The 57671-nt window shown below is 45.5% G+C and carries 60 protein-coding genes and 1 pseudogene (1 of these 61 running past the window's edge); 18 read left to right on the top strand and 43 right to left on the bottom strand.

The genetic code is table 11. The features are described from left to right. From AC50YG_RS00305 to AC50YG_RS00280, 6 genes are all read right to left on the bottom strand, one after another. Positions 1 to 718 carry the 5' portion of an aspartate kinase gene (locus AC50YG_RS00305; RefSeq protein ID WP_473757636.1) on the bottom strand. It extends 536 nt beyond the left edge of the window, so 718 of the gene's 1254 nt are visible here — the first part of the coding sequence; the start codon lies at positions 716 to 718; its stop codon lies beyond the left edge, outside the window. 116 nt (positions 719 to 834) lie between these two features. Next, positions 835 to 1668, bottom strand: a complete 834-nt coding sequence (locus tag AC50YG_RS00300) for an amino acid ABC transporter substrate-binding protein (protein ID WP_494823955.1) — start codon at positions 1666 to 1668, stop codon at positions 835 to 837. A 187-nt stretch (positions 1669 to 1855) separates the two neighbouring features. Continuing rightward, positions 1856 to 2413 carry an elongation factor P gene (gene efp / locus AC50YG_RS00295; protein ID WP_473757638.1) on the bottom strand — a complete coding sequence of 186 codons (558 nt, stop codon included), beginning with the start codon at positions 2411 to 2413 and terminating at the stop codon, positions 1856 to 1858. 69 nt (positions 2414 to 2482) lie between these two features. Continuing rightward, positions 2483 to 3556: a M24 family metallopeptidase gene (locus AC50YG_RS00290; protein ID WP_494823953.1), complete on the bottom strand. Its 1074-nt coding sequence runs from the start codon at positions 3554 to 3556 to the stop codon at positions 2483 to 2485. 25 nt (positions 3557 to 3581) lie between these two features. Beyond that, positions 3582 to 4022: a type II 3-dehydroquinate dehydratase gene (gene aroQ, locus AC50YG_RS00285; protein ID WP_494823951.1), complete on the bottom strand. Its 441-nt coding sequence runs from the start codon at positions 4020 to 4022 to the stop codon at positions 3582 to 3584. Between the two features lie 93 nt (positions 4023 to 4115). Then, positions 4116 to 4673: a YqhR family membrane protein gene (locus tag AC50YG_RS00280; RefSeq protein ID WP_494823949.1), complete on the bottom strand. Its 558-nt coding sequence runs from the start codon at positions 4671 to 4673 to the stop codon at positions 4116 to 4118. Positions 4674 to 4944: 271 nt separating this feature from the next. On the opposite strand from AC50YG_RS00280, the gene AC50YG_RS00275 reads away from it, so the two are divergent. Together AC50YG_RS00275 and AC50YG_RS00270 are read left to right on the top strand one after the other, a co-directional pair. Beyond that, complete coding sequence (locus AC50YG_RS00275; protein ID WP_473758002.1) at positions 4945 to 5862, top strand: DUF1385 domain-containing protein; 918 nt, start codon at positions 4945 to 4947, stop codon at positions 5860 to 5862. A 13-nt stretch (positions 5863 to 5875) separates the two neighbouring features. Continuing rightward, complete coding sequence (locus AC50YG_RS00270) at positions 5876 to 6181, top strand: hypothetical protein (protein ID WP_473757642.1); 306 nt, start codon at positions 5876 to 5878, stop codon at positions 6179 to 6181. Positions 6182 to 6304: 123 nt separating this feature from the next. On the opposite strand, the gene mntR is transcribed toward AC50YG_RS00270, so the two are convergent. Then, entirely contained in the window at positions 6305 to 6727 is a 423-nt protein-coding gene (gene mntR / locus AC50YG_RS00265; RefSeq protein WP_341278281.1) for a transcriptional regulator MntR, read from the bottom strand. A gap of 336 nt (positions 6728 to 7063) precedes the next feature. On the opposite strand from mntR, the gene splB reads away from it, so the two are divergent. Continuing rightward, positions 7064 to 8134: a spore photoproduct lyase gene (gene splB / locus AC50YG_RS00260; RefSeq protein ID WP_494823947.1), complete on the top strand. Its 1071-nt coding sequence runs from the start codon at positions 7064 to 7066 to the stop codon at positions 8132 to 8134. A 17-nt stretch (positions 8135 to 8151) separates the two neighbouring features. On the opposite strand, the gene AC50YG_RS00255 is transcribed toward splB, so the two are convergent. The 10 genes from AC50YG_RS00255 to AC50YG_RS00210 all read right to left on the bottom strand — a co-directional run bounded on the left by AC50YG_RS00255 (position 8152) and on the right by AC50YG_RS00210 (position 15736). Continuing rightward, complete coding sequence (locus tag AC50YG_RS00255) at positions 8152 to 8871, bottom strand: cytochrome c biogenesis CcdA family protein (protein WP_338551858.1); 720 nt, start codon at positions 8869 to 8871, stop codon at positions 8152 to 8154. Positions 8872 to 8892: 21 nt separating this feature from the next. After that, the gene (locus AC50YG_RS00250; protein WP_473757644.1) at positions 8893 to 9702 is read right to left on the bottom strand and encodes a metal ABC transporter permease; all 810 of its coding nucleotides are present in this window, start codon (positions 9700 to 9702) and stop codon (positions 8893 to 8895) included. Continuing rightward, entirely contained in the window at positions 9686 to 10531 is an 846-nt protein-coding gene (locus tag AC50YG_RS00245; RefSeq protein ID WP_494823945.1) for a metal ABC transporter ATP-binding protein, read from the bottom strand. Before AC50YG_RS00245 ends, AC50YG_RS00250 begins: the two co-directional genes overlap by 17 nt. 120 nt (positions 10532 to 10651) lie before the next feature. Continuing rightward, entirely contained in the window at positions 10652 to 11701 is a 1050-nt protein-coding gene (locus AC50YG_RS00240; protein WP_494823943.1) for a metal ABC transporter solute-binding protein, Zn/Mn family, read from the bottom strand. Between the two features lie 344 nt (positions 11702 to 12045). Next, positions 12046 to 14061: a methionine--tRNA ligase gene (gene metG / locus AC50YG_RS00235; RefSeq protein WP_494823942.1), complete on the bottom strand. Its 2016-nt coding sequence runs from the start codon at positions 14059 to 14061 to the stop codon at positions 12046 to 12048. A gap of 120 nt (positions 14062 to 14181) precedes the next feature. Next, a complete protein-coding gene (locus AC50YG_RS00230; RefSeq protein ID WP_473757648.1) occupies positions 14182 to 14406 on the bottom strand; it encodes a hypothetical protein in 225 nt (74 codons plus the stop codon). 48 nt (positions 14407 to 14454) lie between these two features. Then, on the bottom strand, positions 14455 to 14724 hold the full coding sequence (gene yidD, locus AC50YG_RS00225) for a membrane protein insertion efficiency factor YidD (RefSeq protein ID WP_494823939.1): 270 nt from the start codon (positions 14722 to 14724) through the stop codon (positions 14455 to 14457). Then, positions 14724 to 15185, bottom strand: a complete 462-nt coding sequence (locus tag AC50YG_RS00220) for a Fur family transcriptional regulator (RefSeq protein ID WP_338551865.1) — start codon at positions 15183 to 15185, stop codon at positions 14724 to 14726. Before AC50YG_RS00220 ends, yidD begins: the two co-directional genes overlap by 1 nt. A gap of 92 nt (positions 15186 to 15277) precedes the next feature. Continuing rightward, the gene (locus tag AC50YG_RS00215) at positions 15278 to 15502 is read right to left on the bottom strand and encodes a hypothetical protein (protein WP_494823937.1); all 225 of its coding nucleotides are present in this window, start codon (positions 15500 to 15502) and stop codon (positions 15278 to 15280) included. 33 nt (positions 15503 to 15535) lie between these two features. Beyond that, a complete protein-coding gene (locus AC50YG_RS00210) occupies positions 15536 to 15736 on the bottom strand; it encodes a hypothetical protein (RefSeq protein ID WP_338551867.1) in 201 nt (66 codons plus the stop codon). Between the two features lie 415 nt (positions 15737 to 16151). Between AC50YG_RS00210 and AC50YG_RS00205 the strand changes: the two genes are divergently transcribed. Both AC50YG_RS00205 and AC50YG_RS00200 read left to right on the top strand, forming a co-directional pair. Further along, on the top strand, positions 16152 to 16847 hold the full coding sequence (locus tag AC50YG_RS00205) for a response regulator transcription factor (RefSeq protein ID WP_494823934.1): 696 nt from the start codon (positions 16152 to 16154) through the stop codon (positions 16845 to 16847). Beyond that, a complete protein-coding gene (locus AC50YG_RS00200; RefSeq protein WP_494823932.1) occupies positions 16837 to 17901 on the top strand; it encodes a sensor histidine kinase in 1065 nt (354 codons plus the stop codon). Before AC50YG_RS00205 ends, AC50YG_RS00200 begins: the two co-directional genes overlap by 11 nt. A 42-nt stretch (positions 17902 to 17943) precedes the next feature. Here AC50YG_RS00200 and AC50YG_RS00195 read toward each other — a convergent pair whose 3' ends face one another. The 4 genes from AC50YG_RS00195 to AC50YG_RS00180 form a co-directional block, all read right to left on the bottom strand. Beyond that, positions 17944 to 18525 carry a class I SAM-dependent methyltransferase gene (locus AC50YG_RS00195; protein ID WP_494825240.1) on the bottom strand — a complete coding sequence of 194 codons (582 nt, stop codon included), beginning with the start codon at positions 18523 to 18525 and terminating at the stop codon, positions 17944 to 17946. A gap of 1014 nt (positions 18526 to 19539) precedes the next feature. Further along, the gene (locus tag AC50YG_RS00190; protein WP_494823930.1) at positions 19540 to 19896 is read right to left on the bottom strand and encodes a DUF3221 domain-containing protein; all 357 of its coding nucleotides are present in this window, start codon (positions 19894 to 19896) and stop codon (positions 19540 to 19542) included. A gap of 106 nt (positions 19897 to 20002) precedes the next feature. Then, positions 20003 to 20797, bottom strand: coding sequence for a chymotrypsin family serine protease (locus AC50YG_RS00185; protein ID WP_494823927.1), 795 nt, complete (start codon positions 20795 to 20797; stop codon positions 20003 to 20005). A 45-nt stretch (positions 20798 to 20842) separates the two neighbouring features. After that, positions 20843 to 21259: a hypothetical protein gene (locus AC50YG_RS00180; protein ID WP_494823923.1), complete on the bottom strand. Its 417-nt coding sequence runs from the start codon at positions 21257 to 21259 to the stop codon at positions 20843 to 20845. Positions 21260 to 22308: 1049 nt separating this feature from the next. On the opposite strand from AC50YG_RS00180, the gene AC50YG_RS00175 reads away from it, so the two are divergent. The 3 genes from AC50YG_RS00175 (at position 22309) to AC50YG_RS00165 (ending at position 25407) form a co-directional block, all read left to right on the top strand. Beyond that, a complete protein-coding gene (locus tag AC50YG_RS00175; protein ID WP_494823921.1) occupies positions 22309 to 23049 on the top strand; it encodes an aminoglycoside adenylyltransferase domain-containing protein in 741 nt (246 codons plus the stop codon). A gap of 284 nt (positions 23050 to 23333) precedes the next feature. Then, on the top strand, positions 23334 to 24020 hold the full coding sequence (locus AC50YG_RS00170; protein WP_473757652.1) for a response regulator transcription factor: 687 nt from the start codon (positions 23334 to 23336) through the stop codon (positions 24018 to 24020). Then, positions 24004 to 25407 (top strand): HAMP domain-containing sensor histidine kinase, encoded by a 1404-nt coding sequence (locus AC50YG_RS00165; protein WP_494823919.1) that lies wholly within the window; start codon positions 24004 to 24006, stop codon positions 25405 to 25407. The genes AC50YG_RS00170 and AC50YG_RS00165 overlap by 17 nt, the downstream gene beginning before the upstream one ends. A 446-nt stretch (positions 25408 to 25853) precedes the next feature. Here AC50YG_RS00165 and AC50YG_RS00160 read toward each other — a convergent pair whose 3' ends face one another. After that, the gene (locus AC50YG_RS00160; RefSeq protein ID WP_494823917.1) at positions 25854 to 26195 is read right to left on the bottom strand and encodes a winged helix-turn-helix transcriptional regulator; all 342 of its coding nucleotides are present in this window, start codon (positions 26193 to 26195) and stop codon (positions 25854 to 25856) included. A gap of 105 nt (positions 26196 to 26300) precedes the next feature. Between AC50YG_RS00160 and AC50YG_RS00155 the strand changes: the two genes are divergently transcribed. Both AC50YG_RS00155 and AC50YG_RS00150 read left to right on the top strand, forming a co-directional pair. After that, positions 26301 to 27215, top strand: a complete 915-nt coding sequence (locus AC50YG_RS00155) for an arginase family protein (protein ID WP_494823915.1) — start codon at positions 26301 to 26303, stop codon at positions 27213 to 27215. A 287-nt stretch (positions 27216 to 27502) separates the two neighbouring features. After that, positions 27503 to 28210, top strand: a complete 708-nt coding sequence (locus tag AC50YG_RS00150; protein WP_494823913.1) for a hypothetical protein — start codon at positions 27503 to 27505, stop codon at positions 28208 to 28210. Between the two features lie 165 nt (positions 28211 to 28375). On the opposite strand, the gene AC50YG_RS00145 is transcribed toward AC50YG_RS00150, so the two are convergent. Both AC50YG_RS00145 and AC50YG_RS00140 read right to left on the bottom strand, forming a co-directional pair. Then, complete coding sequence (locus AC50YG_RS00145; protein WP_494823911.1) at positions 28376 to 29167, bottom strand: IucA/IucC family C-terminal-domain containing protein; 792 nt, start codon at positions 29165 to 29167, stop codon at positions 28376 to 28378. Then, a complete protein-coding gene (locus AC50YG_RS00140) occupies positions 29154 to 31109 on the bottom strand; it encodes an ABC transporter substrate-binding protein (RefSeq protein ID WP_494823909.1) in 1956 nt (651 codons plus the stop codon). The genes AC50YG_RS00145 and AC50YG_RS00140 overlap by 14 nt, the downstream gene beginning before the upstream one ends. Before the next feature lie 287 nt (positions 31110 to 31396). Here AC50YG_RS00140 and AC50YG_RS00135 point away from each other — a divergent pair. Together AC50YG_RS00135 and AC50YG_RS00130 are read left to right on the top strand one after the other, a co-directional pair. Next, positions 31397 to 32344: pseudogene (locus AC50YG_RS00135) on the top strand (endo-1,4-beta-xylanase); the annotation flags it as partial. Beyond that, positions 32342 to 32824, top strand: a complete 483-nt coding sequence (locus tag AC50YG_RS00130; protein WP_494825239.1) for a hypothetical protein — start codon at positions 32342 to 32344, stop codon at positions 32822 to 32824. The pseudogene AC50YG_RS00135 and the gene AC50YG_RS00130, both read left to right, overlap by 3 nt. Positions 32825 to 32958: 134 nt before the next feature. Here the strand turns inward: AC50YG_RS00130 and AC50YG_RS00125 are convergent, their stop codons facing one another. The 4 genes from AC50YG_RS00125 to AC50YG_RS00110 all read right to left on the bottom strand — a co-directional run bounded on the left by AC50YG_RS00125 (position 32959) and on the right by AC50YG_RS00110 (position 35816). Then, positions 32959 to 33408, bottom strand: coding sequence for a DoxX family protein (locus tag AC50YG_RS00125; protein WP_494823908.1), 450 nt, complete (start codon positions 33406 to 33408; stop codon positions 32959 to 32961). An 86-nt stretch (positions 33409 to 33494) separates the two neighbouring features. Beyond that, the gene (locus AC50YG_RS00120; protein ID WP_494823906.1) at positions 33495 to 34091 is read right to left on the bottom strand and encodes a TetR/AcrR family transcriptional regulator; all 597 of its coding nucleotides are present in this window, start codon (positions 34089 to 34091) and stop codon (positions 33495 to 33497) included. 188 nt (positions 34092 to 34279) lie between these two features. Further along, positions 34280 to 34843: an NAD(P)H-dependent oxidoreductase gene (locus AC50YG_RS00115; RefSeq protein ID WP_494823904.1), complete on the bottom strand. Its 564-nt coding sequence runs from the start codon at positions 34841 to 34843 to the stop codon at positions 34280 to 34282. A 136-nt stretch (positions 34844 to 34979) separates the two neighbouring features. Continuing rightward, positions 34980 to 35816 (bottom strand): AraC family transcriptional regulator, encoded by an 837-nt coding sequence (locus tag AC50YG_RS00110; protein ID WP_494823902.1) that lies wholly within the window; start codon positions 35814 to 35816, stop codon positions 34980 to 34982. A gap of 151 nt (positions 35817 to 35967) precedes the next feature. On the opposite strand from AC50YG_RS00110, the gene AC50YG_RS00105 reads away from it, so the two are divergent. Beyond that, positions 35968 to 37104, top strand: coding sequence for a glycoside hydrolase family 88/105 protein (locus AC50YG_RS00105; protein ID WP_494823900.1), 1137 nt, complete (start codon positions 35968 to 35970; stop codon positions 37102 to 37104). A gap of 254 nt (positions 37105 to 37358) precedes the next feature. On the opposite strand, the gene AC50YG_RS00100 is transcribed toward AC50YG_RS00105, so the two are convergent. After that, a complete protein-coding gene (locus AC50YG_RS00100) occupies positions 37359 to 37919 on the bottom strand; it encodes a methylated-DNA--[protein]-cysteine S-methyltransferase (protein WP_494823898.1) in 561 nt (186 codons plus the stop codon). 3 nt (positions 37920 to 37922) lie between these two features. Then, positions 37923 to 38978 carry an LLM class oxidoreductase gene (locus tag AC50YG_RS00095; RefSeq protein ID WP_494823896.1) on the bottom strand — a complete coding sequence of 352 codons (1056 nt, stop codon included), beginning with the start codon at positions 38976 to 38978 and terminating at the stop codon, positions 37923 to 37925. Between the two features lie 158 nt (positions 38979 to 39136). Here AC50YG_RS00095 and pdxR point away from each other — a divergent pair, with 158 nt between their 5' ends. Both pdxR and corA read left to right on the top strand, forming a co-directional pair. Then, positions 39137 to 40567: a MocR-like pyridoxine biosynthesis transcription factor PdxR gene (pdxR, locus tag AC50YG_RS00090; protein WP_494823895.1), complete on the top strand. Its 1431-nt coding sequence runs from the start codon at positions 39137 to 39139 to the stop codon at positions 40565 to 40567. A gap of 153 nt (positions 40568 to 40720) precedes the next feature. Continuing rightward, entirely contained in the window at positions 40721 to 41671 is a 951-nt protein-coding gene (gene corA / locus AC50YG_RS00085; protein ID WP_494823893.1) for a magnesium/cobalt transporter CorA, read from the top strand. A 139-nt stretch (positions 41672 to 41810) separates the two neighbouring features. Here corA and AC50YG_RS00080 read toward each other — a convergent pair whose 3' ends face one another. From AC50YG_RS00080 to AC50YG_RS00060, 5 genes are read right to left on the bottom strand one after another with little or no spacing between them, the layout of a single operon-like run. After that, entirely contained in the window at positions 41811 to 42632 is an 822-nt protein-coding gene (locus AC50YG_RS00080; RefSeq protein ID WP_494823891.1) for a glycosyltransferase family 2 protein, read from the bottom strand. Beyond that, positions 42629 to 43267: a polysaccharide deacetylase family protein gene (locus tag AC50YG_RS00075; RefSeq protein WP_494823889.1), complete on the bottom strand. Its 639-nt coding sequence runs from the start codon at positions 43265 to 43267 to the stop codon at positions 42629 to 42631. Before AC50YG_RS00075 ends, AC50YG_RS00080 begins: the two co-directional genes overlap by 4 nt. A 36-nt stretch (positions 43268 to 43303) precedes the next feature. Continuing rightward, positions 43304 to 44281, bottom strand: a complete 978-nt coding sequence (locus AC50YG_RS00070; protein ID WP_494823887.1) for a CgeB family protein — start codon at positions 44279 to 44281, stop codon at positions 43304 to 43306. Further along, positions 44281 to 44946: a polysaccharide deacetylase family protein gene (locus AC50YG_RS00065; protein ID WP_494823885.1), complete on the bottom strand. Its 666-nt coding sequence runs from the start codon at positions 44944 to 44946 to the stop codon at positions 44281 to 44283. Before AC50YG_RS00065 ends, AC50YG_RS00070 begins: the two co-directional genes overlap by 1 nt. Then, the gene (locus AC50YG_RS00060) at positions 44943 to 45923 is read right to left on the bottom strand and encodes a CgeB family protein (protein WP_494823883.1); all 981 of its coding nucleotides are present in this window, start codon (positions 45921 to 45923) and stop codon (positions 44943 to 44945) included. The genes AC50YG_RS00065 and AC50YG_RS00060 overlap by 4 nt, the downstream gene beginning before the upstream one ends. Positions 45924 to 46009: 86 nt before the next feature. On the opposite strand from AC50YG_RS00060, the gene AC50YG_RS00055 reads away from it, so the two are divergent. After that, a complete protein-coding gene (locus AC50YG_RS00055; protein ID WP_494823882.1) occupies positions 46010 to 46633 on the top strand; it encodes a polysaccharide deacetylase family protein in 624 nt (207 codons plus the stop codon). Here AC50YG_RS00055 and AC50YG_RS00050 read toward each other — a convergent pair. The 3 genes from AC50YG_RS00050 to AC50YG_RS00040 all read right to left on the bottom strand — a co-directional run bounded on the left by AC50YG_RS00050 (position 46626) and on the right by AC50YG_RS00040 (position 49468). Then, on the bottom strand, positions 46626 to 47609 hold the full coding sequence (locus AC50YG_RS00050) for a CgeB family protein (RefSeq protein WP_494823880.1): 984 nt from the start codon (positions 47607 to 47609) through the stop codon (positions 46626 to 46628). The genes AC50YG_RS00055 and AC50YG_RS00050 overlap by 8 nt on opposite strands. Positions 47610 to 47904: 295 nt before the next feature. Then, positions 47905 to 48828 carry an IS3 family transposase gene (locus tag AC50YG_RS00045; protein ID WP_494823879.1) on the bottom strand — a complete coding sequence of 308 codons (924 nt, stop codon included), beginning with the start codon at positions 48826 to 48828 and terminating at the stop codon, positions 47905 to 47907. Beyond that, positions 48779 to 49468: a helix-turn-helix domain-containing protein gene (locus AC50YG_RS00040; RefSeq protein WP_494823876.1), complete on the bottom strand. Its 690-nt coding sequence runs from the start codon at positions 49466 to 49468 to the stop codon at positions 48779 to 48781. The genes AC50YG_RS00045 and AC50YG_RS00040 overlap by 50 nt, the downstream gene beginning before the upstream one ends. Before the next feature lie 553 nt (positions 49469 to 50021). On the opposite strand from AC50YG_RS00040, the gene AC50YG_RS00035 reads away from it, so the two are divergent. Further along, positions 50022 to 51962: a S8 family serine peptidase gene (locus AC50YG_RS00035; RefSeq protein WP_494823875.1), complete on the top strand. Its 1941-nt coding sequence runs from the start codon at positions 50022 to 50024 to the stop codon at positions 51960 to 51962. Positions 51963 to 52386: 424 nt separating this feature from the next. Here the strand turns inward: AC50YG_RS00035 and AC50YG_RS00030 are convergent, their stop codons facing one another. Both AC50YG_RS00030 and AC50YG_RS00025 read right to left on the bottom strand, forming a co-directional pair. Continuing rightward, positions 52387 to 53079, bottom strand: coding sequence for a DUF4367 domain-containing protein (locus AC50YG_RS00030; RefSeq protein WP_494823873.1), 693 nt, complete (start codon positions 53077 to 53079; stop codon positions 52387 to 52389). Further along, complete coding sequence (locus tag AC50YG_RS00025; protein ID WP_494823872.1) at positions 53060 to 53623, bottom strand: RNA polymerase sigma factor; 564 nt, start codon at positions 53621 to 53623, stop codon at positions 53060 to 53062. Before AC50YG_RS00025 ends, AC50YG_RS00030 begins: the two co-directional genes overlap by 20 nt. 650 nt (positions 53624 to 54273) lie before the next feature. On the opposite strand from AC50YG_RS00025, the gene AC50YG_RS00020 reads away from it, so the two are divergent. Next, positions 54274 to 54474: a hypothetical protein gene (locus tag AC50YG_RS00020; RefSeq protein ID WP_494823870.1), complete on the top strand. Its 201-nt coding sequence runs from the start codon at positions 54274 to 54276 to the stop codon at positions 54472 to 54474. 351 nt (positions 54475 to 54825) lie between these two features. On the opposite strand, the gene AC50YG_RS00015 is transcribed toward AC50YG_RS00020, so the two are convergent. The 3 genes from AC50YG_RS00015 to AC50YG_RS00005 all read right to left on the bottom strand — a co-directional run. Then, positions 54826 to 56334 carry a hypothetical protein gene (locus AC50YG_RS00015; RefSeq protein ID WP_494823868.1) on the bottom strand — a complete coding sequence of 503 codons (1509 nt, stop codon included), beginning with the start codon at positions 56332 to 56334 and terminating at the stop codon, positions 54826 to 54828. Between the two features lie 3 nt (positions 56335 to 56337). Continuing rightward, a complete protein-coding gene (locus tag AC50YG_RS00010) occupies positions 56338 to 57183 on the bottom strand; it encodes a hypothetical protein (RefSeq protein WP_494823867.1) in 846 nt (281 codons plus the stop codon). A 271-nt stretch (positions 57184 to 57454) separates the two neighbouring features. Beyond that, a partial coding sequence (locus AC50YG_RS00005) for a transposase (RefSeq protein ID WP_494823865.1) occupies positions 57455 to 57671 on the bottom strand: 217 nt, incomplete at its 5' end.

Genomic DNA, 57671 nt, shown 5'->3' with positions numbered 1-57671 from the left:
CACTTGTACCTTCGTTGTAGGTAAAGCTTGAACGAACGACCAGCTTTACATTGTTATGCTTTGCGTATTCAACCGCGCGCGGATGAAGCACAGCAGCTCCCAGATGGGCAAGCTCCAGCATTTCATCATACGAAATTTCATCCAGCTTGCGAGCGCATTTCACAACGCGCGGATCGGTCGAATAAATGCCGTCCACATCGGTGTAAATCTCGCACACATCCGCTTTAACCGCAGCTGCCAGTGCAACCGCCGTCGTATCGGAGCCGCCGCGTCCCAGCGTCGTAATGTCGCCATCCTCTGACATGCCTTGAAAACCGGCTACGATGACAATATGACCAGCATCCAATTCCTTGAACATGCGATCCGTACGAATATCTGTAATTTTCGCCTTGCTGTGAACAGCATCTGTACGAATTCCCGCCTGCCAGCCTGTCAACGAAACGGCGTGGTGTCCCAGCTGGTGAATCGTCATCGACAAAAGCGCTACCGATATTTGCTCGCCAGTCGTAAGCAGCATATCCATCTCGCGCGCTGGCGGATTAGGATTAAGCAGCTTCGATTGGTCGATCAAATCATCCGTTGTATCCCCCATTGCTGATACGACAACAACAACACGGTTTCCCGCCTGCCTATTTTCAATAATTCGTTTTGCTACCCGTTGCATCCGCTCCGGCGTTCCCACCGAGCTTCCGCCAAACTTCATCACTATCAACGACAAAGCGGACTCACTCCCAACCTTGACATATACATACAAGTCAATATTATAGCACAACCACAACACATCTGGGTATATCCCATCACAAAAATACAAGCAACCTTCACAGCTTAAGCATGCTATTTGGAAACGTCGGTGTCGAAATATTTCGTTGAAATTTCCGAATGAGTACCGTCCTTTTTCATATCTGCAAGCGCCCCGTTGACGGCTAGAACAAGCTCATCATGCCCTTTCGTAAACAGAGCGCCGCTTGCCGTTGCCTCCGACATTTCATCCACAATTTTGAGCGGCATCTCTGGCTGGCGATGCAATAAATCCAAATACGTTAAACCATCATTTACCGTTGCATCTACTTCTCCTGTCAGCAGCAAAGATATCGCCTCATCAAAGCCTGTGGTAGGCACAATTTCCGCGCCGTACCGCTGTGCGATATCAAGCAAATTGCTTCGCAGCGCTTGCGCCGCCTTTTTCCCGTTTAAGTCCGAAAGCTTCTTAATGTCCGTATTATCCCGCTTCACAATTAGCACAATATGGGAGTAAATATAAGGATCGGAAAACTGATATTGCTCCAGTCGATCCTCCCGAATGCTGACTTGATTAAAAACAACATCAAATTTGTTCGCATCCAGTCCCGTAAATATTTCATCCCATGGCGTTTCGATAAATTCAGGCTCCACGCCAATACGTTTGCTGATTTCCTCAGCTATCTCTACATCGAATCCGACAAGCTTGCCGTTTTCGTCATGATAAGTAAATGGGGCATACTTTCCTTCCGTTCCAATACGCAGCTTGCCCTTTGCTTGAACAGCCTCCAAGGCGTTTTGTCCACTAGGCGCGGCCGCCTCCGCACTTGCAACCGGCCTAATCATTTCTTGCCGCTCCGGCCCCGTGCCGCATGCCACCAGCACAAACCAACAGGCCAGCAGCAGAAAAACAAAGCTTTTTCTTGCCATTCACTCTACTCCTCTACGTCGTCGCTAGATGCATGAGCTTAACTATTATATTGAATGTTACAATAGCAAGCCTTTATCCATCAATGCTTTTTACGAGAAAAATGAGAAGTTCGTGTGAAGTTATGCCCAATTTTGAAAAAAGCTGCTCCAAGGGGTGTTGCCCCTTGAAGCAGCTGCTTGCCATCTCCTATGCGCGGGAAATGTATTTTCCTTCGCGTGTATCGATCAACAGCACATCATCCTCATTGATGAACAATGGAACTTGTACGTTGTGTCCCGTTTGAAGCTTAGCATTTTTAGTTGCGCCGGTAGCCGTGTTGCCTTTAATGCCTGGCTCCGTCTCAATAACTTTCAGCTCAACGCTGTTCGGCATTTGAATACCGATGATTTCGCCTTGGTAGCTCGAGATGTTTACCGTCATATTCTCGATCAGGAAGTTGATTTCCCATTCCAGCTGCGATTCATTCAGTTCGAACTGATCATAAGTTTCGTTGTCCATGAACGTGTACTCGGAACCGGAGTTGTACAAGTATTGTACAGCACGGTTTTCGATGATCGCACGAGCAAGCGACTCGCCAGCACGAAATGTTTTTTCAACAACGTTGCCGTTGCGGAGGTTTTTCAGCTTGGAGCGTACGAATGCCGCGCCTTTGCCTGGCTTAACGTGCTGGAAATCGGTTACGGAGAAAATATCTCCATCTACTACAATTGTCAATCCTGTTTTAAAATCATTCACTGAAATCACTGCTGATTACCTCCTGGGATTAGAAAAATAGCATGCTTGATCGTGCCCTTTTACCACTGTTACCACAAATCAGCCTAAAGTGAGAAACTCCTTAGTCGATGCGGTTAATATTTTAATACCGGTGTCCGTAATTACGATGTCATCCTCAATCCTTACTCCGCCGAAACCGGGGAGATAGATGCCAGGCTCAACCGTTACCGTCATACCGGGGGTTAAAATCGTTTCGCTAAGCTTGGACAAACGCGGAGCTTCATGAACTTCCATGCCGAGTCCGTGTCCGGTGCCGTGACCGAACTTGTCGCCATAGCCGTATTTTGTGATGACATCGCGCGTCAACGCATCCGCAGCACGTCCTGTCATACCCGGACGGATATGAGCAAGGGCATTCAACTGCGCTTCCAGCACAATGTCATAAATTTCGCGATGCTTGTCCGTTGGCGTGCCAACGACAACCGTACGCGTAATATCAGAGCAATATCCTTTTAGATAGGCGCCGAAATCCAGCTTCACGAATTCATTGTTGCCAATGATTCGCTCGCTTGCCTTGCCATGCGGCAATGCCGAGCGCTCTCCGGACGCTACGATCGTCTCAAACGAGGATGAATGAGCACCGTGGCTGCGCATGAAAATTTCCATCTCCAGCGCAATATCGCTTTCCTTCACGCCAGGCTGAAGCAGCTTCTGAATATGCGTAAACGTCGCGTCCGCCAGATCAGCAGCCTCTTGCATCACTTGCAGCTCCGCTTCATCCTTAATCATGCGCAAGCCTTCAACTAGACCCGATACCGGATGAAGGGCGATATCGCCAAGCACAGCCGTCCAATCGGCGAATTCGCCATAAACGACATGCTCCTGCTCAAAGCCCAGCTTGCTGATTTTTCTCGCTTTCAACAGCTCTTTCACCGTTTCCATCGCTTTAGGCGCATGTTCAACAATTTCATAGCCGATCGCCTGCTCGGGAGCCTGCGTCATATAGCGGAAATCGGTCAGCAAAATGCTGTCGCTTAACGTAATGAGGACCATACCAGAGGAGCCTGTAAATCCACTTATATAACGGCGATTATATTCGCTGTTAATAAGAATAGCATCCAGACCCAGCTCCGCAAGGGCGCTGCGCAAGCGATTCACTCTTTCCTTTGACATTTATGTTCATCCCCTTTCCGTTTATTTAAGAAATTTTCAGTTTGCGGACAAGCGCCGCAAGGCCAAGCTCGTAGCTCTGTGGACCGAAGCCGGCAATTTGCCCGACCGCTACAGGTGCAATAACCGAAACGTGACGGAATGCCTCGCGCGTATGTATGTTGGACAAATGCACCTCAACTACAGGAAGAGCTACCGTACTGAGCGCATCGCGCAGCGCATAGCTGTAATGCGTAAGCGCACCGGGATTAATAAGTATGCCATCCTCTGCGCCATAAGCGCTATGTATCCGATCAATAAGGGCACCCTCATGGTTGGATTGGAAAAAATCCAGCTGTACATTCAGACCCTTAGCCTGCTCCAGCAAATTAGCCTCAATATCAGCAAGCGTAGCCGATCCATAAATTCCTGGCTCCCGAACGCCAAGCATATTCAGATTCGGGCCATTAAGCACCAGAATTTTGAGCATTTGCACACCTCCCTAACGGACAAATTCATGCTAAAGACAAAGATCAATTGCCATTTTACCACATATGCCCGCCCCTTGAGAAGGGACAACTATTCAGCTTGCTTGCAAAGGCTCTCGGGACGCCTCGTCCGTAAATTCAAAAGCAATGGTGTAGCCGATAAAAACACCCCATAACAAAAAGACACAAAGCTCGGCACTGAGCGTATTCCAGCCTGATTTCCACACCGATCGGGTCACATGGAGAAGCGGCCCTAAAGCAAGAAAAATGATTGCCCACCAGACAAGCCCGTAGAGCAGGCCAGGCCACGGGCCTTTTAGCTTGCGGAATAACAGTCCGTATAGCAGAGCAGCAATCATTGAAAAAATAATGTAACTGCCAATACCCACCACAAGGCCCCAGCCCGACTTCAAAAAGGAGGAGCGGAAAAACGGGTCCGCCAAAATGCCTGGCAGCTCCAGCGTAAATTTCATTTCATAAAAAAACCAGCGTAAAACGCCCCAAATCAGTCCGGCAAAAAAGCCCGTCGATAAGCAATACGTCCAAATATTCGTATGATGCTTGCCTTCATATGGATTACCTTCATCTCCGGCGGTACGTCTATTTTGTTTATTTTCTGCCATCGTTTCCTTCGCCTCCAAACTTGAGATCATCCTTCGCTTCCTAACTAAAAGAAGCCATGATTTAGTATGTGAAAAAAAGCATAGAAGTAACCGCCTCGCTTGGCAGCTGTTTATGGATGCCCCGTGCAGCTCAAACGTTGGCAATTGCCGCACTGATCAAGTACAATAGAACTATTCGCAAGAAAATGAAACAAATTGATTCGTCACCTGATCGGGACGATACACTTTTAAGGAAGGTGACCAACACTTGTCGCAAAAATCCAAAAGCATTTATGGAGGACAAGCTGTCATTGAAGGCGTCATGTTCGCAGGAAGCCATGTCAATGTTACAGCTGTTCGCCGCAAAAATGACGAAATTATCTTTTATGAGGTTCCGCGGACGACGAAGCGCTGGATACAGCAGCTGAAAAAAATTCCGATTGTGCGCGGGGTTGTCGGCATAATAGATTCCAGCGCCAAAGGCTCGCAGCATTTGAATTTTTCCATGGAAAATTACGCGGAGGATGAGGCGCAGGAAGAAGCCGCTAAAAATCCCGAAGCACAGCCGAAGCCTGAAAAGGAGCAAAAGTCTGGTTTCAGCCTTAGCATGATAGTCGGCGTTGCCGTGGCTGGCGTCCTGTCGTTTATTTTCGGCAAGCTGATTTTCACCGCAGCTCCCGCTGCGCTGGAAGAACTATTGTTCAGCAACGTATTTGAGAGCAAAATTGGTCATAACCTATTAGAAGGACTTATCAAAATCATTTTATTGCTTGCTTATCTGTACCTGATGTCGCTGACGCCGATTATCAAAAGACTGTTTCAATATCATGGCGCCGAGCATAAAGTAATTAGCGCCTATGAAGCTGGCGAGAAGCTGACGATCAGCAATGTGCAAAAATACAGCCGCCTGCACTATCGCTGCGGCAGCAGCTTTATTATTTTCACCGTCATTGTCGGCGTTATTATTTATTCACTGCCTTTCTTCACTTGGGATTCCATATGGGAACGAATTTATATTCGTATTTTGCTGCTTCCTCTTGTTCTTGGTATTTCTTATGAGGTGCTGCGCATTACAAATGCGCTGCGCAACATACCCGTGCTGCGCTACCTCGGTTACCCGGGCCTATGGCTGCAATTGCTGACAACGAAAGAGCCAAAGGACGATCAGGTTGCCGTATCGATCGCTTCCTTCAACCGGATGCGCGAGCTCGATCAACAAATGTCCAATATTAAAGCGTAAGGGCGGAATGATTATGGCAAACAGGCCTAAAAAATGGAGCGTGCCGGCTATTATTATTATGTCTTTGCTTGGCATCGGAGTTATTTATGGCGTTTTGACAGATATGCGTTCATTCCTTATCCCCATTATCGTATTCGGCCTCATTTATGTGCTCTACAAGTTTCCGCCTGACCGCTGGAGAGGCCGTTCCGGCTCTGCTTCGCCTCAGGCGCGCCCAGGCAACCGCTCACAGCCTGCCAAACGCCCGAAATCGCAGCGTACGCCGTTCCGCGTTATCGAAGGCGGCAAGGAAGATGATGATCTGCCGAAGTATCATTAGGCCGTTCTAGCGGGCACTAGCAACTAGCAGACAATTAAAAAGAGCGTGACTCCCTTTTTACGGGGGTCACGCTCTTTTTGCAGGTACCTGCATCAGCTTGCGTTTCACAACATATTTGCATAATCACTCATTATCGAGCTCAGCGCGAACCGCTTTAAGAGCGTCTAATCGGGAGGGATCGCGTTCAAAGAAAGCGACGAGCGTCTCAATGCAGGTAATCGAATCCCAGCTTAAATGATGCTCAATGCCTTCGACATCTTGATAAATATTCTCATCTTGGACGCCGATAATGGCCAAAAATGATTCCAGCAGATGGTGGCGCTCCACAAGCCGCTTGCCCATCTTCTTGCCTTTTGTCGTTAATACAAGACCACGATATTTCTCATAAATTAAATAGTTATCTTTATCGAGCTTTTGAATCATCTTCGTCACTGACGAAGGGTGAACCTCCAGCCCTTCCGCAATATCCGACACTCTCGCGTAACCTTTTTCGTCTATGAGCTTATAAATTCGTTCCAAGTAGTCTTCCATGCTCGGTGTCGGCATTGAAGAACCCCCTAACCCAACTTCTTTCACCTTGTTTCCTCGGCGTTACTTTAGTATCATACACTGTTTTGAAACCTGTCTGCAACCTTAAGGACAATCCGGGGTACACAATAATTAATGACATTAGCGATTGCGGCATTTCTTGAAATATAAGAATTTATAAGTTTCACATTTATCATTAGGCTTATATTTCTCGGACTGAAACGTGCTGCACCGCCAGAGGACGGCTTTCGGCCGTTTCACCTTGCAACTCCCAGTTTGAAGCCCTTTCCTTTGTCGCATATTATAGCGTAAGCTTCTTATTTTGAAGCATCAAAGCAAAGGAGGGTGCGGCCCATGGCTTCCACCGTAGAGGAGCGTCCGAAAGCAGTGCTGAAAAGCTTATCCTTCGTTCCCGAGCTCGTCTATTTTGAGCCGGATGCGCTCAATTATCCGAAAGGCAAGCGCATTTATGACTGGGTTCAAAAGGAAGGCATTCCTTTCCGCATGACCAGCTCGCATAACCGGATTACCAATTTGCCCGGTGAAACCGAGCTGGAAAAATACCGGATTGCCAAACGAACACTTGTCGTCGGCATTCGCAAAACGTTAACCTTCGACACGTCCAAGCCTTCAGCGGAATATGCTATTCCCATTGCCACCGGCTGCATGGCGCATTGCCATTATTGCTATTTGCAGACGACGCTTGGCGCCAAGCCCTATATTCGCGTTTACGTCAACATCGATGATATTATGGACGCGGCCAAGCAATACATCGACGAGCGAGCACCGGAAATCACTCGCTTCGAGGCAGCCTGTACGTCCGATCCCGTCGGGCTGGAGCCGATTACAGGCAGTCTGCACGAGCTCATTGAATTTATGGCGGAGCAGCCTCTTGGCAGACTGCGCTTCGTCACCAAATTTCATCATGTGGATTCCCTGTTGGATGTTAAGCATAATGGCCATACTCGCATTCGCTTCAGCGTCAACAGCAAATACGTGATTAAAAATTTCGAGCCGGCCACCTCGCGCTTCGAGCAGCGGATTGAAGCCGCAGCCAAGGTAGCTAAAGCCGGTTATCCGCTCGGCTTTATCATTGCGCCGATTATCTGGTATGACGGCTGGGAGGAAGGCTACGCCGAGCTGCTCGCATCGCTAGCAGAGGCTCTGCCTGAGGAGGCAAAGCAAGCCGATCTGACCTTTGAGCTCATCCAGCACCGCTTTACGAAAACAGCAAAAAATGTAATAGAGCGCCGTTATCCGCGCACGAAGCTGGAAATGGATATTGAGAAGCGCAAATACAAATGGGGTCGCTGGGGACAAGGAAAATACGTCTATCCTACAGAACAAGCAGATGCGCTCCGATTGTTTATATCAGAGCGCATCTTTGAGCATTTTCCACAAGCGAAAATTGAATATTTCACTTAAGAATTAAAGCTTTAGACTTAAAACTTCAGCCAATCCGGCGTTATGAGGTTAAGCCACGACGTAATTTGCGTCATTTGATCCGTGAAGAGCATAATGCCGAGCACAATCATAATCGCTCCGCCCACCTTCATCACCGTATTCGTATATTTCAGCAGCCATCTCGCTGAGCCAAGGAAAAAGGCTAATACGAAAAAAGGAATGGCGAAACCTAGAGCATATGCCGTTGTCAGCTTAAACCAGGTATTCGGCTCGGATGCCGCCAATGCCAGAATGGCCGTTAAGGCAGGACCTGTGCATGGCGACCACCCGGCCGAAAATCCGATACCAAAAATAAACGAGCCCAAATAGCCCGTTTTTTTCGAAGGATCGAAAGGCAGCTTGCGCGTCTTCATTAGCAATTGCGGCTGAAAAACACCGAGCAGGAACAGCCCCATCAGCACAATCAAAATCGCCGATAATTTGCGAATGAGCGGCTCATACTCACTGAAGGTTTCCGCGAACACATTCGTGCCGTAGCCAAGCGTGTAATACACCGTACAAAAACCGATAATGAAAAACAGCGTATGCAGCATCGTGCGGGAGCGCATATGCTTGCTCGTATGCTCATTATTTTTGAGATCGCTGACAGAAATACCGGTTATGTAAGACAAATAAGATGGATACAAGGGCAAGCAGCATGGAGAGATAAAGGAGGCAAAGCCAGCCCCGAGTGCGAGCCAAATATTAATATCGTTCACCGTACAGCACCTCGATTTTGATTAACTCCCTGTTCTAATTCCCCGCTTGAACAGCAAGAGGCCCAGCAAAATAACAATCAACAGAAGCACGATCGTGCCGCCAGGAGCCAAGTTCCAAATCCCTGCAATCATCAAGCCGCAAATAACGGCAATTTCACCAATAATGACGACGGTAATAATGCTCTGCCGAAAGCTGCGCGCAATAATAAGACTGCAAGCCGCTGGAATCGTCAGCAGCGCAGACACAAGCAGCGCTCCAACAATTTTGATGGAAGCACTAATGACAAGCGCGGTTAGCACGCTAATCATAACATTATAAAAACGGACCGGCAACCCGCTCACCGCTGCTGCATCCTCGTCAAATGTGAGCAAAAACAGCTCCTTCACCTGCAGCCTGATGGCTACAAGAACGACAACCGTTACAACGGCAATCGTAATTAAATCGATATTGCTCAGCGTATAAATGCTGCCAAATAAATAGCCGGTGACATTGACATTAAAGCCCTTGCCCATTGTAAACAATATTGAAGCCAGCGCAACGCCTCCCGACATAATAATCGCAATTGACAGCTCGGCATAGGATTTATAAGCTTTCCTCAGCTTTTCGATTGCGAATGAAGCCGCAACAGCGAACAGCAAGCCTACTGCAACTGGATATACCCCAATTAAGAAACCAAGCGCAACACCTGCAATGGATACATGCGACAGCGTATCGCCAATCATGGACAAACGGCGCAGCACGAGAAAAATGCCCATCAGCGGTGCTGTCACTCCGATAAGCAAGCCGCCAATCAGCGCCCTTTGAAAAAATTCGCTAGTAACGATCTCCAACCTGAACAACCTCTTCTCTGCTATCCATTTCCTGACGAAGCCCGCGCAGGCTGTGAGTCAGATCATCTTGCGCACAATTTTGCAAATCATGCGAATGCTTTTTATAAAATTTCAGCTTGCCGCTTTGCGCCGCCTGATGCAGCCCCAAATAAGTGCGGATCATCTCCATATCATGGGACACCATGAGAAAGGTGATGTTGTGATGCTGATGCATATGCTTGATCATATGGAAGAAGCTTTCCTGCGTCTCGGCGTCGATCCCCACTGTAGGCTCATCCAAAATGAGCAGCGACGGATTGTTAATGAGCGCCCGCGCCAAAAAAGCACGCTGCTGCTGGCCGCCGGATAGCTGGCCGATTCGCTTGTCCGCCAAATCCTCAATTTTCATCGCATGCAGCGCATCATCTGCCTTTAAGTGATCGCTCTTCGTTATGCGGCGAAACAGCTTATTGCGGCCGTATAGACCGGATATCACCACTTCACGAACCGTAGCTGGAAAAAGCGGATTAAATGCATTTTTTTGCGGCACATAACCGATTTTTTCCCATGCCTTAAACTGGCCTACAGGCTCGCCGAATAAACGAATGACGCCGCTCTCAGGCCTCAGCAAGCCGACAATCATTTTGAGAAGTGTCGTTTTTCCCGCACCGTTCGAGCCAATCAGCCCGATAAAATCACGCTCGCGAACGCTCAGATTAAGCCCCGTAATGACGCGCTGCTGCTGGTACGAGAAGGTAACGCCCTCCAGCGAAATAATATCCTGATGGCAGTCTCCTGCTGGGCCAGGCAGCAAGTCCGTTTCCGGTCGCATCTCTGTCATTTGTTGCATCCTGTCAACCTCCCTTGCCTTTTACTATATTGCTATACTTCCCTGATTATATCATTTATACAGCACCGTATACCTAGAGACTGCGACGAAATAAAGTACCGTTAATTTCCTCGCAGCTCCTTATTGCAGTGCTTTCAGAAGATTTTGCAAATTCGCTTCCATGAGCGTAATGTAGGTATCGCCGTTTTTCTCCTGCTCTGGCGTCAGCCCTTCTACCGGATTCAGCATCAAGGTGTCTACCTTCGCTTCACTCGCGAGCGTATCAGCAAGCGCTGGAGATACAAGCTCCTCGAAGAAAATATAGCGAATGCCATTTTCCTTCACAAATTTGGCGATGTTAAGCAAATCCTGCGCTCTAGGCTCTGCATCAGCCGATAATCCCATTATAGCCGTTTGCGTCAAGCCGTAGTCGCGGGCCAAATAACCAAATGCCTGATGGGATACCACAATGTCCTTCATCGATGTCTTGGACAGCTCCTGCTCGAACTTCGCATCGAGTGCTGCAAGCTTGCTATGCAGCGCTTCATAGTTCGCCTCATATTCGGTTTTGTGGGCACTGTCCACTTGAATGAGGCTGTTTTTCACATTTTCAGCCATAATGATTGCCGATTTTGGGCTGACCCAAGTATGAGGATCGACATCCAAGGCGTGCTCATGATCATGCTCATCCGCAGCCGCTCCTTCTGCCTCATCGCTGTGCTCGTCATGCTCCGCATGTTCTTCATGCTCGGCATGCTCCTCTGCCGTTTCTCCGCTGTGGTCATGCTCTTCTTTTGGATTTCCTTGAATCAGCTCTACGCCCTTGCTCATTTCGGCGGTAATGATCGTTTGATCGTTAGGCAATCCCTTCAGAAAGCTGTCCGTCCAGCCTTCCAGCCCTGCGCCATTGTACAGAAACAGCTGCGCTTTGGAGGCGGTGCTCAGATCCTGGCTTTTCGGCGTCCAGTCATGCGGCTCCACACCTGCCGGAATTAGATTGACGACATTGACATATTCTCCGCCAATTTCTGAGGCAAAATAATAGAGGGGATAAAAACTAGTCACGACATTCGTCTTGCCTTCTACGATAGAAGACTTCGAATTGCTGCCGCAGGCGGACAGCACAAGTACAACAGACATGAATAAAGCGGCCATAGCCGTTATTTTCTTGCTTGAAAATAAATTTTTCATTTCGCAAATGCTCCATTTCTGTAAAAACCGTTTTCTTTTAAAATATAAGAATTTATAAGTTTTACACTTATCATTAGGCTTATATTTCTCGTAGTGAAACGCGCTGCGCCGCCAAAGGACGGCGACAGCCGTTTCACCTTGCTAATCGTTATGATTACGTTCAGATTATACGAGTGCTTGGCATCACTGTCAACTGCTATTCGTAGGTTCCCTGTCTCTTCTAAGCAGATCACCAAGCGAGTATGGCCGTTATGTGTCTATTCCGCCCCCACTTCCCTCATAGGATAAAAAGAGAACCGCAGCGGATTAGCTCCGTACGGTTCCCTCCTATACTGCATTCCCTTTTATTTCACAACGGCGCCGTTCGGCATATCGTCCGGCACTGTCGCCAGCGTTAGCTGGTCGCCGTGCGACGCAGCAAGAATCATCCCCTGCGACAGCTCTCCACGCAGCTTCACCGGCTTCAAGTTCGTAACGCAAATCACTTTGCGGCCGACAATCGACTCCGGCGTATAAAATTTCGCAATGCCCGATACGACTTGGCGCTGCTCATAACCGAGATCGAGCTGCAGCTTCAGCAGCTTGTCGGCTTTCTTCACGGGCTCGGCAGCGATGACCTGTGCCACTCGCAGCTCTACCTTGGCGAAATCGTCGATGCCGATTTCTTCCTTGCTCTCCACCGGAGCCGCGTCTGCTGCGGCTCCTTCCGCTCCAGCGCCAGCCGCTTGCTGCGCAGCTTCTGGCTGCGCTTCCGCCTTGGCTGCGCCGCCGCCCATCTCGGCTGCGATAAAAGCAACCTCATCCGCCGTCTCCAGGCGCGGGAACAGCGGGCTGTCCTTCTGCACCCGCGTACCTGCCGGCAGCTGTCCAAACGTACGCATGCTCTCCCATGACGTCAGCTCGCCCGGCTGAATGCCGAGCTGCTTCCATAGCTCGCGCGGCGCATGCGTCAGGAACGGCTGGAGCATGATCGACGTGATGCGCAGCGCCTCTGCCAAATGCTGCATAACCGCAGCCAGCTCTGCGCGCTTTCCTTCATCCTTCGCCAGCGTCCACGGCTGCGTCTCATCAATATATTTGTTCGTCCGGCTGACGAACTGCCAGATCGCTGCGAGCGCAACGGAAAACTCCATGTTTTCCATCGCAGCTTCCACAGAAGCAATCGTATCCTGCGCCAGCGCTTCAAGCGAAGCGTCGAATGGCGTGATTTGTCCAGCGTAAACTGGAATCTCGCCGTCGAAATATTTATCAATCATCGCAACGGTACGATTAAGCAAATTGCCAAGGTCATTCGCGAGATCAAAGTTAATGCGCTCGACGAAGTTTTCCGGCGTAAAGGTGCCATCCGCGCCGAAAGGCACCTCGCGCAGCAAATAATAACGGACTGCATCGAGGCCATAACGGTCGATTAGCATGACAGGGTCTACGACATTGCCTTTGGATTTCGACATTTTGCCGTCCTTCATGAGCAGCCAGCCATGGGCAAATACCTTTTTCGGAATCGGCAGGTTGAGCGCCATGAGCATAATCGGCCAATAAATCGTATGGAAGCGAACGATTTCCTTGCCCACAAGATGGACATCCCCCGGCCAGAAGCGCTCATATTTAGCGACAGCCTCGGGATCATCGCTGCCATAGCCAAGCGCCGTAATATAGTTGGACAAAGCATCGATCCACACATAAATGACATGCTTCGGATCTCCAGGCACTTTAATTCCCCAATCGAAGGTCGTACGCGATACGGCAAGATCCTCCAAGCCCGGCTTGATGAAATTGTTGATCATTTCATTTTTACGCGATTCCGGCTGAATAAAGTGAGGATTGTCCTCATAAAGCTTAAGCAGACGATCCGCATATTTGCTCATCCGGAAAAAATAGCTTTCTTCCTTAACCAGCTCTACCGGACGACCGCAATCCGGACAATTGCCATTTTCAAGCTGGCGCTCTAGGAAAAAGGATTCGCACGGTGTACAGTACCAGCCTTCATACGTGCCCTTATAAATATCATCCTGCTTCAGCAGCTGATCGAAAATTTTCTCAACGACCTTCTTATGGCGCTCCTCCGTCGTGCGAATAAAATCATCATTGGAGATTTCCAGCTTTGACCACAAGCTTTTAATGCCGACAACGATATCATCGACGAATTGCTGAGGCGTCTTGCCTTGCTCCTGTGCCTTGCGCTCGATTTTCTGTCCATGCTCATCGGTTCCAGTCAAAAACCAGACGTCGTAGCCGCGCAGCCGCTTGTATCTTGCCATCGCGTCGCCCGCCACCGTCGTATACGCATGCCCTATGTGCAGCTTGTCGCTCGGATAATAAATCGGCGTTGTCAAATAAAACGTTTTGTTGTCATTCGCCATTTCAGCAGCCTCCAAATTTTCGATTCAAAAACACATAAAAACGCAAAAAACTCCCGTCCAACATGGGACGAGAGTATAAAACTCACGTGGTACCACCCAAATTCCCCTTGCATCTTCTCCTCATTTGCAGAAAAATGCAATGGCTTCGTGTGCCGCCGATTGAAGGCGGACAATACCGTTAACGCCGGTCAAACGCTGCCCTCTTACCCGCTGCCGACTGGTCAAGCCCAGCCACCCGCGCTGCTCAAAGACAGATCCTCCAGGACCATATTCCAACTTTGCCCGTACCGGCTCGCACCTTATTGCCCGGCTCTCTGCGACGCAGCTTCCATTGTACTTATCCATTCATCAGACTCATATATGACAAAATATACCGAACCGCCAGCCCTTCTGTCAAGTAGGCCGATCCCCGTTGCTCTGCTTTCCGCCTTTTACAGGGGGAACCGGATCATAGCCACCGGCGTGAAACGGGTGACAGCGGCTAATTCGCCGAGCTGCAAGCCATGAGCCTCTTAGCACGCCATGCATCTCGATGGCCTCCAATGCGTAGGCGGAGCAGGTTGGAGCAAAGCGGCAGGAAGGCGGCAAATGCGGTGAAATCGCTTTGCGGTAAAAATGAATCGGCGCCTGAAATACGCGTCTGGCAACAGGTCTTTTTTCCATTAGCTTTGAGCCGCTGCTGCTTCTTCCTGGTCACAGTCTTTACAATAACCGAATACTTCAAACTTGTGCTTGACGATTCGGAAGTCAGCGGGCGCCGTTGTCTGTTCCATTGGGCAGCACATAATCGGGTACGTTTTGCCGCAGTTCAGACAAATCATATGATGGTGATGATCATGCTCGCGGCAATGAAGCTTGAACTTCACACCCTCCTCGAACACCACCTGCTCCAGTACGCCCAGCTCCTCCATGACGCGCAGGTTGCGGTATACTGTATCAAAGCTAAGTCCGGAGTAGGACTTGCCCATGTATTCATATACGTCCTTAGGAGCCAAATAGCCTGGCGATTCTGCAAATAGCTTAGCAAGCGTCTTGCGCTGGTCAGTAATACGCAAACCTTGGCTCGACATGATTCTCACAATATCCTCAATCGTATTCGTATGTGAATGTGCATGTGTACTCATGCGACAAACCTCCTGCTTCTGAAATTCTCTCTCTCCCAATAATGCCGAAAAAAAAGACTCTCGTCAATGAGAGCCTTCCTGCCGCTGCTATTTTAACCGTTCAACCGCATATTAATAAGGAAGCTGGCGACCATCGCGACAAACAAAATCAGGCTGATAATTCCAAATGTCAGTCGCATTTTGTGCGCCTTGCGAAGCTTGCCGCCGCTACCCGCTTCCAGCTTGGCGAGCGTATAAGAGCGCTGCATAAATAGAAATAAAATTAATGAAGCTACAAAAAACATATTAACAATAAACCATACTGCTGTCCAAAACATATCGACGCCTCCTCTAACCGCAAAATCCCTGGGCTACAGGAACCATCGATTTAATATCCACATAAATACAACGAAGCTGACAACTGCCCCACCGATGCACATCCAACCGGAACGGAACCGCTGCCCGAACATACGCATAATGCCAAAGCTCAGCAATCCGAAAATGAGCAGCAAAAAAACAACGCCCAATATAAATAATGTTGCCGAGACATTGCTGACATCAACTAAACTCACGCGATACACTCCCCCATAACATTTCTATCTAGCATTATAAGGGATTTGCCCTGCATAAAGCCAGTGTTAACGATAGGCGTGCCGCCACTTTCCTACCATAAGTAACGAATTTGTCACGTTTGATTGAACTTACCGAATGAATGTCTCAGATAATGGTGGGACTTTCTGAATTCAATCTTCAGAATTACTTCAGAAATACTTCAGAAATACATTATTAAAATCCGAAGATTTATCAAGTATGCTAGAAGTAGTACTTACCATGAAGGATGCTTTGCCTTGGGTCACGTTTATGCTGCAGGAAATATCGTCTATACTTACGGAATACGCTTGCTGTGGAGCACCCTCGCACAGACGGCAGCCACCCTCATCCGATTATTTCTGCCCAATCAGAAAGCGATTTAAAGGAGATAGAAGCATGACAATGACCATATTAGTAGCTGAAGATGAACAGGAAATTCGCGACGTCCTTCACATTTATTTGCGCAATGAAGGCTATCAGGTGCGGGAAGCACAGGACGGTACGCAGGCTTTGCAAATGGTTCAGCAAGAAAATATTGACCTAATTATTCTCGATATTATGATGCCTCATTTAGATGGCATTCAAGCTTGCCTCAAAATCCGTGAAATATCGAATGCGCCTATTATTATGCTCTCTGCGAAAGGGGAGGATCTCGATAAAATTATGGGTCTTTCCACGGGCGCAGATGATTATGTAACGAAGCCATTCAACCCTCTGGAGCTGATTGCCCGGGTAAAAGCCCAAATCAGGCGGCAGCAATTCACTTCCAGCAAGCCCGTCATAAATGACTCTGAAATAGCTATGGATGAGTTGGTTATTAATCGGGACCAGCATAGCGTTGTCGTGCGCGGCCATGAAAAATCGCTTACCCCTATTGAATTTTCCATTTTGGAATTGTTAGCGATGCACCGGGGACAGGTTTTTAACGTCGATAAAATCTATCAAAGCGTGTGGAAGGAACATACCGCCTTTTATTCCGAAAATACGGTTATGGTTCATATACGCAATATTCGAGAGAAAATTGAGGTCAATCCTAGAGAGCCGCAATATATTAAAACGGTCTGGGGAGTGGGATACAAAATTGAAAAATAAGCTATGGACATATTTAGACGGTAAAAAAAGCATTCGCGTCCAGATGCTTTGGGCTTTTATTTTCAGTCTTATACTTGCTGCTTTATTCAGTACGATCTATTCCATGCAGCGTCCCCAATCAGGCTTTATTTATAAATTTTTGCCTATTGGCATTTTTGTACTCTCTTTTTGGATCAGCTTCTTATTAATGACCCGTCGTACGATCCGTTATTTCAAAACAATTACTTACGGCTTGAAAGCGATGTCCTATGGGAATTTAAGCTACCGGATTCCGTTATCCAGCCAGGATGAATTAGGTCATGTAGCACAAAATATCAATGATATGGCGGAACAATTGCAAAGCAAGCTAGAGTGGGAGCGACAGCTGGAAAAATCCAAAATGGATCTGATCACCTCTGTTTCGCATGACCTGCGTACACCGCTGACCAGCATTATCGGCTATCTGGATTTATTGAAAACCCAGTCCTTCCAAAATGCTCAGGAGCAAGAAAGGTATATCGATAATGCTTATAACAAAACCCAGCAGTTGAAAAAGCTAATTGACGATTTATTCGAATATACTCGGCTTAGCGACCCGGATGTCCATTTAACTTTTCAGAAAATCGATTTTAACAGATTATTGGCGCAGCTTGTTACTGAATTTGAGCCTGTAGCTCAGGAACAGAACATTGCAATCAAAAAAGCGCTGCCTGATATACCTGTCATAGCTCTCATGGATACCGGAAAAATAGTCAGAGCAATCGACAATTTATTAATGAATGCCTTGAAATTTTCCGTAAAGCCCGGAGAAATCACCATACAGCTTTTTGTTCAAGATGGAAGAATTACATTAAGCGTCGAGAATGTGGCCCAACCGATTACGAAGGAGCAGGAGGATCAACTGTTTGAGCGATTTTATAAATTGGAGCCCTCCCGCAGCCATGTCCATATGCCTGTCGGCTTTGGCCTCGGTTTATCGATTGCCAAACATATCGTCGAGCTGCACAATGGACGAATCTGGCTTAACCATCATCAGGGGCATTATGCGTTTTACGCCGAATTTAAACAACCATAGCAGCTTTAAGCTCCCAGCTCGCTCTTCATAGTATCTTGCCTGTTACCCCATCGACTTTTTACGGCAAACATACACAAATGCGGGAGGCACGTTTAAGGGCACAAATGTAATTTTTTCAATTTCAAAATGCTCTTTAAGCTGCGATCTCATCTGCAAGGAATATTGAAAAGCAATGAATAGACCGTCATCTTTAAGGGATACGATAATTTGCTCCATCAGCTTGTCTCGCATCGTTTGTGGGAAGTTGGAAAATGGCAGTCCGCTAATAATGCAGTCCAACTGCTTGATCGCTTCAGTATGCAGCGACGCCTGGAGATAGCAGCTGTCCTCATAGCTTGAAAATCCGGGATATTGCTCCTGCAATTGTTCACGCATATAAGGATCTTTTTCAAAAAGAATAACCTTGGTGGCCTTCATTTTGGCTGATTGAATGTATTTGGTTATCGCACCAGTACCGGCTCCCAGCTCCGCAACACTCGTTGCTTTGTTCCATGGGACTGATTCCAGCATTTTTTTCGCAAGAAATTTTGAGCTTGGCGTTACACTGCCGATTTGTCTGGGCGAGCGCAAAAACTTATTTAGAAAAAGCAGTTTCCCCTGTTTCCAACCGTTTACATTTATCATCATCGTATCCCCCTTTATTTCACTGTCCTTATGCTATCCAAAAAATCTGAATATAAAGTGAGGGGGAAACTAAAGGAATTCTGAAGATTCAATAGTTATGGAGAATACCCTTTAAACTTGGTATATCCTAGAGAATTTTATAAAAGAAACACTTGAACAACCGCGGTTTCGCAAGCTAAATCGGGGTCATGTTACGGTGCTCCCATTTTACGAGAGTTATGGGATCGCTTCGACTTGTCTTTACTTCTCATGCAGTCAGGAATCTCTAATCGTAGTGACGTTCCACCATGGTTACTTTGTTTTATGTATGTCATTGGGCTGGTTTCGAATTGTCTCTCCGTTAATCAGATGGCGTCACTAGCTTCGAAAGATGCCCTATTTGCCATCATGTTTAAGTCTTTCACGGTGACTCAGTATACGATGAGCCGATTTTTCTCAGCTTCGTATGACTGGGCTCAGCTGGTGTATGATCTGGTTGTGATTCAAGCTGTCCTTCACAATGGCCTGGAATACCCGCTATCCCATCGTTTTTGGACACAAACAAAAGATAATTCTGGATTAACAAAATACGATTTAGCCAAGTAGATGTTGTTACAACTACGCGAATCGGTGACCTGTTTACTTTGGGTGGCGATGGACCGATGATATTTTACGGCAAGCGCTGGCGTATTGAGGTTTTCTTTCGTATGGCCAAACAAGATCTCGCTATGGCAAGTAAACAAAGAAAAAACGAGTGATGAGAGCTGCACCCACGGTGAAATGGTTCGCGGACTCTTCAAAACTCGTTGACAGGTTCGAACACGGAACAACAAGGGCACTGAACAAATTTATATTGAGTATGACCTAGAAGTACGCCGTTTTGCAAGTATGAAGTCATCCTTTTGGCCGAAAAGACTGCCTATGACGTTATGGCCCGTTTATTCAAGCATAGGATTTCACAATTTCCAATTAATTCAGCGAACTGCATAAGTCATGCGTGATTGATTTTAAAACTAATATATGTTAAAAAAGAATTTATTTGATTTTTGTAATTTCTTTCGCTTCAGCTTGCATAGGATAGGAGTCTCCTAGCGATCCATTAATGACTATATCGACCTTATCAGTAATATTGAGGGAATTATACTGTTCTTCATTTTGAACAGTAAGCCAAATCGCATCTGGAGAGGATTTTTTCAATATTTCTTGAATTGAGTTTACCTTCAATTCTTGGTCATTTAAATTTTTTACATCTTGGTCAGTTATATTTCTTACAACAAGAACTTTCTGATCTTTTTTATCAATGATATATCCTTTCGTATAATCCCATGACTTCGTACAACCTGAAATAACCATTATCATTAACACTACTGGAATAATTATTATCTGCTTCATTTTTAATTCCCACTTTCATAGCATTATAGAAATACATGGTCCCATTGGACATTTGCTCAAAAGAGACCATGTTGGAATTTAAAATATGTGCGGAAATGCGAGCGGATTAATAGGTGGAATCAATGTTAACACCTGACATGCCTAAGCCATCATAAACCAAGTCAAACTTTGAAACAATGTTTCCAATTGCTACCCCACCAGAAAGTATGCGACCTTTGTACACGCCTTCGATGCAAGCATAGTCTTTAGTTCCGTTATTTATGATTGAATAGAAAAGGCCACCGCTGTCTCCGCTAGTCATACCGGTAGCGGCTGTAACAAACGCATCATCCGGACCAGTAGGATCATCGTATGAATCATCAGTAACTTTAACTGATGTCGTTTTATGACCTGAACGACCTATTGCCCTTACATAGTCACCGATCTCACGGCGCGACCCGTTATAATCGAAGGTACCAATTGTCAGCAATGATCCATTGAGATAAACACTTCGATCGACGCCACTCGCTAACGTAATGTACCCTGCATCGTAATCATTACCGTTACCAGATGTCGCATTCGACATGCTTCCGATTGTAGCGGTACCATCGGAATTGTCATACCAAGCCCCATTACCGCAATGACCGGCAGTTACAAAGACACCCTTGCTATTTGCTGTGCCATTAAAAGCACCGCTGCATGTAGCTCCACTCGGTCCATTAATTTCTTCTCCTGGATACAAAGTATAGGCATCATTCGTGGTCTCAATATCAGCAATGATCCAGTTAACCATATCCTCGTCAATATGCGTCAGTATTTCTTCTTTATGATCCTTGTAGTTCTGCTCAGAAACATATACGTTGACTTTGTTTATTTGATTGTTTTTTCCTACACCCGATAAATCTAATTTCCCAGAACGCATCAGTGCCGAAAGCTTTTCTTTAGATTCCAGCAGCTGTTTTTCGCTTTATTTTACATACTTGATTTTTGCCTTTTCAGGGAAAGCACTTTGTTTCTTGAGAGTGTTTTCAAGTTTCGAATCCTCAGTAAGTAAAATTACATTTGTTCCATCTTCTTCGGTGTATACACCGCCGTATTCATCTACATGGTTCTTTTTTACCCAATCTTTCAGCTTTGCTCGGTCATCCATCTTTTTTGTTTGTTCACCGAACAGGTTTTGAGAGGCAGTTTGTATATTGGGATCTGGAGTCACAGGGATCGCACGATACTCCTTGCCGTTATGGGTATAAACCTTAGGCTCCAAATTTGGAGTGCCTTGGGCAGCAACATCTTGGGTAGCCCCTTGAGCCAAGCAGACACTAGCAACCACAACAAGAGATAATACGCCAGTTAAGGAAGTGGTAATAACCTTTTTTAGTGACATAAGTTACGCTCCCCGATCATTATTTTATTTTAATCAGAACTTTTGTCGAGATGGACAGAAAATGAAAAGAATTTCTTTTTGACCTTGGAGAAATTGTTGATTTTTACGAATTACAACTAATGGAGACGCAGTCCCGTTTGAATTTTTTCATCCCTTCTCCATTCTTGTATAGAAGTTGTGAGCATGTGTGATCGATACGACAATCTGCTCGGCTCCTTATTTATTGAAACAGGAAAACCGGATGTTGCCGGTCTCCTACTTACAATTAAATGGGGTTTACAATAACAACGCGTTCATTGGATAAAAAGTTTCAAATATTTTCCTAAAAGACAATTTCCTGCATGAGTAACACACGTTCCGTATTAGTATTTTTATAACAGCACAATGGTGTTCATGACTTATGCAGTACGATCCAAATGATTGGAAATCCATAGATTCGAAATATTGTCCATATTGCACATCCTTATGCGAAGAAATTGCCCTTCTTATGCTGGTTATTTGAATACCCATCCAAAACGTACAGCTGGTGTATGATCTGGTTGTGATTCAAGCTGTCCTTCAAAATGGCCTGGAATACCCGCTATCCCATCGTTTTTGGACACATACAAAAGATAATTCTGGATTAACAAAATACGATTTAGCCAAGTAGATGTTGTTACAACTACGCGAATCGGTGACCTGTCGACTTTGGGTGGCGATGGACCGATGGTATTTTACGGCAAGCGCTGGCGTATTGAGGTTTTCTTTCGTATGGCCAAACAAGATCTCGCTATGGCAAGTAAACAAAGAAAAAACGAGTGATGAGAGCTGCACCCACGGTGAAATGGTTCGCGGACTCTTCAAAACTCGTTGACAGGTTCGAACACGGAACAACAAGGGCACTGAACAAATCTATATTGAGTTTGACCTAGAAGTACGCCGTTTTGCAAGTATGATATCATCCTTTTAGCCGAAAAGACTGCCTATAATTCATCGAACTTCATAAATCACGCTAAAATGAGAGCGCATACAATTTTTGGATTATATATTTATTCAAAGGTGGGTTTCAATTGGACACTGCATATTATTTAGATAGAGCGGTAGAGTTGTTTAAAGAAGACATGGGCGACAATTTGGTCGGGATATATTTACATGGCTCATTAGCAATGGGATGCTTTAACCCAAATAAAAGTGATATTGATTTATTAATCGTCGTACAAGATGCCTTATCGACTGAAAAAAATAAGCGTATTGCAAAAAAGATTTTAAAGCTCCACGAAACCATACCTAATGATCGTGGAATTGAATTAAGCATTATACTGGAAGATTACCTGTTGCATTTTGTGTATCCAACGCCATTTGAATTCCACTACTCTGATCTTCATCGCGGAAACTTTCAATCCGATGACGATTATATTTGTGGCGGATATGACGATGCAGATTTAGCGGCCCATATTGTAGTAACCTATCATCGCGGTATTGCTGTATATGGCAAAGCCATTCGTGAAGTTTTCCAACCCATTGATGAGTCATTTTATATCAAGTCAATCCTCTACGATGTTCAAAATGCAGCAACGGATATTATTAATACACCTATGTATATCTCCCTAAATTTGTGCCGGGTTCTGTTCTTCTTAAGAGAAGGTGCCGTATCTTCTAAAAAAGAAGGTGGAGACTGGGGCATGCGTGCCTTGCCTTCCAAATATCACCCGATTATAGAGCGCTCGCTGAATGAATACAGCGGCATCGAAGATAAGTCGGAATTTAATCGTGAACAGTTGACGGAGTTTGCCGCCTATATGCTAAGCTAAATAAATCAAGACAGTCGGGTCAATCAAATAAATACGAATTAGGCGGGATTCAAAACGGTATTTCAGAAGCGCTTATCTGAAATGCCGTTTTTCTCCATTATGCGTTTATGTGAGCCATTCAGCTGCGTACCCTCGCCCTTCCCCTCGTCCGACATCCCCCTGACTCAATAACCATTTAAAATATGTGTCAGCATTAAGTGCAGCGTATAGTCATTCCCTAGCACAGGCGGTATACTTTTTTCAGAGGTGACTGTATGTTAGACCGCCACATCGGAGGATTGCTTATGAATACGATTATGATTGTCGAAGACGAAGACGCCATCTCAAGGGTGCTCGCTGCTTATATACGCAAGGCGGGATTCAATTGCAACATATATCGAAATGGCTTGGAGGCTATTAAAGCTTTTGATGCGACAACGCCCACGCTCATTATTCTCGATGTCATGCTGCCGGGAATGAATGGCTGGGAGATTTTGAACCATATCCGCTACAAAAGCGCTTGTCCCGTCATTATGCTGACGGCCAGAGGCGATGTAAGCGACCGGATTCTTGGACTTAATGAAGGGGCGGACGATTATATGACAAAGCCTTTTGAGCCAGAAGAGGTTGTTGCCCGCATCCATGCGGTGCTCAGACGGCCGCCCCGCTCACTCGTCAGCTCGGAACAAGTCACTTTTGGCAGCATTCGCATTGATTTTAAATCACATACGGTTTATTTAAATGGCGCCAGCCTTTCGATCACGCCCCGTGATCTGTCGCTGCTCATGTTCCTCGCCGAGCATCCGAACCAGATTTTTTACCGCGAGCAGTTAATAGATAAAGTATGGGGCATGGATTATGAGGGCAGCGACCGCGCGGTAGATTTGGCCATTAAGCGTTTGCGCAAGCTGCTGCTGCATTGGCCGCCAGAAGAAGGAGAAATCCGCACCTTGCGGGGGACGGGGTATATGCTTTATGCCAACACCCAATAATCGCCGCCAAACGCTGCTCAGCCGCTGGACCTTTCGTTACGTGCTCACCTTATTCATTGGACTGCTTGCCATAGGATTGGTATCGATTTTCTGGATTCGCCAGGAAACGCTGCATGAGCGAAAGCAAAATCTTAAAGCCTTTGCAATGGTCGCCTCACAGTATGTGAGCAATGAGAACGGGTACATTCCGGGCAATTTCTATGAATGGATCGACCGCACCCAGCGCCGTTACTCGCTGCCAGGGCAATTTTCGCTGCGCATATTTGATCATAGCGGGAACATTATTTTTCTTAAACAGGGTCCCAGAGACAGTGAAGTTGCTCCGGCTGTGCCTCCACTTTCGGGCGAGTTGAACGTCACCATATCGAATGATCAATACACGCTGACAACTCCCATATGGGGCGAAAATAAAGAGGAGGCGATCGGATCGATTGTCATTTCCTACGCCTATAAGGAGTTAGTCCATGTTAATCAGAACTATCGCCTCATTGCTTCTCTGCTCCTTGGCTCAGGCTTGCTTGGCTGGCTCATCATTTTCTTTCTATCTCGAAATTTAAGAAGGCCGATCAAGCAGCTCGCCGAAGCACTTAATCAGATGGAGGCTGGCAATTATCAGGTCGTCGTCCCCAACCATGTGAAGGAAAAGGAAATACACGATCTGCTGGTGTCGTTCCAGACGATGGCTGCACGCCTCGGCACTTTGGAAGAGCTGCGGACGGAGCTGCTTGCTGGCGTGACCCATGAGCTGAAAACACCGATTTCCTCCATTCATGGCCTTATTCATGCTGTTCGCGATCAAGTGGTTTCGGAGGAGGAGGCTGAGGAATTTCTCGACATCTCCTTGCAGCAGACACGCCGGCTTCAGCATATGGTCACCGACCTGCTGGATTTCAATGCCTTTGCTTCCGGCAAAATCAGCGTTCGGCAGGACTCGCTTGATCTCGGCAAGCTGGTTGGAGAAATTGTGTACCAATGGGGATTGCTTGATCCTGTAGAGGGGCTCGAGCTAACAGCCGATATTCCGAGCGGAGCTTTCCTAGCTGTCGGGGACGCCAGCCGCATTCAGCAAATTATTGTGAATTTGCTAAACAATAGCAGACAAGCGCTGCAAGGCCGCGGCCTCATCCATGTATCCCTATCGCAATCATCAGCTGGCAGCTATGAAATGATTGTTCAGGATAACGGTCCCGGCATACCGGATGAGGAGCAGAAAAATATTTTTGAGCGATACTTTCGCGGTGAGCGTAATAAGCTTTCTGTCGGCGGCCTCGGCCTTGGTCTAACCTACAGCCGGATGCTTGCCATCGCCATGGGAGGACAACTGAATTTGAAGCACAGCACACCGCAGGGAACGACGTTCCAGCTATTACTCCCTAAGCAGCCGTAATTGTTCGTGAGGCCGTTTCGGGTCTAGTTATCTAGGTGTCTAGGTGTCTAACCTGCACAATGATCGACTTGGCGGACACAGCGGCAGCTATTTCAACAAAAGCATGGGTTTTGGTACAGGCTGCGGACTCAGGAGACGCTAATGGGCTGGCGAAAGCCATTTTGAGGTGATTATGTGGGCAATAGCGATTCCCCTGTCCGCATAAGACCAGAAATGGGGTTAAAATCCAGAATAGCGGACCCTCAGTCCTTCAAAAAGGAGCTGAGCGTCCCCGACTGCGTTTTCTAAGCAAAAGTGTTCGCTGTAACCATGTTTTCAGCCACCATGGCATGCTGCGGTTTCGTAAGCCTTGAATCGTCCGATGAGCTTGGCCTAGAGTAAGCGCTAAGCAAGGCGCAGCAGGCAGACTCCCGCATACAGACACACCTCGTTTTTACGCCTATATATTATATATTTTGGTTTTTTTCTCCCCACTCACATAACTGTTCTAAGACAGGCAATAGCGTTTCCGCTTTATCTGTGAGACTGTATTCGACCTTAGGCGGAACCTGAGGATACTCTTTCCGATTCACCAAACCATCCGCTTCCAATTCTTTAAGGTGTGAACTCAATGTTTTATAAGTAATCGTTCCTATCTGTCTTTTCAGATCATTAAAGCGAATCGGCTGATTTTCTGCCAGGAGATAAATAATAACCATTTTCCATTTACCACCAATAACTGACACGGTGTAACCAAAAGGCGTATCTTGAATATTTTTAACTTTACCTTTATATTCAGCCATACTCATATTTACACTATCCTCTCAGGTAGTACCTATCAATAAAGTGCGTACTACGTTTTAATTTGCGTTCAGTTTATACTAGCCTTACTTTGATGTATGGGAGAGCAAAACATGACTAATAAAACAATACGCCTGTTAATGCCACAATGGCAAGGGGGCGATAACCCTAACTACTCTTTTGGAGCTGAATTGCTTGCTTGGTTAGCTCCAGGCAATGATCAACCTCTTATTCATGTGCCAGTGCAAGCTTATGACGGCACTCCACTTAAACACGTGGACGGTATGAATGGGAGACAGCAGCTGATTGAACAATTAGAGGCTGCTCAGCATATTATTAAGGCGCATAAGCCAGACCGCATCATCATGTTTGGTGGCGACTGCTTAGTCGAGCAAGCCCCCTTTGCCTATTTAAACGAACGCTACGGCGGGGAATTAGGCTTAATTTGGATTGATGCTCACAGTGATTTAGTTAGATATACGGGCTACGATAACGGACATACCTTACCGCTCGGAAATCTGCTCGGAGAAGGAGATGCGGATTTTGCAAAACATGTGAAAATCCCTCTAAAGCCTGAAAATGTCTTTATTGCGGGACTTGCAGCTCCTACAGCACAAGAAATAGAAGTGATTTCAGAAGCATTTCAAAGACTAGGCATTGCTCCTACAGAACCAGATTCCGAAGTCATTCAAAGATTAGGAATTAGAACGGCAGGGACTGAAGAGTTAGCAAGCAGCACGGAATCTATAAAAAAGTGGATTAAAGAAAGCAAAATTAAGCACCTAGCTATTCATCTTGATTTAGATGTGCTCGATCCAAAAGCATTTCGTTCCCTATTGTTCGCGAACCCTGAAGCGCCTTATACTTATTCTCCTGCGGGAACCATGCAAATGCCTCAGCTACTTCATCTGATTAAAGAACTGTCAGAAGAAACAGAGGTAGTTGGATTAGGCATAACGGAGCATATGCCATGGGATGCAATTAACTTGAAGAAGCTGCTCGGCGAAATACCTATCTTTAATAAGTAAAGTCATCGTCCGAAATAGAATCGAACACTGTTCTGCTTAATCATAAAATACACGTTCGCGCTTTATGTTTGCGAGGGTGTATTTTTATGTGGAAGCTAATTCAAAAATCATGATTGGTTGGCTAGAAAGGGCATACGTGTGACGCTGGCTTCTATCAGGATCTGGCTCGTTCACGTTTGCATACATATCCTAGTTCCCCGCCATGCTCCCTCAACATCTTCCTGACACATGGCTATATTAATCTAGCTATAGAACAACATCCCCCCATTTGAGAGGAGCTTCCCCCAATGAAAGCCAAAAAAACGATTGTCACCCTGCTGATTCTGCTTGCGGTGAGTGCAGGTGCCATTCAATTGACCACTGCCAACGAAACAGTCCAACCCCAAGTCCATAAGCAAAAAAAACCGGACAAAAATCCCCCCTCCTCTCCGGTTTCTGCAAATTCTAAGCCAGCTGCACATGCGGGGCCTCGATCAGGAGCTAGCACCAGCGTAACCGATCAGAACGGTTATACACTCTCGATCACAGGCGGTTTTGACACTGATTCCGTGGATCATGGCAGACCCGTCGTACTCATTGCAGCCGCGCTTGACGTATCTGCCGAAGTATTCAGGGAAGCCTTCAGCGGTGTAACACCAGCAGGCGCCGGAAGCGATGGACCTACCTCTGAGCAGGCACAATCTAATAAAGCAGCTCTGCTGAAGGTGCTTGCTCCCTATGGCATTACCAACGACCGTCTCGATGAGGTTTCAAACTACTATCGTTACAATGGCAGCAAGGGTGAGTTATGGACGCATACGGCGGCGACCGCTACAACCGTATTAGCGAACGGCAAAGTGACCGGAATTAAAATCATAAATGCAGGTGCAGGTTATTCCTCCGCTCCCACGATATCCATCACAGGACCCACTGGCACCTACTCCGCCACAGCTACCGTTTCCTATACAACGGATTTTAAAACAAATGGCAGTCTTACTGCGATTAAGTTGAATTAAAAAAGGAAGTTAAATTAAAAAAAGGAAAAGCAGCTATCGGCATCATACCGATAGCTGCTTTTCTGCTGAAACGTATTATCGTATCCATAGCTTACATGCGGGTCTCTTAAACGATTGAATTTACAATCGTCTAGGGCGTGTCTCCCTCCCTTTTGTCAATGACAGCTAGAGAGGCTTCGGACAAGCTCTGCAATATTCGGAGGACATTTCGTAATAAAAGCAGCAGGTTTGCCGAATGGAAGCGATCATTTCCCCGGCAATGCTAGCGTGACTGGGTTTTATAAACCTCGCAAGCGGGTTGCGGCGTTCTCCAAACAAGTCCGCTGATGCAGTCTCTGTCATAAACTTGAAATCGTCATGAAGACGCTGTATAACAGATGGATCGCCCTCTGCCTCCTCCAAACCATCCTCATACAGCGGAGCTATGCGGACAAAGGCATTTTCCCACAAAATCGCCAGCGGAACTTTGCCAGCTGCGGATAATGAACGAAATAAGGGCGAAAGATGCTCCGCAAATAGCTGACGCAGCATTTGCTCCCGCCATTCCAGCCGTTTTCCCGCCTCCGGCTCGGTAACCTCCAGTCCATCAACGCTTAAATTAGGAAACTTGGAGCCGCTCACCTTACTTTCGCTTTCATCAGGCGAAGCCAGTCGGCAGTTATTTACCGTTAACGGTAAGCCCTTGTTGTACACGGTCATCGCATACAAGATAGGTGCAACGAATAAAAAAGCATATCGCTTTGCGAGCATGGACGCTGCTACCCTTCTTGATGGCGCCCCTATTTCATTTGCTAATTGATCCAGATAAGACTCGCATTTCTCTAGGTCTAGCAAATCTTGGGCTACAATGGAGAGAGCAGCAGGCAGATCCTTTTTTTCAGGCGTAAACTTGAACCTCACTTCAAGCTCTTTCCACTGTGCTGGTGAAAGATTGATCGGCATGTTATCGCGTTCCAAGGAAAATTTCTGCCGTTCTATCCACAATCATATTAATCGCAATCGGCCCATAATAAGCAATCCAGATGTTCGAATCTACTTCATAAACTTGATTGTTTTTCACGGCTGCAACACTTTTCCAAGTTTCAGTCTGCTGAAACTCCTCAACGACCTCCTTGAACATGTCGTCATGCACGAGGAAATAATGGTCTGCCCCTACTTCTGGAAAAGCCTCAAACGAAATTTGATAAGCCGTATCCTTCTCATCCAGCACCTGCTGTGGAGCGGACAAGCCTAGATCGTTATATAGAATGTCTCCTGTGCGGTGGCTTGGCGTATGAATGCGAATGCCTTCATCACGTGGGCGAATAAGCGCAACGGTTTGGTCTCCCAGCTTGGCCTTAAGCTCTTCCTTCAGCTTAGCTGTTTTCTCGTTATATGCTTCCAGAACAGCACTCGCTTCTTCTGATTTCCCTGTAATTTTGCCGAAGGTCGTTAATGTATCGCGCCAATTTTCATCAAAATCGAGCATGATGGTAGGCGCAATTTTAGACAAGCTATCATATACTTTTTCCTGAAACTCTGTACAAATGATTAAATCCGGTTCCATGGCAGCAATAGCTTCCAAATTCGGCTCATCCCTCGTACCGAGCAATTTAACATCCGTCAGCTTCTCGGATAAATACTCCGGAAAATCGGTTTTATCTGCCGCAGCTTTCACACTGCCCGCAGGCTGCTCGCTTAACGTCACCAGCTGATCCACAAACTTAGTATCAAGCACCGCAATTTTCGTAGGATGCTGCTCCAGCGTTATTTCACCCTTAGCATGTTTAATAACGACCGGATAAGCTTGTTGTGCCGTTTGCGCAGCGTTTGTATTGGATGAAACGGTGCTCGTTGGGCTTGCTCCCCCTGTATTGTTCCCTGAACTATTGCCGGGCGCAGTTGCACATGCACTCAATAACAAGATTAAACTCAACATCAAACTGACCGCTAAAATAGACCCCTTGCTCCTATTCATTCCTAAAACTCCCCCGCTAATATGTTGATAATGATTATCACCTTCATTATTATAGGAGAGATTAGAACGAGAGCCAATGGAATATCCCGACACATAGGATGAACTTATGCGACGGTTTTGCCTAAAATAAAGCGGGGAAACGCCGCAATGCTTCTTAAAAGCTCGGCTAAAATAATAACTATCCCCATAGCCTACCGATTCCGCGATTACCTTTAGCGGTAAATTCGTATTCAATAACATCGCTTGCGCATGATCCATACGAATTCGGATTAAATATTCCAGCGGTCCAATACTCAGCTTCGCCTTAAATAATCGCTGCAGCTGCCTTTCGCTGCAATGAAGGGTACTTGCTATATCCTGGAGGCTGATGGGCTCGGCATAACGCTCCTCCATAAACCGAATCGTCTGGCTTACATAGTTCGGCTGAGCCATTGGCGTTCCCTCATGCGCATGGAGCTGCAGCAGAAGGTCGTACACCAATTGGTGAAAAATAGCTCTCACATGGAATTTTTCCAATGGGGCATCCAGCAGCCAATAGGTGTGCATTTGCTCTATTTTCGCAAGAACACCGAGGGGATAGTTAGGAGCGAAGCCATATTGCATTTGGAAGGGATTGTTGTCCCTATACACATTCAGCAGCTCCTTGCGGCTGGGCACAGCGAGAACGGCTTTATAAAAAATCATATAATAATCGAATGGCTCAGCAACTTGTTTAATGTCAATCGTTGCTCCTTTTCCAGCGTGGCATACATAACAACGGTCGACGATATGCTCGGTGCCGTCAATGAGGACTCTCGCCTCTCCAGCAACAGCTACCAAGAAGGCGCTCGCCGGCAAACGGAAGCCGTGCACCCCGTCACCCAATCGCAGCATAGACCGACGAACATCAAGCACCCGTATAGCCGCATGATTCCATAAGGGCAATTGTTCCTGCAACTTCATTATGTTCACCTTCCATGTCTGTTTACCGCATCTTTTTATCGCTTCCAACTCTTTCATTATAGTAAGAATCATTCTCATTATCAAAAAAATTTTCCAGAGCGCAAGCCAGAGCTGTGAAATTCCTATCCATCTAAAATTTACTATTTTTTGTTTTTTAATCCATTTGCTGATATAATAAAATTGTAAGCGCTTTATATCCCAAAGAAGAAGGAGGCTGTGGAACCCCGAGAGGATGATAGAGAGATGAGACGATACTGAAATCATTCATTGTGAAGGAGCTATCAGTTATGCTAAGGTCAAAACTCATTATTTGGTGTACCGTGTTTGCATTTGTCGTATCATTAATACCATCTGCCTGGAGCAATCAAGCTTCGGCTGGACTAGCCTCGGGTAACAAATTTTTGGGAAATATTATTGCGGGCAGTACTCCATCAAATTTTGGCACCTACTGGAACCAAGTGACGCCAGAAAACTCGACCAAGTGGGGAGCCGTGGAATCAACAAGAAACAGCATGAACTGGGGCGCGGCAGATACCGCCTATAATTACGCGAAAAATAACGGCTTCCCCTTCAAGTTCCATACGCTAGTCTGGGGCAGCCAGGAACCTGGATGGATAGGAGGGCTTTCCGCAGCTGATCAGCGGGCAGAGGTTATTCAATGGATTCAGGCGGCTGCCCAGCGTTATCCAAATGCGGAGTATGTAGATGTGGTCAATGAGCCCTTGCATGCCAAACCATCCTTCCGCAATGCCATTGGAGGAGATGGCGCAACCGGATGGGATTGGGTAATCTGGTCGTTCGAGCAAGCACGTCTTGCTTTTCCAAATGCGAAGCTGCTGCTAAATGAATATGGCATCATTGGTGATCCTAGCAAAGCCGCAACATACGTTCAAATTATTAATCTTCTCAAAAACAGAGGGTTAATCGACGGAATCGGAATTCAATCCCACTACTTTAATATGGACACGGTGTCCGTAAGCACAATGAACTCAGTTCTGAATACATTGGCAGCAACCGGATTGCCGATTTATGTGTCAGAGCTTGACATGACAGGTGATGACGCCACGCAGCTGGCCAGATATCAGCAGAAGTTCCCGGTATTGTGGGAGCATCCAGCGGTCAAAGGCATTACGCTATGGGGATATATCCAGAACCAGACTTGGGTAACTGGAAGTCATCTTATTACAAGCTCTGGCGTTGAGCGTCCCGCCCTGCAATGGCTGCGGCAATATTTGAGCGGCAATGGTGGCAATGGCGGAGGCAGCGTACTCGCTACATTTGAAGCCGGAACAGAGGGATGGAGCAGTACTTCATTAGCTGGAGGCCCTTGGTCTACTACCGCGTGGAGCTCGCAGGGCTCTCGTTCGCTGCAAGGCGATATTACCATGTCCGGTGGCGGCGCGCATTATTTATTTAAAAGCGGCAATACCAATTTCACAGGATATACGAAGCTTAGGGCTACAGTCAAAGGCGCGAGCTGGGGCAGCTACGGCTCTGGGTTAGGTGTAAAGCTATTTGTCAAGCATGGCAGCAGCTACGCTTGGAAGGATAGCGGCTGGGTGACTATTAGTGCGGGTGGCCAGGCAAATTTGACACTGGATTTGGCAGGTGTAAATTTGGCCGATATTAAGGAATATGGCATTCAATTCATCGGTGCCAGCAACGCTTCCGGAACCACTGCTGTTTATGTGGACAATGTAGTACTTGGGAATTAAATCAATAGGGGTTAGCGGACAGTAAATGAAAGGCAGCCTATGCCTATAAGTTATCATATAAATGGCTTGTAGGCTTAGTCAGCCCTGTACTAGATATCACAGCGCTTGATCACTATTCTGTCTCTTGGTCAAGCTCACTGCCCGAACAACGGGGAGGCTAGCACAATCGCTGCAATAAAGATAAGCTGCAGCAAGGCACGGAAAGGAAGCTTTGGTACAGGCCTGCCGCCAATCGTCATTTTTTCGCGTGCCGCATAGATATTGGCCGGGAACATGGCGACGAGCATCAACGTCAAGCCTATAGCAGCAGCAAGTGAAAATGCAGGCAGGCATATACCGATTGCTCCGGCAATTTCCAGGCATCCGGTTACAGTCACGATCCATTCTTTTTTTGGAAAAGCAGGCGGAACCATACGTATGAGATCCTTTCTGCGTTTACCCCAATGAGCGGAAGCGGTCAGCAAAAACATAATGGCTACCGCTGCCTGCAAGGCTGTATGCCAATCATCGAAATAGGATAAGCCCAGCAAACCTATGATCCTGAATAACAAAAAAGATGCGACAAGGGCTATAAATGGTGCCATGATGATTCCTCCGTATCATTTAGAAGTTTTTTTGCAAGCATAATATAAAAAATAATCGATAGTGATACCTTGTTTTTATCGAGGAACTACTGTTTCTTGAGGATGCCGGCCATGAAGTCCGTTAGCTCTTTCACAGCAAGTGAGGCTGATGATAAGGGGAAGGACGCCCGGACACGCAGCCCTAACGACAGCAGAACGAACAATTCAGCCGTTATATCTGGATTCACCGTCTCCTCAATCACCCCATGCTCCTGACCCGCTACAATCCATTGCTTAGATAAAAACACCGATCGCTCATAAAAATGCTGGAGCACTTCCGCAATAGCGGGTTCATCCTCCCTGCCCAGCAAATATAGAAGTACTTTGTTCGTCACTTCATCACTGTCTTCCAACCCTGCAAGGTTTTTGGAAATAATATGCATCGGTCTTTCGAACGATTTACCCGTGGTTTTGGCAACTTCGGCGTTAAAATGTTCATTGATGCTTTCGAGTCGATCCTGCAGCACCCAGGCAAAAATCTCATCCCTGCTGTTCACGTAATGAAAAATAGCGCCTTTGGATAATTGCGATTGCTCCATAATATCCTTCAAAGTAATCGCATGACAGCTTTTGTCCTGCAGCAGTTCCTTCGTTGCATCCAGCAATTGCCGGATGGTCTGCTTCCGGCGTTCTTCATTCTTCATCGTTTGCCTCCCGTTTAAATGTAGCGATTTATGTATATATTCTGATTATACAAACCGACCATCGGTTTGTAAATAGAGAAAAATGAGTCAGGCAGGCGGTTAGCTAGAGCCTCTTTACGGGCTCCAGCTTGTTTGTTGGATGAAGGATTCCTAAGCAGATTTCAAGCGCAGCTGCTGCAGCGGAAAGGTCACAGGCTGTCAACAAAATTTAAATAAGCCAATGCGTTTGCTTCTAGCTTGCTTGCAGACGTTGAGACGGCTGCACCGGGTTCATTTTCACCCGGCTCCGCTTCTGTACCATAAAAAGCAAAATAGGAGCGATAATCAGCACTGCAATAAAGGAAGGAAATTTCAAAAGGAGCTAATAATTGGGCAAGTGTGTAGCGATATGTTCCCTCTTCCCGATAATTCTCTTCTGTTGCTCCAGCGGATACAGCTAACGCCACTTTGCGATTTTTCAATTTGTCCCCACCTTTGGAACCGAAGGCCCATCCATAGGCTAAAACCTCATCCAACCATTTTTTAAGGAGAGGGGGACAATTAAACCAATAAATAGGAAACTGCAAAATCAGATTTCCATGTGCTTCAACCAATTGCTGTTCTTTCTCCACGTCGATGTTTCCATCTGGGTAAGCTTTATGCAATTCGTGTATCGTATATTTTTCCGGATATTTCGCAAGCTCCTCTATCCATCGCTTATTGATGACCGATGTTTCTAAGCTGGGATGTGTGACAATAATGAGTGTTTTCAATGAAGGCTCCTCCTAAAGTGTGATTGGCCTCTTGAGTATAAAGCGCACGCTGTCATTATATAAGTACGCACTTTAAGTATAGCTACTTTCCTGTGGGTTAGTGTCACATCCATTATAAACCCGCCGAAACGATCGCTCACTTTCCCTTTCTATAAAATAATGGTTTGTGTCCCGTCGTTGACTTGAACACTCTGCCGAAATGCGTCACACTGCCGAAGCCTACCTTCCTCGCAATCAGATTGACCTTCATCGACGATTGCTCCAAAAGCTTTTTCGCCTCCTTGATCCTGACGCTGTTCAAATACTCCACGAACGTAAAGCCTGTTGCCTCTTTAAAAAAACGGCTTAAATAATAGGGGCTGACATAAAATCTCTCTGCTAGCGGATGAAGCGACAGCTCCTGCATATAATGACTGTTGATATAGCGGACAACCTCCGAAATTCTTTCATGCATCGGACTTGGCGATTCTAGGGGCTCGATGCTGTTTTGTCTAATATGCCGGCAGCAAACCAGAAGCAGCTGCAAAACCAAAGTTTGCGCATACATCTCGAAGCCTGCTTTTTTATGCTGAATCTCCTCGATGATCCGCTTGGATAGCGCCTCGATGGATAGCCTGTCCTGCAAGGAGCATTTAATAATGATGTACTCCTGCTCAAACAGCGGCTGCAGCGCGTCTATATAGGAGCCATTAGCCGAGGCCATGTTGCTCTCATGAATATTAATAATAAGCCGCTCATGCTGAGGCGTTTCCGTATTGGTCGTCCGGTGCAAAATATTGGGAGAGATGATAATCACATCCCCTTCATTGATCACCATGGTCCTGTCCTTAATAAAAAACTCCCGTTTTCCCGACATTAAATAAAAAATTTCATAGGTGCTGTGAAAATGGCTGGCTGGCATATTGTGGCTTAGTGCCTTCCGGTGGGAAACCAATAAAGTCCCGTCCTTATTTTCATATTGAAAATCTCCCATCTTTAGGCTCCGCCCCTCATCTGTTATGTCATTTTATTATACGCCTCAGCTTATTTTCTGCAAGATATAAGAAGAATAAAGGTATTTTCGCAAAAAATGTACATGATCCTCTGCTAAACTAAACTTAATACAAGAAGGAGGAATGAATGCAATGAATGCTTCGAATGCTAATACTACGTCTGAAAATCGAGTGCAAGACACCCTTTCCCCCATCCAATGGGCCGAGAAGGCCTGCGAGGCGTTAATGGATAAATTTGAGCCGGAATTGCTTCCGCCAGACCGGTTTCACTATCATCAGGGCGTATTTCTGTCAGGTATGGAGAAATGCTGGCAGGAAACGAAGAAGGACAAATACAATGATTATATTAAACGCTGGGTAGACAGCCAAATTCTCGAGGACGGAAGCATCAAGAAATACAATCCGGATGAACTGGATGATATACAGCCTGGTGTTCTTCTATTTAGATTGTATGAGCAAACGGGCGACGAACGGTATAAAAAAGCGCTGCATACTCTAGTTCCGCTGTTAAAGTCATGGAAAACGAATCCTTCGGGCGGGTTCTGGCATAAGGAGCATTACCCGAATCAAATGTGGCTGGACGGCTTATACATGGCGGGCCCTATTGCCGTCCAGTTCGGCAAGACGTTTGGGGAAAGCGACTATTTTGACTTGATGACCTTCCAAGCGCTTATGATGGCAAAACACACCAAGGACCCGAAAACCGGCTTATTGTACCACGGGTGGGATGAAACGAAGGAAGCCGCTTGGGCTGATCCGGATACGGGACTTGCTCCAGAATTCTGGGGAAGAGCGATCGGCTGGTACCCTGTCGCCTTGCTGGAAATGTTCGAATACCTGCCTGAGGATCATAAGGATAAAGCAGCGCTAGTCCGTATTCTACAGGACCTGCTCCTTTCACTGACTAACTTCCAAGATGCTGCGACCGGTTTATGGTATCAGGTTGTCGACAAGCCAGAGCAGCCGGATAATTGGCTGGAAAATTCCTGTACCGCCCTGTTCGTTCATGCCATTGCCAAAGCGGTAAGATTCGGTTATCTGGATGCCAAGTATTTGCAATATGCTTGGAAGGGCTATCAGGGCGTTATTGATACGCTGAAGCTTGATGAGAATGGCAACGTCATCATTGGCCAAATCTGTATCGGCACAGGAATAGGTGATTACGCCCACTATATCGCCCGTCCTACCAGCGAAAATGATCTGCATGGCGCAGGCGCTTTTATTCTCATGTGCGTGGAAATGAGCTTGGCGGAAAAGATAGGTAAATAATACAAAAAAGCTGGAGCCTCTTTATGGGCTTCAGCTTTTTGCTGGCGACACGCTCCACTGCTCGTTATTAAGAGCTATCCGTAAGAAACAGCGTACGTCATTCATAATATAGATGGCCTTTGTAGAGGCAGTTGAGGATGCATTGCCTGGGAGCACAACTCCATCCTCGAAGACATGTCCGATGCTCCGCGCCATATTCATACCGTGCGAGGCATTGGATATCGATTTTCAGGAAATGGACGATGAAGATCCGTTCAAAAGTCAAAACGAGCATGGCCCGAAACCGTGTAATCAAAATAACCTTCTAATCGAAGCAGCTTTTCTTTCGCCTGCAAGCCTCCACTGTACCCCGTCAATGTGCCGTTCTTCCCGATAACACGGTGACATGGAATGACAATAGGAATCGGATTGGCCCCGTTGGCGCTTCCCACTGCGCGTGTGGCCTGGGGATTATTTATCATCTTCGCAATATCAAAATAACTGCGGCTTTGCCCATATGGAATTTTCATCAGTGCTGTCCAAACAGAAATCTGAAAATTAGTCCCCTGTAAATCAAGAGGGATCTCGAATGACGTGCTTTCCCCCTCACAATAGGACTGCAGCTGCTCCAGATATGGAGAAAGCCTGCTCTGATGTTCTATCAGCTTCGCATTAGGAAACTTCTTGCCGACCCATAGCTTCAGGTTCATATGGGTGTCATCCGGCAACGCGATTAGACATAACCCTCGCTCGGTCGCCGCTACCTGCAGCGGTATGCCACTAAACAGGGAATGGGTAAAGGTTGTCCAGTAAATTTCCGTTTGAGCCCCCTTCATCCTCTACCACCCAGTAAACAGCGGCTTCGGCCCAGCATGCGTAGGGAAAAGCGGCAATACTTCCTCTGCCAGCTCCTGAATGACTTCGGCAGGTGGCCGGCTCGAAAATTGGATGCCGAGCGCAGCATGATTGACCCCAACTGCCTGCCATTCCTCCAACAGCTGAATCAGGCCTGCACGCCCTGTACGCAATATGTATCCGCCGCGAAGCGGCGTTCGAGGATAATCAACATCTTCCACAAGATCAATCCATTCGTTGGTCATATGCGGCTTGAATACCCCGCCGGGGATTTTTTCCCGCCAAGCCTTGATCTTACGGCCAAGCATTCGGGGACCTGCCTCATTTGCCGTCGCTTCGGGATAAGTGAGCCAGCCGTCGCTGTGCTCCGCAATCCAATCAAGAGACTGCCTGCTTGAACCCGTCACGATAAGTGGAATACCGCCAGCGATAGGCTTAGGGAGCAATTCAAGCCCCTCCATTCTACCAAGCGAAGATTGGATTTCGGGACTTCTCTGATGAATCAGCTCCCGAAAAAACTGTACCGTCTCCCGGAAACGTCCATCTCGATGATCCGCATCTAGTCCATAAGCTGGAAACTCAGCGGCACGGTCTCCGGAAGCAATCCCTAACACAAGCCGCCCGCCAGAAAGCACATCTATGGATGCAGCCGCCTTGGCCAAATCAATGGGATGGCGAAGCGTGAAGACCGCGCTTCCTGTTACTAAGGATATGTTTTTTGTCCTTGCAGCAAGATAGGCCAGATAAACGAATGGATCGAATACTTGCCCTGCATCCCGGAATCCGGGGTCAAATAGCGGGACATCCCGTACCCAGACGGCAGCAAAATTGCTTTGATCCATCTTTTCAACTAGATCAGCTTGGCCCTGTAAAACATCCATCTGACCTGTATAAAATTTAAGCGGCAAAAATAATCCGATTGTCAATTTGTCTGGGACAAACATCCGGCGGAAACCCGGGTGGTCATTAAAGGCCTTCATCGCCAAGGCTGACTGGTGGCCTGTATCTATTTTTTCATTGGAGTCTATTTGTTTATTCAATTCCTTCTCCTCCTAAAGCGATAGTGTTCCTGTCTTCTGGCATTCATCCAAATTCGACTGACTGGAAGTGATATAATTGTATACGGCAATTGACCCCATAAGTAGTGACAAAACTAAACTAGATCATAGGGCCAGTCATGATGGCGAGGAGGATATGAATGATCGATTTGACGGTATTGTTGAACAGAGCGTCTGGAGAGGCATTATACTCCCAGCTTTATCAATATATTAAGCAAGAAATTTTGAGAGGAAAGCTGGCCGCTGAGACACGGCTGCCTTCTATTCGGTCGCTGGCTGCCCACCTCCATATTAGCCGCAATACGGTGGATTTAGCCTATCAGCAGCTGTTAGCCGAAGGTTATGTTCAAAGCAGGCCAAGGAGCGGCCTATACGTTATTGATCTGGAGCTGGAGTCGTTGCCTTTGTCGCATCAAATAAATAAGATGGAGTTGAAAAATAGGGCACAGGTTAGCTCGGCGATCCGCTACGATTTTCGCTATGGCGATGTTGATGCTGCGCATTTTCCATTTGCCACTTGGCGAAAGCTATCCAATCTAAGCTTGCACCAGGATCAACAGGACTTGTGTTCATATGGCGATCCGCTTGGAGAACCTGGGCTTCGAGAAGAAATCGCCACATATTTGCACGGCTCCAGGGGAGTCAATTGCACACCTGATCAAATTATGATTGGAGCTGGTGTGCAGTATCTGCTTGGCGTGCTATCCCGCTTAATAGGTGGGGCAAGCAACGACAACAGCAACGGCATGGCAATGGAAGAGCCGGGATATGACGGAGTGAGGACGATTTTTGCGCATCATGGTTTTCACATCCACCCTATTCCGCTGGAAACGGATGGGCTGAATATACAGAAGCTTTATGAAAGCAAATCCCGCATCGTGTACATGACGCCGTCACACCAGTTCCCCTATGGAATGGTCATGCCGCTCCCCAAAAGAATGCAATTGCTGAAATGGGCAGCCGACCAGAATGGGATTATTATCGAGGACGATTACGATAGCGAATTCAGATATGTCGGCAAACCAATACCGTCCCTGCAGAGCCTCGATACCCATCATCGCACGGTTTACCTGGGGACTTTTTCAAAATGCCTGCTCCCTTCCCTGCGCATCGCCTACATGGTGCTGCCTCAGGAGCTAATAGAGCTGCACGGTGAGCAAAACTACCCATTGTATGACCAAACGGTATCACGTTTTCACCAGAAAACGTTGGAGCTGTTTATGAAAAATGGACATTGGGAAGCCCACATTCGCCGGATGCGCCATGTATACCGAGAGAAGCAATTCACGCTGATATCAACGCTTCAGCAAGTGATGGGCGCTCAAGCAACCATAATCGGCCAGGATGCCGGACTTCATATTTTGTTGCGTGTGCATAATGGCATGGATGAACATCAGTTGATTGCCGCTGCGGAGGAAGAAGGCGTCAGGGTCTACCCTGTATCTCCCTTTTGGGCAGAACGGGCTGCTGCAGAGAAATCCATGGTGCAGATCGGATTCGGCGGTTTGAGCAAGGAGGATATCATAGAGGGAGTTCATGCGCTATACCATGCTTGGTTTCGTGTGGGATAAATGAAACCACGTGAATGCAAAAGTGTAAAATGGAAAAAATCCATGACGACTTCAGCTGCACGACATGAGCAAGCAAAACGACATGAGCAAGTAAAATAAAATGGGAGATGCTATACTATCCTTAATCAGGATTTCACATGAGGATGGTGTTTTGTGCTTCGAACAATTGCTGTAACCAATGACTTGAAAGTGATAACGGATATTTCCATAACTGACCTTACTAATTCAAACATTAAATGGTTTTGGGTTGATTTTAATTCTCCAACAGAAGAAGAAACAAATTTATTGGAAACTTTTTTCCATTTTCACCCCTTAGCTATTGAAGATTGTCTGCACTTTTTACAGCGTCCAAAATTAGACCATTATGATGCTGACCACTTTTTTGTACTGCACTCCATTGACCAAAAAACTTTGCAAGCTGAAGAAATTGATTTGTTTATAGGCATAAACTTCGTGGTTTCATTCCATTTATCCAATTGCAGAGAGGTAGATGAGGCTTGGAGCCGCATAATTGAACATAAAAGTTTATCCGAGAAAGGTCATATTTTTGTTGCTTATTCAATCATGGACAAATTGGTTGACAATTACTTTCCAACTTTGTATCAAATAGAAGACCAATTAAATGAAATTGAAGACAATGTTAAAAATGAAAGCGTTGAAAAATTAATGGATACCATTTTCGATATCCGCTCTGATTTGCTCAAACTCAGAAAAACCGTTTTACCTATGAGGGAGCTTCTTTACCGAGTAATTAATTCTGAGAAAATTGATGGAATAAAAGAACAAGTCGTATACTTTACCGATATTTACGACCATTTGCTGAAGCTTTCCGAAATGATTGAATCTAATCGAGAAATGACCGCAGATATGAGGGACAGCTACATTTCAATAAATGCAAACAGAATGAATAAGATCATGAAGACACTAACCGTTATGACATCCATATTTATTCCCTTAACCTTCATTGCGAGCATTTATGGAATGAATTTTGAGTATATGCCAGAACTTACTTGGCGTTGGGGTTATTTTGGGGTCTTATGGGTTTTGTTGGGAGTTGGGTCTATCATGATTTTCTGGTTATGGCGCAAGGGCTGGTTTAAATAGATTAATGTATAAAAGCCGATATCCTGTTTCATTATAATGATCACCGTTGCCAAAGCCTACGCAACCAGCGCGCACCGATTGAGTATCGGCACGCGCTGGTTGCGTAGGCTTTTTATAAAGTTTCACTGCCCCTTTTCAATCAAAAATGCGACTTGAATCCAATCCTTCTCCTTCTTAACTGCGATAATGGGCCTGCGCATGTTTTCGCTCCTCTTAAGTTTATGCCCGGCTTTTTATTAGTGGCATAACGCCGGTAGCGGGAGCCGCAAGCGGTTATCTGTTTGCTCTGGCTAATTAACTTGCGGTCACTGATTTTCCATGTATGGCTGTCTTTCCGCGCTCGGCGTCTGGTAACGTAATGAAAGCAGTCTGTTGAATAAACATTGTAGCCTTTACGCTTGCAGCGCCTTAAAAATCCAACGGTCTCCCCCAGTGATACAGGTTTAAACCGGACCTTATTAAAAATCTTTTTGCTGCACAGCAATGTGGCACCCGCAATTTGCTCCACATATCTGTTCTGTTCCTTCGGATGACGCAGGAGCAGCCGGGAGTTGGATTCAAGATAGATTAGACAAGCTCTTTTTCCCACAATATCTGATTTAGACTTCCTTAATGCATGCATCATGGTGTTCAAGTAAAACGGCGAATAATAGTCGTCGTCATCAAATCTGGCAATATATGCATGTTTAGCTTTGATTATCGCATAATTCAGACAATATCCGAGTGATTTTTTTTCGGGAAGCTGGTAAAGGAGGATGTCCTTGCGCTGTTTGTGTTTTCTTATATAGTTCTTCAACTTCATGGAGTCCTTGTTCAGAACTACGATTAGCTCTTTGGATCTATACCGCTGCCGGTTATAATTGGCCATTAGTCGTTTAAAATGCTCCGGACGATTCGTACAGGTAATAATCGTTACAGCGTCAGATTGATAGGCACGCTTTGATTTGGCTGCTGTCTTCAAGGGTTCGCTCCTAATTTTCTGCGGCGTTTCTGTCCACGCAGAAGCTCAGTTACCGTTACAAAGCTATAGCCTTTTTGACGCAGTCTCCTTACGATTATTGGTACAGACGCCAGGCTTTGAGTCCATGGATCGCATGCATGCAGCAAAATAATGGAGCCGGCACGTGTATGAGGCACAACCCGCTTCACAATTGTGCTGATATCCTTCAACTTCCAATCCAGAGAATCCACATCCCAGTGAACAATAGTCTGTTTCATGGACTTTAGCTTATTAATGACACGTTCATTCATGTCACCACCTGGTGTACGAAACAAATTGGTGTTCACACCAGTGGTTTGAAGAATGATTTTCTTGGCTGTTTTCACTTCCTGTTCAATCCATGAATTCGAATGCTTCCTGTAATCCTTATGCTGGTATCCGTGAGACGCAATTTCGTATCCCTTTTGGCGAATCCGCCTGGCAATATCGGGATTCGATCCGACCCATATGCCCGTAAGAAAAAATGTCGCTTTGCTTATACCGTTTTTTCGAAGGACAGATAACATTCGCAGCGGCACTTTACGACCGTTAGCAATATCAAATGTCAGAGCAACGACCTTTTTATTCGTTGGAATTCGGCTCAGAACCGTACTCATATCGGATTTATTCCTCCTTGAAGAGCGGCTGTATATTCAAAGAATTTTGTTTTTTTTCAGCTGTTGGATCATATACTGAGCGCGACGTTTATAATTATGCTTCAGAACGGTACGCCTGCCTCGCTTGCGAATACGTTCACGTTCTTTTGGACGATTCATATAGTAACGGACAAGCTTTCGCGTTTGCTGCGCGGAGCTGGAGACAACAAGATCCCTCCCCGGCTTGAACAAACGGCGAATTTCAGGGGTATCACTAGTAATAAGGAAGCCGCCTGAACCGAGAATTTCATAGGTTCTTTGAGTAACCTGGGATAATTGGTTCTGAGGGCCAATTATAATTTTGGCAGAATTATAGACTTTACGGGCTTCAGTGTAGGGCAAATAGCCATGGATCCAGCTGCGCGGAATACGTGCTCCGAGAATAGGCGTCATTTCATCCCACTGCCTTCCCCAAAAATCAATTCGGGTGCCGTCCTTCACTAAAGGACGAATGAGATGGTCGAGTGATTTGAGACGGAAGTGTTGGGGATATATCTTTAATATGCGGGAATATCCGTTGGCAACTACTCCAATATTACTTCTGAGATGCTTGACGACTTTACCTTCACGGTGTACTTTGCGGTGATAACCAAAATCCATATGGGCTGCCTTAATTCCTATTTTCTTATATTCCTTAATCATAGAGCGGCAAATGGTAAAGACAAAATCAGGCTTGACTGTACGGACATAGGGAAGAGAAAAGGACTCGTGATGTGTGGGATCTTCAGTCGCCCAGTAAATATGTGGAATAGCTGTTGAACCGACAAATCTTTTAATCAACTGTTGTTTATGACCACTGTGTTCATTGGTCCAGCCCATACTAATAATCAGATCAGGCTTGAACTGCCTGAGCAGACGGGGAAGCTTATTTCTAGTCAGTGGTCCCGAAACTTTCACAGTATGTCCTGCGTCCCGAAACCCATTGGGAAGACCATGAATCCACATCGGATGGCTTTCTAGAAACAATACTTTCATTATTGACCCTCCGCGATTTGATAATTGTAGGAGCTTTTTGATAGCACATCAAAGCCAAAGCCTTGACTCTTTAACCCCCGGATAACTGCAGGCAAAGCAGCTAAGCTCGCATCAGAAAAATCGTGAAACAGGATAATACACTTCCGTTTCAGTCTGCTCTCATGAAGTATATTTCGGATTATTTGCCCCGAAGCAGGAGAAGGAGACGAAGAGTCTTGGGAATCAATTGTCCAGTCGAAATAACGGTACTTTCTTGAACGAAGTGCGGTTTTAATAGACATCATGGTCTTTGGGCCACCTATGGCATAGCCCAAACGATTATTAGAGCCGCCGGGGAACCGGAACAAACGAGGTTTATTTCCAATAATACGGTGAAGAAAGCGTTCCATTCGATAAAAATCGGCGAAAAAGTCTTTCTTACTTTTATAAATTTTGGAATAGTCATGTGAATAGGTGTGGTTTCCTATACTGTGGCCGGACCTCACCATTTTCCTGTACATCCGGATACCGTAGGAGCTCTTATTGGCCAGCACAAAAAAAGTTCCTTTGATCTGGTGCTGTTTCAATATCTTCAATATTTGATCCGTGTTCTTGGAAGGACCATCATCAAAGGTTAAGTAAGCCACCTTGACCTTATCCTTTTTTTTATATGCAGAAGATTTCACGGGATCAATCCCCTCCTCCTTAAGGTGGACAACATGAACCGGGCGCGTGTGGTGTAATTATACATGGCAATGGCCCGCCGTCCGTTTCTCCTGATTTTCTCCCTTTCGCTTGCATTATCCAAATAGAAACGAACCTTCCTTAAGGTCTCTTTCGGGCTCGAACTGACTGCCACGTCACGTCCCGGCTTCAAAATTTTTCTGACAGCAGGTGTATCATTCGTCAGGAAAAAGCCTTCTGAACCAAGCGTTTCGTAGGTTCTCTGCGTCAACATATCCGTATAGTTTTGCAATCCTAGAACAATTTTGGCCGAGCTGAACACTTTATTCGCAGCTTTGTATGGAATAGAACCTTTTATTGATTTCTTAGGAATCGAGTATCCAAGAAAGGGCTTCATACGGGACCAATTCCGTCCGTAAAAGTCAATTCGGTAACCGTTCCTTAACAATGGACGCACCAGAATACGAATCGATTTATTGCGGTAAAGCTTTGGATATTTACGCAAAACATCAGGGTAGGCATTGGCAACAACGACTATATCCGCTTGGTATTGCTTTTTCGCTTTGGTTCTGTAGTGTACTTTGGGATGAAAGGCATAGTCCAGGTGTTCAGCAGGATAGCCCATCTTGTGGAATCGCTTGGCCGTTTTTGCCGAAATGGTAAAGGTATGGTCCGGTTTCATGCGCCTAAGCAGCGGAAGGGTGAAGACCTCTGTAAAGTTAGGATCTTCTGTGGACCAATAGACAAGTGGAATTTTATATTGGGTAGCAAGGCTTCTCACTAAGCGCTGCTTGGTCGTGGTATGATCAGGCCCCCAGCCTACGGATACAAGCAGATCAGGTTTAAAAGACGACAACTGACGGATAAGCGTGCGTTTATGCACAGGGCCCGATGCCCGCACCTGGTGTCCGAGGTCTCTTAAACCGTCAGGCAGCCCGTATGACCAAAGCTTTCCTCGTTCCAAAAACAATATTTTCAATTATTTCCACCATCCTGTAATAACAATGACAGTTGCATAATCAATTTTTCGCGGTTGACATATATATGTGGAAAAGGGGGCATTCGATGAAGCCATTATTTGAAGCGGTATATCGTGTCAATACGAAAAGGAAGCTCATAGCTCTGACATTTGATATTGGTTGGGGCAGCAGGGTACCTATACCTGTACTTGATGCACTGTCAGCGAATGAAGTGAAGAAAGCAACCTTTTTTCTATCCAGCCCGTGGGTATTAAAACACCCCCGTTTAGCCCGGAAAATTAAAACAATGGGTTATGAAATCGGATCGCATGGACAGCTTCATGAGAATTATACAGAGCACAGCAACAGATGGATCACCCGTGAAGTGAAAGCAGCTGGTTCAGCTATACGTAGAGTTACAGGCGTAAAATGCCGGCTTATCCGTACACCGAATGGAGATATGAATCACCGTGTTACAAATCTGCTTGGATCACTAGGATACTATACGATTCACTGGAGTGTGGACTCCATGGATTGGACGAATCCGGGGGTTCGCTCGATAATCCGGAATTCTACCTTAAACGTAAAACCTGGTGACATTCTGCTGCTTCATGCAAGCGACTCGGCTCGGCAGACAGCTAAGGCGCTTCCCTTTATCATCCGTAAGCTGCGAAGAAAAGGATTCGATTTTGTGACCGTATCGGAATTATTGAGCATGGGAACTAGATAACTCCCTTTTTTTGCAAAATGTCCAGCACATTGGCCGCTCTTTTCTTATAGGAATGCTTGGCTGCTGCACGCACAGCATGCTGCCGTATTTGTTCACATTTTTGCGGGGAGCGTTGATATTTCGCAATCAGGTGCCTGGTCTCCTTCTCTGAAGAAGAAACGAGCAGTTCCTTGCCTGGACGGAACCACCTGCGTACTTCAGGTGTGTCATCTGTAATCAGCAGGCCACCTGATGCGAGAATTTCATAGGTTCTTTGAGTAAGTCTATCCTCTGCATTTTGAGGGCCGATAACAAAATCAACGGAGCTGTATACCTTAACGGCTTCTTTGTAGGGCAGATAACCATGAACGCGTTTGGCTGGTATCGCTGTTTTGAATAAGCTCTTCATTTTCTTCCAATCCCGGCCATACAAATCCACTTTCAACCCGGCATCCAAGAAAGGATTAACTAGCCGCCTTAGGGACTTGAAACGATAATGGCCGGGTTTCTCGCGGTATAGCCTCGTGTATCCATTGGCTACAAGAGCAGCATTTCCTTTATACCGCCTAACACTCTTACTTCTACGGTGAGTATCCGAATCACTCCCGAAGTCCAAATGTGCGGCATGAAGAGACAGCTTTTTGAGGCGTTGAACGGTTGGTCGATGGATGGAAAAAACAAAATCAGGATGTGTTCGGCGAATTAACGGGAGAGAAAATATATCTGAATAGCCAGGGTCTTCTGTGGACCAGTAGACGAAAGGGGCACCCGACATTCGAACCAGCTTGGCAATGAGCCGCTGCTTACGGGGGGTATTGTTAGCAGGGGTCCAGCCCATTGCAAAAATAAGCTCCGGTTTAAATTGTTTAATCAAGCGCGCGGCTCCCTGGCCTGGAGCGCATGTTTTGACCTTGTGCCCCAATTTTTGGAAGCCTTTTGGCAAACCGTAAATCCACATGGGGTGGGTCTCCAGAAACAAAATTCGGCGTATAGTCATTTTTGTCTCCTTGCTTCAATCGCATTTTTCTACAGGTGCCAACATTATATTCATGACTTTCGCAGTTGAATAGGCTTCAACCTATCAAAGCCATGTTTTCTTTGGCTACCTTGGATTCGCTATTACAGGCGATACAAAATAAAAACGCAACCTGTATCAGGCTGCGTAAAATGTCTAATTTGATGGGGCCTAGGGGGATTGAAATGCTCCCTGTCAAGCGGACAGTGTAAAAAACAAAAATAGTTCGTTCATTTAGATACCTCAGCTTGTATGGAATAAAGCTGGGGTATCTTTGTTATACCGCTCTTCGGTATTCGCTTGAGGACAAACCAACCAAACGCTCAGTGTAGCGGTAATTATTGTAATAACGAATATATTCTTTAACGTCCTTGAGGACGTCTTCATATGTGTCATACTTCGTAAGATAATAGCTTTCTGACTTGTACGTACCCCAAAATCGTTCAATAGGCTGGTTATCCAAACAGCGACTTACACGAGACATGCTTTTCATAAATCCGTATTTTACATGGAGTCGGTTATACTCGTGAGACGTGTACTGGAAGCCTCTATCGCTTTGGAGGAGAGGGGACACTCCTGGATGCTTAGTATACGCCTTTTTCAGCGTATCCATGACCAGCTTATTGTTGTTGGAATGGCTTAACACCCACGAGACAATGGAATTGTCATATACATCAATAATCGCACTTAAATAGGCTTTACGCCCATTTCCGTACTTCAGTTCTGTCACATCAGTAGACCATTTTATATTCGGAGCAGGGGCATCGAAATGGCGATTCCTTACATTTTCAACGACATGTTTCTCCATGATTTTCACGTAATGTGCCCGTTTCTTGCGAATGACTGCTTGAAGTCCAAGAGCTCGCGTTATGCGGTAGTAACGCTTTTTGTTGTACTTCTTTTTGAGCTTGCGATTGAGTTGCATACGCATTTGACGATAGCCAAGTATCCCTTTTCGCTTGTCATAACGAAGCTTCACTTCTTTAGCCAACGCACGAACGTCAAGTTCCCTAGCAGATGGTGTCCACTTCAACCACTTGTAATAGGCAGATCGAGCAACTCCAGCTAACGTACACAACTTCGTGATAGCGTAACCTTTTTTTGGTTTAGTTCTTGAATCGCTTGATACAAGTCTAATTGCCGAACAAGGGTTAGCGTGGTTTTCGTCGCTTGATCTCTGCCAACTTTTTTGCGAAGGCATTCTCCATCTCTAGGTATTCATTTCGCGCTTCCAGCTCTTTGATCCTTAGCTTGAGTCGTTCATGCTCGTCCAGTTCTTCTACAGGCTTTTTGCGACCCCGATGGTCTTGAAGAGCCTGCTCATCGCCCGCCTGATATTTCCGAACCCATGCGTACACTTGCTGATAAGACACACCGTACTTCTCAACCGCTTTCTGATAGATTAATTCATTCGCGATGGTATATTGTGCGATTTCAATCCGTTCTTCAACAGTGGTTTTACGTCCTTTTTTCATAGGAGACAGTCCTTTACCTTTAAGGGTAGATTTTAATTCTATCTCCTGAGTATACTTGGAAATCCACTTCGTCAACACACTTCTGCTTGAAATATGATGCTTTTTTGTCGCCTCTTCTACCGAGAATTGTCTAGACAATACATCTTGAACAGCAGCAAGCTTTAACTCCTTGGAGTAGGCGTTCCATGTTCTTGATTCCTTGAGCCCGCCTACACCATCTGCTTTATATTTCCTGATCCATTGTCTGACCGTATGTGTGCTACATCCTAATTGTTTGGCTTCATGATGAGGATTGGACTTGCGCTCCAGGCACCAATGTACGACTTGTAATTTCCTTTTTAAGGATACGGGACTTCTTTTAGACATTAGAAAAACTCCCATCATTTGTAGTCGTAGAAGTTTTTGTTTTTTCTACTGTCTACTATGAAGGGAGCACTTCATAAATGTGGTGACGTTTTTGTTGTATTTGGCCTAATAGACTGAACCATAAACATACGAGATATTTTGGGTTCTAGTACGTTATTTAAAAGATTATGTGCGGCAGCATTTAACTAGTAACAGCTTTTTCGAAAATTAGGACTTTAGAAACAGCTCACAAGGATAAATTACATTAAAAGGGAATTATTCGACATTATCTCCTACTGAACCTATGGGAAATAGAGTAAATAGAAGTTTTAACCTGATATCTGTACATTACTGTCGTTGTTTACGCTTACCTCAGATTTGATCCAATATTTCTCTTAACTTATACTGTAAATCATTATACTAATCATCCAGATAGAAGCAAAAAATTAAATATATTGGATAAGAGGAGATGATAGACTTGTATTCGCATTTAATCAGAACGTAACCTATCGCACTCGTCTACTCTTTATTACTAGCGTTCAGCTTTTTGATTATTTTCGGCTTCTAAACGGTAGTGCTCGGAACTAGAAAAAGAAACGATTACAAAGGAGAGATTACGATTTTACATACTTATTCCAAATATAAAAAAACGTTGTCCGTCGCTCTAGCCTCGACCTTGCTTTTATCATTAGGTACTTTGTCAAATGGAGCCTACGCTTCAGAGAGTGGACAATCCTTTCCGACAAGTACATCATTCTCAAACCCTGCAACTTCAATATTCGAAGAAAAAATTGTTGTCAAACTTAAACAACAAGCCTTCCTTCCAAGTAAAGAAGGAAAACTTCAATTGCAACAAGAAGTATCGCCGCTATCTGCTATCCCAGAATTATCGTTTGACCCGCTAATCTCGCAGCAATTTTTACCGTCAGCTAACAAAGGCATTACTGCTAATCCGTTAGCATCCGTGTTTGATCGCTATTATTATTCCAAAATTCCTGCGGGCGCTGACGTCGAACAGTTGTTACAAAAGCTGCGAAGCTTGTCGCTCGTTGAGGAAGCATATTTAAGCAAAAAACCAGAATTAGCCAATACACCTACTCCGAACACAACAGCTGTCCTTCCAGATAACGATCCACGCTTCTCATTACAGCGTTATGCGCAAGCAGATCCTCTAGGTATTAACGCTCCGTATGCTTGGCAATTTGAAGGTGGCGATGGCAAAGGAACCCAGTGGGCCGATGTCGAGTGGAGTTGGGCATTAAATCATGAAGATCTAGCCGCTCATAACATACAGCTTTTGCCAGGTGGCATTAATGATGGAGATGGTAGTCACGGTACGGCTGTACTCGGAGTTGTATCCGCGGTTGACAATGCTATCGGCAATATCGGGCTAGCTAACAAAGCAACGCCCTATGTATCCTCTTTAGTTCGTTCAGGTGGCGCAGCAGAAGCCATTTTAGCGGCCACACAAGTATTATCTCCGGGTGACGTTATTCTGCTCGAAATACAGATTGGTTTTGGCGGTCCTTGGTTACCTATCGAAACACAGCCAGCAGAGTTTGATGCAATCCAATATGCAACAAGCTTAGGTATTGTCGTTGTAGAAGCGGGAGCCAACGGAGGTGCTGATCTCGATCAGTACCAGCATTGGGATAATAAATACATCTACAATCGGGATCTCCCAGATTTTAAAGATTCTGGAGCAATACTTGTAGGAGCGGGATCATCAACTGCACCTCACTACAGACTCGACTTTAGTAGCCATGGCAATCGAATCGACGTTTTCGGTATTGGTGAGAACGTTGCTACCTTAGGTGCAACAAGTACGGCTTCGACAACTGGTTATACCGACTATTTCAATGGAACATCTTCCGCTTCACCTGTCGTTGTAGGCGCGATTCTACAACTGCAAGGGATTGCTAAGGCTAATTTCGGCGAACCGTATTCGCCAGCTGAAATTCGTAGAATACTGAGATGGTTACCGTTCAATACCCCGACTTCCGATATGGCTAATGATAGAATCGGCACCCTACCGAATTTGAAACAAATTATATCAAATTTACCTACGCCAGGTGCCGTACCTAACGACACAGAAGCACCACTAGCACCAACCAATCTAGTTGTTAATACGATCACTGACACAGTTACCTTGAATTGGACAGCTTCTACGGACAATGTTGGATTGATCGGTTATGACATTTATGTGAATAACGATCCATTTGCTAAAGCAAGAACGACTAGCAACTCCGCTACGATTAGTGGATTAACAAGTGGTTCATATACATTTACTGTCAAGGCTCGGGATGGCTTTAGTAATTTGTCTACGGAAAATAACTCGGTGACGGTTCAAGTTGACGATTCCATTACTCCATGGAGCGCTTCCTCCATTTATGTTCAATATGACATTGTTTCTTATAACGGAGTGAAGTATAAAGCCAAATGGTGGACGCAAAATCAACCTCCAGATCTGAATAGTAATCTATACGATGTATGGACTGTGCTCGGCCCTTACTAAAAAGATTTCAAGCCGACTTGGGCATGCAGATATCCGTACTACAATGAATATTTACGGTCACGCTCTACAATCGATAGATCAGGCCGCTGCCAATACATTCAACCCTATAATGTCTCCGAAAGCAGAAATTATCTCAAAAGAAACGCTACGTAATGGCATGCCGTTTTTTCGTCCCCTATTCGTCCCCAAGATATATATTTTGATGATATTGCTTTAATGGTATACCTCTAAAAAATGTAAAAACCCTTGATTCCTCAAGGGTTTTTACATTTATATCATGGTGGAACCTAGGGGGACCCTCACCCCTGACCTCATCGCTGCAAGTAATGCGCTCTCCCGTATGGGGATATTACACTACCCTAATTTATCTAGCATTCGACGGGAGGGGCGTTCCATTCATTCACGATATACACGCATCAACTCATTAAGGCTCCAATGATTCGGCTACCTTCATGGCCTCATCGCCCGAAATCGGACCGGACACGCCATACTGAATGCCGTCAACCACCCAGAACAGCTCCGTGAACTCGGCTTGCTCGAAAATAAAGCCGTCCGCTCCGCCCACTTTGGTCTGTGTGAACAGCTCCGTCGGGAACGCCGCCGGCATGCGGCTCGCGCTGAACGTCACCGTCTTATCACCCGAGCCGTATGTGAAGTTTAAATCTCTGAGCGGTTGGTCCTTCATTCCCACGCCGACGATCTCAGCCAGCTTGAAGCCTTCCGGGGCGACTTGAGGAACAAGCACACCGGAACCGAAAGCTGCTTTCGCTGCCTCCGCCGTTCCTAACGGAGTTGTGATCAATTGGGACAGCTCCGAACCTGTGGCTCCTCCGTTACCGGGCAGCACGATTCCGGGCGAATGATCCGTTGGCGTCGGGACTGCGTCGGGCTCTTGCAGCATCGGCAATGCCGTCACAATGACGACCGCCGCGACCAGCGCTGCCGCTCCTGCAGTCCAGGCTTTCGGAAGAACGAATCGGCGGTGGCTTCTCTGCTCCGCGGCGGCTTCTTTCCTAATCTTCTGTTTAACGCTATCGCTCATTTCCATTCTAGAAAACAACATATCATCCAACTCCTTTTTCAAATCTTGACGTAAATTACGCTCCATGTCCGTCATCGGTTTTCTCCTCCTTGCGCATTTCCCGAGCCAACGCCTCGCGCGCCCGGTGCAGTCTGTTTCTCACGGTACCCTCAGGCGACGACGTCGCTTTCGCAATTTCCCGTGTGTCCAAGTCCAGATAATAATATAAATACAAAGCCTCCTGATACGGCAGAGGCAGACGCAGCATATGCCGCAAAATCTCGCTTTTCTGCAATCTTTTAAGCGCTTCTTCTTCCACGTTGAATATCCGTCCCCGCTCCATCAGGCTCGGATCGGTCGGCTGTTCCGTAAACATCCGCACGCCCATCTTGTCCCGGCAAATGTTGATAGCGATCGTGGTCAACCAGGTTTTAACCGCGCTATCTCCACGAAACGAGTTCCAGTTGCGATAAGCGCGAAGAAATACCTCCTGACTGATATCCTCGGCAAGATGCTGATCTCCGGTATAAAAATAAGCGGTGCGCATGATCGTCGAGCCAAAGCTTTCCATCAGCTGCTCTAGAGCTTGAGTGGGATCTTTCGGGAAATTTTCCTTGTTATTCGAGCCGGCCGGCTTCACTGAATCATCACCTCCACCTATTAGACGGCCTGAGCGCATTTTTCGCTGCACTGCGCTTTAAATCTGACAGTCCAATAAAGATTGAGCGAATTTGAGCTTAATTGCCCATACTCCTTCTAGCTTGAATTTCATACGATAAAAGCCACATGAACAGTATGCCTGTTGATGCGGCTTTTCGACTTCATCTTTAGTTTAAAAAATACCCAATATGCGTTTATACTAACAGTATTTTCTCTAGATGACCTCATCGCTGCCAGTGGAGAGGTGGGGTTTTGTACGTTAGGAAAACACGGAGGAAAGCCTTTAAGAATATACCCTATTTGGGTTTTAGATTTCTAAGTTCAAGTGGACCCATGCACCCACAAAAGAAAAACTGTGACCAAAACCAATGTTAGTAATCAATCCTTGATAATATTTTCAAATGAAGTGAAATCCTTGGAAAATTTAATTGTGATTCTGAAATACTCTTGCCCTTTATTATTGACTCATGTCTTTAATCTGTTTAAGACAGATTCTATCTTGAAATAGAATAATTCATAGTATTGAAGTTGAGAATGTAATATTCATTTTGAATAAATTAAAGCGATTCTATTTCACCAAGAACTATGATATTATTTCCATATTTAGACGCTATGGGGGAGGGATATTGTTTGCTTTTATTTAATTTAGATTATGAAACAAGAGATCATTCTGGTATGCTAGGAGCATTCCAAGTAATTAGTGTTTATGATGAGCAGACTGGGAAAGATCTTACGGATAAGATTAATCAAGGAAAGCATTACTTTAATATTGAACAAGTTATTCGAGATCTTGAATTTGATCCTGATCGTACGGACTATGATATTGAATAATTAACATGTTATATCTTTAATAGTTTAAAGACCTTTTTACGTTTCCATCATGCTGATCAGAAACGTAAGAAGGCCCTTTATTGTTTATAAGCTACGAGGCTATAATACAATTACTGTTTTCGAGTCTCTTCTTGGATTTTTATTCGATATTACAAAAAAATTAATGTTATAAATCCAAGTGAATATGATTCGTTCGTGATCAACATGTAGTCAAGCAAATGATAAGTAAAAACATATATATCGAATGTGGGAAAATAGAAAATAGGCTTTTATGTTTTCTTATTCCACGGCGGGCTATAACCTTAATTTATAAGGGGTTTCTTCATTTGGGTTTGGTTTCCATTAGAATTGTTAAACAAGGAAGAAGTTATCTATTTCATGAATGCTCTTTATTATTTTGCTTTTCTCGACCCTGTAAACTTCAGCAAGCTTTTGGCTATAATCGAATCTAAGGGCAGCGTTACTATCAAAGTTAAATGCCATTTGAGTTATCGATCCTAGCTTTTCATACTCGACCATTATGTTTTCAACTATACTCTTGTATTCCTTACTGATATTAGACAATGCATCATTAAATATTTGGTCAAGGTGCTGTTTGACCTTATTACCTTCCTCAGCTAAATATTTTTTTGTAAATGATGCTAGTACTCCAACAGTAAAACTCCCCACCAATGCACCGATAATCGGAATAGGAATAAGGAACTGTCCCGCGACTGCACCAAGGGTTGTCAGTCCACATTCCATGCATACCATTTGCCCATTAGTAATAAGTTCTCCCATATCGATTACTCCGTTATTAAAATCCATCGCTAATGAGGCAACCCCAAAAGCAGCAGATGTAAAAGCAGCTGCCAATGGCGCGCCCATATTTGTATAATTCGTCAATGCATAAATAGACATGGCTGAAACACCGCCGCGTCCGCCACCTTTCGCAAAATCAATACCGATATCCTTCCAATCCTCTGAGGTGAAATGGAAAAGATTCTTGCCTTCTTCCTTGTTCTTTTTGTAAACGCCTGCAATGACACTGATACTACCGCCGATTAGGGCGCCGAGTAACATTGCATTAATCCCATCTTTCCAGCTTGGCTTGCTCGCCTGCTGAGCCTGATCCTTCTTTTCACTCGTTTTTTCTCGTATACTCTCTTTTATTTCTTCATTTCGTTGGCTCAGATTTTCTCCATTCTCGTTGATCGTCTGATTTGCCGTTCCTTGTTGAACCTCAGCGTAATTAGATATCGAAGGTTTAACGACTTGATCAAATGACTGTCCCGTTTCTCTTTCAATTTCGCGTACTTTCTCGAGAATTTTTTTAGCAGTTCTCTCGCTAAGCCCATCTGGCTTATTACCATCCACAATCTTTTTGATTTGCTCATAATGATCTTTTGGAATATTGCAATACGATCCATCCTTCCCAAAAATGTCGTATTTACCCATATGATCGAGAATGTGGTCCAAATTATTATTGAGACCATTAATGAATTTCGATTGTACTTTGATACCGTCGATTAAGTAGTCTTCTGGCGCAGTCCGACCAACGTTGTCAAATGTTGCCGTGGCTTGCCTACCCTCCAGCATATCACGGGCATTCCGGATATTAACCTCGATGTTCTCGGCAATTTCTCCATGTTTGGTTAAATCGCTACCTAATATATTTCCAGGTTTTTTCAGGAATTCACGAATCTTATCTACTTGTTCCATAGCCTTTATCAAAGCTTCATCCTGACCCTGCAGTTGGAAATGCTCCAATTCTTTCAACCTTAGCAACTGATCTCGGAGCTCAGCCTGTCTTTCCTCATTCCAGTAGTGAACCAAGGAACCAATTGTCTGATCAACGGATGCCTCATAAATCCGTTTCATATCCTATGAACTCACTTTTTTGTTAATGAGTTCTGATAGCGAATATGTATTATTGACTAACGCACCTAACTCTAGTTTTTGTTTCTCATCGAATTTCAAATAATCGGTTATATCTGTTTTCTTAAGACTATCAAGTGAAGTAAATAATCCTGTGCTATGCTTCTTAGTCAGGAGCTTCAGCTTCCTAATTTCCAAACTAACACTTTGTAATACTGCGATTTGCTTCACGATCTCTACAGTTTCTTTTTGCGCTTTAATCGCTATTTTTTTATTCTTATTATTCGCGACTATCGCTCCTGTAGCAAGGCCTGCAGCGCCAATTCCCCAGCCTACTGGTCCAGCAAGTGCTAGAAGAGCACCTCCACCAGCCATACCACTCCCACCAGCTACTATTGCTCCACCACCTAACCAAGCTAATGCGGCATTTGTAGCTGCTGCCCCAGCAAGAGATGAAATAGCTACACCAGTCGAAGCGGTTCCAAAAGTAGTAGCGATGGCTAAGGCAGCTGTTGGTCCAAACGCTGCGATTCCAATCCCTGCAGCAACACCAGCTCCGGAGATCCCTCCAGACACAATGTTTGCCGCTTTCTCATCGTACTTAATATCAAGAATAGCTTGAAACTTATTCAGAAGTATCTTTACCTTCTCGATCTGACTTGCGAATGACTTAGGTGTATGAGCAAGAGTATTAACGTACTCCTCTACTAATTTTATGAGGACCGATGCTTTATTTCTAATCTCTAAAAGCAGGATTGCGTCGTTTTGCACATTCGTGCCAATTGTAGCATATTTTTCACTGGCCTCTTTCAATTGATTTAATGCACTTTTTTTCATCTCCGAATTTAGCATCTAACTTCCTCCATTATATGTATAAGTTCCTCTTTCAAAATCCTTATTAATTAATCGTCATTATTTTCTACAACTTCAATAATCGTTTCAACTATTCAATCCTTACCTGGAAAGTGCCCAACTCTTTTATAATAACACAATATTTACCTTTTAGGTTAGGAGATTCAGAAGAGAAAAAAGGGGCTGTCCCAAAAGCATGAAGTTCGCTGGAGAAATAGCTCCCTTTCAACCCAAATACTTGAAAACATGAAAAAATAGCCGTACAGGGTGTCTATTCCTGTACGGCTATTTTTCTCTTTTGGTATATGGGTGCTTGCTTCATGAGATTATGGGCAAGCGAAAGCCACCCGACCTCCAGACTTACCTTAGGCAAGCTGCGAAGCAGAAAACGCCGGAATCCCCGGTTATTTTTTATCTGCCCGAATACACTTTCGGGTTCAATCATTCGTCTTACCGACAGCGCATATCCTTCCTCGCTGCGCAGTTTT

It is taken from the genome of Paenibacillus sp. J31R34 (assembly GCF_059383715.1).
The sequence above is the reverse complement of the archived record's forward strand: the minus strand, read 5'-3'. Positions and strand labels throughout refer to the sequence as shown.

What these genes read in the sequence shown, in the direction of transcription:
- AC50YG_RS00300 (WP_494823955.1), bottom strand. Translation starts at nt 1,668, where the DNA reads ATGGCAAGAAAAAGCTTTGTTTTTCTGCTGCTGGCCTGTTGGTTTGTG.
- AC50YG_RS00290 (WP_494823953.1), bottom strand. Translation starts at nt 3,556, where the DNA reads ATGTCAAAGGAAAGAGTGAATCGCTTGCGCAGCGCCCTTGCGGAGCTG.
- aroQ (WP_494823951.1), bottom strand. Translation starts at nt 4,022, where the DNA reads ATGCTCAAAATTCTGGTGCTTAATGGCCCGAATCTGAATATGCTTGGC.
- AC50YG_RS00280 (WP_494823949.1), bottom strand. Translation starts at nt 4,673, where the DNA reads ATGATCTCAAGTTTGGAGGCGAAGGAAACGATGGCAGAAAATAAACAA.
- AC50YG_RS00275 (WP_473758002.1), top strand. Translation starts at nt 4,945, where the DNA reads ATGTTCGCAGGAAGCCATGTCAATGTTACAGCTGTTCGCCGCAAAAAT.
- AC50YG_RS00270 (WP_473757642.1), top strand. Translation starts at nt 5,876, where the DNA reads ATGGCAAACAGGCCTAAAAAATGGAGCGTGCCGGCTATTATTATTATG.
- mntR (WP_341278281.1), bottom strand. Translation starts at nt 6,727, where the DNA reads ATGCCGACACCGAGCATGGAAGACTACTTGGAACGAATTTATAAGCTC.
- splB (WP_494823947.1), top strand. Translation starts at nt 7,064, where the DNA reads ATGGCTTCCACCGTAGAGGAGCGTCCGAAAGCAGTGCTGAAAAGCTTA.
- AC50YG_RS00245 (WP_494823945.1), bottom strand. Translation starts at nt 10,531, where the DNA reads ATGCAACAAATGACAGAGATGCGACCGGAAACGGACTTGCTGCCTGGC.
- AC50YG_RS00240 (WP_494823943.1), bottom strand. Translation starts at nt 11,701, where the DNA reads ATGAAAAATTTATTTTCAAGCAAGAAAATAACGGCTATGGCCGCTTTA.
- metG (WP_494823942.1), bottom strand. Translation starts at nt 14,061, where the DNA reads ATGGCGAATGACAACAAAACGTTTTATTTGACAACGCCGATTTATTAT.
- AC50YG_RS00230 (WP_473757648.1), bottom strand. Translation starts at nt 14,406, where the DNA reads ATGGATAAGTACAATGGAAGCTGCGTCGCAGAGAGCCGGGCAATAAGG.
- yidD (WP_494823939.1), bottom strand. Translation starts at nt 14,724, where the DNA reads ATGGAAAAAAGACCTGTTGCCAGACGCGTATTTCAGGCGCCGATTCAT.
- AC50YG_RS00220 (WP_338551865.1), bottom strand. Translation starts at nt 15,185, where the DNA reads ATGAGTACACATGCACATTCACATACGAATACGATTGAGGATATTGTG.
- AC50YG_RS00215 (WP_494823937.1), bottom strand. Translation starts at nt 15,502, where the DNA reads ATGTTTTGGACAGCAGTATGGTTTATTGTTAATATGTTTTTTGTAGCT.
- AC50YG_RS00205 (WP_494823934.1), top strand. Translation starts at nt 16,152, where the DNA reads ATGACAATGACCATATTAGTAGCTGAAGATGAACAGGAAATTCGCGAC.
- AC50YG_RS00195 (WP_494825240.1), bottom strand. Translation starts at nt 18,525, where the DNA reads ATGATAAATGTAAACGGTTGGAAACAGGGGAAACTGCTTTTTCTAAAT.
- AC50YG_RS00190 (WP_494823930.1), bottom strand. Translation starts at nt 19,896, where the DNA reads ATGAAGCAGATAATAATTATTCCAGTAGTGTTAATGATAATGGTTATT.
- AC50YG_RS00185 (WP_494823927.1), bottom strand. Translation starts at nt 20,797, where the DNA reads ATGCGTTCTGGGAAATTAGATTTATCGGGTGTAGGAAAAAACAATCAA.
- AC50YG_RS00180 (WP_494823923.1), bottom strand. Translation starts at nt 21,259, where the DNA reads ATGTCACTAAAAAAGGTTATTACCACTTCCTTAACTGGCGTATTATCT.
- AC50YG_RS00170 (WP_473757652.1), top strand. Translation starts at nt 23,334, where the DNA reads ATGAATACGATTATGATTGTCGAAGACGAAGACGCCATCTCAAGGGTG.
- AC50YG_RS00165 (WP_494823919.1), top strand. Translation starts at nt 24,004, where the DNA reads ATGCCAACACCCAATAATCGCCGCCAAACGCTGCTCAGCCGCTGGACC.
- AC50YG_RS00160 (WP_494823917.1), bottom strand. Translation starts at nt 26,195, where the DNA reads ATGAGTATGGCTGAATATAAAGGTAAAGTTAAAAATATTCAAGATACG.
- AC50YG_RS00155 (WP_494823915.1), top strand. Translation starts at nt 26,301, where the DNA reads ATGACTAATAAAACAATACGCCTGTTAATGCCACAATGGCAAGGGGGC.
- AC50YG_RS00150 (WP_494823913.1), top strand. Translation starts at nt 27,503, where the DNA reads ATGAAAGCCAAAAAAACGATTGTCACCCTGCTGATTCTGCTTGCGGTG.
- AC50YG_RS00140 (WP_494823909.1), bottom strand. Translation starts at nt 31,109, where the DNA reads ATGAAGTTGCAGGAACAATTGCCCTTATGGAATCATGCGGCTATACGG.
- AC50YG_RS00125 (WP_494823908.1), bottom strand. Translation starts at nt 33,408, where the DNA reads ATGGCACCATTTATAGCCCTTGTCGCATCTTTTTTGTTATTCAGGATC.
- AC50YG_RS00120 (WP_494823906.1), bottom strand. Translation starts at nt 34,091, where the DNA reads ATGAAGAATGAAGAACGCCGGAAGCAGACCATCCGGCAATTGCTGGAT.
- AC50YG_RS00110 (WP_494823902.1), bottom strand. Translation starts at nt 35,816, where the DNA reads ATGGGAGATTTTCAATATGAAAATAAGGACGGGACTTTATTGGTTTCC.
- AC50YG_RS00105 (WP_494823900.1), top strand. Translation starts at nt 35,968, where the DNA reads ATGAATGCTTCGAATGCTAATACTACGTCTGAAAATCGAGTGCAAGAC.
- AC50YG_RS00100 (WP_494823898.1), bottom strand. Translation starts at nt 37,919, where the DNA reads ATGAAGGGGGCTCAAACGGAAATTTACTGGACAACCTTTACCCATTCC.
- pdxR (WP_494823895.1), top strand. Translation starts at nt 39,137, where the DNA reads ATGATCGATTTGACGGTATTGTTGAACAGAGCGTCTGGAGAGGCATTA.
- AC50YG_RS00075 (WP_494823889.1), bottom strand. Translation starts at nt 43,267, where the DNA reads ATGAGTACGGTTCTGAGCCGAATTCCAACGAATAAAAAGGTCGTTGCT.
- AC50YG_RS00070 (WP_494823887.1), bottom strand. Translation starts at nt 44,281, where the DNA reads ATGAAAGTATTGTTTCTAGAAAGCCATCCGATGTGGATTCATGGTCTT.
- AC50YG_RS00055 (WP_494823882.1), top strand. Translation starts at nt 46,010, where the DNA reads ATGAAGCCATTATTTGAAGCGGTATATCGTGTCAATACGAAAAGGAAG.
- AC50YG_RS00050 (WP_494823880.1), bottom strand. Translation starts at nt 47,609, where the DNA reads ATGACTATACGCCGAATTTTGTTTCTGGAGACCCACCCCATGTGGATT.
- AC50YG_RS00045 (WP_494823879.1), bottom strand. Translation starts at nt 48,828, where the DNA reads ATGCCTTCGCAAAAAAGTTGGCAGAGATCAAGCGACGAAAACCACGCT.
- AC50YG_RS00040 (WP_494823876.1), bottom strand. Translation starts at nt 49,468, where the DNA reads ATGTCTAAAAGAAGTCCCGTATCCTTAAAAAGGAAATTACAAGTCGTA.
- AC50YG_RS00030 (WP_494823873.1), bottom strand. Translation starts at nt 53,079, where the DNA reads ATGACGGACATGGAGCGTAATTTACGTCAAGATTTGAAAAAGGAGTTG.
- AC50YG_RS00015 (WP_494823868.1), bottom strand. Translation starts at nt 56,334, where the DNA reads ATGAAACGGATTTATGAGGCATCCGTTGATCAGACAATTGGTTCCTTG.
- AC50YG_RS00010 (WP_494823867.1), bottom strand. Translation starts at nt 57,183, where the DNA reads ATGCTAAATTCGGAGATGAAAAAAAGTGCATTAAATCAATTGAAAGAG.